We start from the raw sequence: 42,168 nt of genomic DNA, 5'->3' as shown, positions 1-42,168 counted from the left end.
CACCCCCGATTCGGTCAAACACTTTCTTCAAAAAAAGTTCATCGAACGTTTGAACCGCAGGGAAGGCCAAGGAGAACCTCGTCTTGCCCTGACGATATGGGACGAATCCCTCCCGTTTCAACCGCCGCCGTCCGCATAGCGCTACCGCCTCCTCTCCGGCTTGATGATCTTACGGTTTGTTTACCACGCAGCGGCTAACCAGAAGCGGGTGCACGCTGGGCCGCAATGAGGCCGTCAGAAACCGGGAATTTCCAAGCAATGCCGACTCCGGCGATCAGTGTGGCAATGAGCGTCTACAACGGCGAACGCTATCTCGCGTCCGCCATCGAGAGCGTGCTCGCCCAGGACTTTACGGATTTCGAGTTTCTCATCGTCGACGACGGGTCCACCGACGCATCGCCACGGATTGTGCAGCACTACGCGGAAATGGATTCGCGCGTCCGGCCGATCCTGCGGGAGAATCGCGGTCTGATCGCCAGTCTCAACGAGATGGTCAAAATCGCGAAGGCGCCGGTCATCGCGCGCATGGACGCGGACGACATCTGCAGACCCAACCGTTTCTCGAGGCAGATCGCTTTTCTCGAACAGCATCCAGACTACGGAGTGGTGGGATGCTGGAGCGAGGACATCGGCGAGGAAGGGGAGCCCCTGATCTGCCATGGCATGGACGACCACCCGCTTACGCACGAGGAACTTCTCAGGGCCATAGAGATAGGCGGGCAGCTGATTTGCCATCCAGCGGCAGTGTTCCGGCGCGACATCATCCTTTCCGTCGGTGGCTACCATGCCGCTTTCCGGCATTGCGAGGATCTCGACCTGTGGTTGCGGCTGGCAGGGGTAACCAAGCTGGGGAACATCCCCGAACGGCTGCTGCGGTACCGACGCTATCCGGCACAGGTATCCTCCCGCCATGCAACCGAACAACAAATCGGCAGTGTGGTCGCGCGGATTGCCTGGGAAGAAAGGCAGGCTGGCCGCCCAGATCCCACAGCAACACTTGATCGCCTGCCGCCGATCGCTGACCTCGATGCATTGTTCGGACGGCCCGGCGTGTCCCGCAGGGTCCGCGAACAGGTTGCGCTCGGGGTGCGCTATTCGGCAAGCGCCATGCGAGGCAATGGATTCGATCTGCTTGTCAGCCACCTGCGCGACGGCGGCCGCCGTGACGGCATGTGGCGCACGGTCCTGCGGTTGCTGCGATTCGGTGAACCAGTACGCGCCTTGCGCCTGGCCTCCACTCTCGCCACCTCGCACGCGGCGTGACGACACCCGTGGTCGACGATGCCCCCCCTCCCCCGTCCGCACCGGACAGTGGACGCGGCCAAGCCAGCGTGAAATCGGCGGCACTGTGGGCGGCCGGCAGCCAGTATTCCCAGTTCGTCCTGCAATTCGTCACCTCGGTCATCATCTCCCGCTTCTTCCTGAAACCGGAAGAGATCGGCCTATTCTCGGTCGCGCTGGCGGCAGCGATGATCCTTTCGATCATTCAGGATTTCGGCCTCACCCGTTACCTCGGCCGCCATCCGACCGCAGATGAGGACACCGTGCGGCATTGCACCGTGATCGCGGTGTCCTTTTCCTTCATTCTTGCCGCACTGATCATGGCGGTCGCATGGCCGGTTGCGCTGTTCTACAGCGAACCTCGCCTGTTCGGCATTCTGGGACTGATCGCGGCGTCCTACCTGATCAATCCCTGGAGCATCGTTCCGGTCGCTCTGCTGTCGCGGCGCCTCGACTTTCGCGGGACCTTTCTGGTCAATTCCTCAGGCGCGATCGCCAACAGTGCCTGCGCGCTGACGCTCGCCGCCCTAGGCTTTTCCGCCGAATCGCTGGCCTGGGCAATGATCGCGCAGGCCGTCACGCGCGCCACGCTGGCGCAATTGCTTCGGCCGACACCGCTGAGCCGGAAAATCCGACTCGCACGCACCCGGGAAATTGTCGGCTTCGGATCCAGCAGCGCCCTGCTCTACCTTTCCGGCGGCATCGGCATGCGCACGCCCGACCTCATCGTCGGGCGCCTGCAAGGCATGAACGCGGCGGGCCTCTACAGCCGCGGCGTGGCGCTGGCAGCGCAGTTGCACTACCTCGTCGCCGGCGCGGTGGGCGCGATCTATTATCCCACGTTCGCCCGCCTGCGCGACGAGCACAAGGACCTCGGCCCCTATTACGAGCGCGTTGTTGCCGCCCATGGCGTGATCGTCTGGCCGGCCATGGCGCTGCTGGCAGTGCTGTCCGAGCCGGTGATCCTGCTGCTCTATGGGCCGGGGTGGGCCCAGGCTGCGCCGCTGCTCTCCTTCGTCGCCCTGGCGGAATGCTGCTTCGTGGCCCTGCCGCTCCACATGGACTTGCCGATCCTGCTGGGGAATTTGAAGAAGCTCCTTCACATCAACCTTGTCGATACCGCGCTTTCGGTGGCGACCCTTGTCGCGGGCGCAGCGATCAGCATCGAGGCCGCGGCCGCCTCCAGGTTCGTCTACGGCTTGGGGTGGTACTGCCTCTACGCCTTCTGGATGCGTGATCTGGTCGGTTTCCGTTGGCGCGCGATGCTACGCATATACTCGGCAAGCCTTGGCGTGGCCCTCATCACGATTCTGCCGGCGCTCTTCGCGGTGACAGTGTGGCGCAGCCCCTCTACACTGGGCTTCATCAACTTCGTGGTGACTGCCGCTGTCTCCGGCATGGCCTGGCTGTGCGCCGTCTTTCTGCTGCGTCACCCGGCACGCGAGGATCTGACGGGCATGGCTCTGCACGTGCTTCGCCCGGTCCGGGAACGTCTCAAGCTCCATTTTGTCTGAATCGTGGCGCTTCAGCCCCACTCGTGATACTGTTCCAGCCGGAAAAACATGGGGCGGACAACACGCCCAGTGGAGCAGGATATGTCTGGAACAGCGCTTGCGCTGGCGTTGCTGATCGCCGATCCGGTGATTCTGGGCACGACGCCAGTGCGCCCGACCGCGCCCGAAGATGCCGAAACGCTGCAGGGCGACGCGGATCTCTATGAACGCATGACCGTGAATGTCGCGGTAGAAGGCAGTGGACCATACCGTTTCCTGATCGATACCGGATCCCAGCGGACCGTGGTTTCGACCAGAGTCGCAGATAGCCTCGGTCTGATGCCGGGACCGCAGGTTCGCATCGTCAGCATGGCCGGAGAAGACCGGGTCGGCACTGCCCGCGTCGAGACGCTCGGCTTCGGACGACAGGAACTCTATGGGCTGGTCGTGCCGCTGCTGGACAACCAGCATATCGGCGCGGACGGCATCCTCGGCACCGACAGCCTGCAGGACCAGCGCGTGTTGCTTGACTTCACCAACAACACGATCGCGATTGGCGGAGCCCACGAGTTGGGGGGCAGCAGCGGTTATGAAATCGTCGTGCGCGCCCGCAAGCGTTCCGGCCGCCTCATCATGACCAACGCCACAATCGAAGGTGTACGGGTCGATGTCGTCATCGACACCGGCTCCAGCACGACGGTCGGTAACCTTGCCCTGCAACAGGCGATGCGCAGGAATACCATGAACGTTGCCACGCTCATGAGCGCGACCGGCCATGAAATCACCGCCGACGTAGGAACGGCGCGAGAGCTCAAGGTCAACAACCTGAGGATCAGCAACGTGGCCATCGCCTATGCCGATGCCCCGGCCTTTCGCGAACTTGGCCTGCGCTCGCGTCCCGCCATCTTTCTGGGCATGCGTGAATTGCGCGCGTTCAAGCGCGTCGCCATCGATTTCACCTCGCGCAAGATCCTGTTCGATCTGCCGGGATAATACGAGAGGCGATTGCGTCGGGCGGCGGGAACCCTAAATAACGCCGATGCCACCCGATACTACCGTCAACGATCCAAACGCCCGCCACGATGGCTGGCGCACCCTGCTGCGCTTTCTGCCCTACCTCTGGCCTGCAGATAACAAGGCACTGCGCTGGCGGATCGTGATTGCCTGCCTGTTCATCCTGGCATCGACCGGAACGCAGCTGACCCTGCCCTATCTGCTCAAGTGGGCTGTCGATGCGATGGGAGCGACCGGCCCCAAACTGGTGCAGCTCGCGATGTGGACGGTGCTGGGCTACGCCGCCGGTCGGCTTGCCCAGACCACGTTCGACAACATGCGCAATATCGTTTTCGAACGCGTCGGGCAGGATGCCACGCGTGCGCTGGCGGAGAACGTCTTCGGCCAGCTGCACCGCCTTTCGCTGCGCTTCCATCTGGCACGGCGCACCGGCGAGGTGACCAAGACAATCGAGCGCGGAACCAAGAGCATCGACACGATGCTCTACTTCATGCTGTTCAACATCGCGCCGACCGTGCTGCAGCTCGCAATCGTGGCGGTCATCTTCTATCTCAACTTCGGCATCGGTCTCGTCGCGGCGACCGCCGTGGCCATTGCTGCCTACATCTGGGTGACGCGCACGATCACCGAGTGGCGCACAAAGCTGCGCGAGCAGATGAACCGGCTCGACGGGCAGGCGCTGGCCCGCGCCGTCGATTCGCTACTCAACTACGAGACGGTGAAGTACTTCTCCGCCGAGCACCGCGAGGAAGAACGCTACGCGCAGGCCACGCGCGCCTATGCCAAGGCAGCCGTGAAGAGCGAGAACTCGCTCGGCATGCTCAACATCGCGCAGGCCGTGGTGGTAAACCTGCTGATGGCGGCCGCGCTCGCGTGGACCGTATGGGGTTGGTATCAGGGCAAATACACGGCGGGCCAGCTCGTCTTCGTGCAGACTTATCTGACCCAGCTGTTCCGTCCGCTCGACATGCTCGGCATGGTCTATCGTACGATCCGGCAGGGCCTGATCGACATGGCCGAGATGTTCCGCCTGCTCGATACAGATGTCGAAGTTTCTGACCGGCCGAACGCCCCTGCCCTCATCATCCGCAAGCCGTCGGTGATCTTCGACAACGTCGTGTTCGGATACGAGAAGGACCGCACGATCCTGCACGGCCTCTCGTTCGAGGTGCCCGCGGGCAAGGCCCACGCCGTCGTCGGCCCTTCGGGTGCGGGCAAGTCCACTCTCGCACGGCTGCTGTTCCGCTTCTACGATCCGCAAGAAGGGCGCATCCTGATCGACGGGCAGGATATCCGCAATGTCACGCAGGCGTCCTTGCGTGCGGCGATCGGCGTCGTCCCGCAGGATTCGGTGCTGTTCAACGACACCATCGGCTACAACATCGGCTACGGCCGCGACGATGCGACGCAGCCCGACATCGAGGCCGCCGCGCAGGGTGCCGCACTTATGGGCCTGATCGGCCGCCTGCCCAAGGGCTTCGAAACCGAAGTAGGCGAGCGCGGCCTCAAGCTTTCCGGGGGCGAGAAGCAGCGCGTAGCGATTGCCCGCACGCTGGTTAAGAACCCGCCGATCCTGCTGCTCGACGAAGCGACCAGCGCACTCGACACCCGCACCGAGCAGGACATTCTCGCCACTCTGCACCGCGTGGCCGAGCACCGCACCTCGATCTCGATTGCCCACCGGCTTTCGACCATCGCCGATGCGGACAAGATCCTCGTGCTCAACGAAGGGCGTCTGGCCGAAAGCGGCAGCCACGCGGAACTGCTGCGCTTCGGTGGCCTCTATGCCGAAATGTGGACTCGGCAGGCGGCTGAAGCCGAAGCGATGCGCGAGGCGGCGGAGTAACCGCCGTTTCAGCCTGCGGGTTGCACGATCCGCCCCGATAAGGCATGGCCGCGCGCACGAATTGCTGCGGGTGCGAAGGCGCTCGCCTTCCCGAAATCGGCCGAGCCTGCATCAACGAGTGGCACGGCCCCTTGCGGCTGGACGAACCTATGCCTTTCATCTCCAATTTCCGTCAGGACTGGCTTGGCAACATACGCGCCGACGTTCTTGCGGGGATCGTCGTGGCGCTAGCGCTGATCCCCGAGGCCATCGGCTTCTCCATCATCGCGGGCGTCGATCCGGCGGTCGGCCTGTGGGCCTCTGTCGCCATCGCCATCGTCATTTCGTTCACCGGCGGACGGCCGGGCATGGTCTCGGCGGCTACCGCCTCGGTCGCGGTTCTCGTCGGTCCGCTGGTGCGTGACCACGGCGTCGAATACCTCTTCGCAGCGACCATCCTGATGGGTGTGATCCAGATCGTCGCCGGACTGCTGCGCCTCAACCTGCTGATGCAGTTCGTTTCGCGCTCGGTCATCACCGGCTTCGTCAACGCGCTGGCGATCCTGATCTTCATGGCGCAGTTGCCGCAGCTGATGGACGTAACCTGGCACACCTATGCCATGGTTTTGGGCGGCCTCGCGATTATCTACCTGTTCCCGCGCGTAACGACAGCGGTGCCCTCCCCGCTGGTCTCGATCCTCGTTCTGTCGGTTCTCTCGATCGGGATGGGCCTGCCGGTTCACACCGTGGCCGATATGGGGGAGCTGCCCTCCGGCCTGCCCACCTTCGGGTTGCCACATGTGCCCCTGACCTTTGAAACGCTGCGCATCATCGCGCCCACCGCCGGGGCCATGGCCGCCGTCGGCCTGCTCGAATCGCTGCTGACCGCGCAGATCGTCGACGACATGACCGAGACCGATTCCTACAAGCGCTACGAGTGCCGGGGTCAGGGTATCGCCAATATCGTCGCCGCCCTGTTCGGCGGCATGGGCGGCTGTGCGATGATCGGCCAGTCGGTGATCAACGTTACTTCGGGAGGGCGCGGACGCCTCTCGACCTTCATCGCGGGCTTCTTCCTGTTCATCCTGCTCGCCATTCTCGGCCCCTGGGTCGGACAGGTGCCGATGCCCTCGCTGGTCGCGGTGATGATCATGGTGTCGATCGGCACTTTCTCGTGGAACTCGATCCCCAACCTGCGCCGCCATCCCTGGCAGAGCTCGGTGGTGATGATCACCACCGTGGTCGTCGTCGTCGCGACGCATGACCTCTCCATGGGGGTCGGCGCGGGCGTGCTGCTCTCGGGCATCTTCTTCGCGCAGAAGGTGCAGCGCCTGTTCCGCGTCGCCCGCGAAGTGAGCGCCGACGGCCAGACCGCGACCTACCGCGTCTCGGGCGAAATCTTCTTCGCCTCGGTCCACCGCTTCATCGAGCAGATGGAGACCGAGAAGGAAACCGCCCCCAAGGTCATGATCGACATGACCCACGCGCACCTGTGGGATATCTCCTCGGTCGATGCGCTCGACAAGATCGTGGGCAAGCTCGCCAAGGGCGGCGCCGACGTGAAGGTCATCGGCTACAACGAAGCAAGCGCCGACATCGTCGACAAGTTCGCCCTGCACGACAAGACCGGCTTCGAACTCGGAACGGTGCCGCACTGAGCGGCACCGTTCGCGAACGTCAGATCGCGTCCGGATAGACCGGCTTGATGTCGACCGGGATCGCATCCATCGACGCGATCGCCGCTTCGGCCTCCGGATCGAGCTTCGCCCATTTCGCCATGAAGGCCTTGGTGCCGTCATAGTCGCCGAGCGCCTGCAGCATCAGGATGTCGTGCAGCAGATCGCGCACGCCCTCCTGCATCTTCGCATCATCGACGGCGTAGCGTTTCGTAGCAGGATCGTAGGTGAAGGCTCCATGCGAACGCAGGTAAGCGTATTGCAGCGCCGCGCCCTTGCCATGTGCCTCGACCGCACCGAAGCGGACCGCGCGGAAGATGCCGGTGAAGTAGGTGGCGAAAAGCCGTGGCTTCTCGGCCGCCGGAATCTCGCCCTTCTGCATCATCAGCAGGATGTTCCACACACCCGCGACATCGGCCTTGGCCTCCTCGAGTGCGGAGTTCTGTTCCTTCAACGCCTTGTCGACGGTGGTCTTCTCGCCGTTGACCACGATCGTGCCCGGCCCGAGGCTGTGCGACAGTTCGTGGAACAGCGTTTCGTACTGCATGTACTTCTTGGCCACGAGCCCGGCCTGCGCCGGTTCAAGCACCAGCGCTCCCATCGGCTTCAGGATGCGCTCGAACTTCGCGCCCAGCACGTTCGAGAGGATCACCTTCTTGGCCCCCTTGGCCTCGCGCACGCGCTCGTCATTGGGCAGGTTGAAAGCCACCGTCTGCGGCCCGGGGACATTGTCGCCACCGCCGTGGACCTGCTCGGCCACGGCGATCGGGCTGGCAAAGCCGCGCTGGAAGTTCTTGTACTTGTCCTCGATCGGCAGGTTGGCTTCCATGTCCTTTAGGTAGTTCTTGTACTTGGCAAGCGCCGCCGATTCCGCCGGGTCCTTGAGCGTCACGAAGCTCTCGAACGCGGTTTTCGCCCCCATCAGGCGGTCGGTATAGACCTCGTAAGGCCCGATCGCGACTTCGATGGGCGTGTCCTTGAGGTTCATCCACGCCAGTTCGCTCTCGAAGTAGTCATCGGTGCGAAAGGCTTGCGCGCGCAGCGTGAGGAACTTCTTCAGGCTGGGATTGCTGGTCTTTGCCGCCGCCTGTTCGAGCAGCGCTGCCGCCGGTTCCAGCCACTGCTTGTACTCTACCGAATAAGGCACCGCGCCCAGCCTGTCCCCCTGCCGCTTCACCACGGTATAGGGGCTGAGCAGCGCCTCCTTCTGATCGGGATGCGCGGCAATGTACGCTTCCAGCTCGCTGCGCGTGAGGTCCTCCGGATAGAAGCCCGCGCCTTCGGGCATCGGCGTCGTGCCCCAGAACGGATGCAGCTCGGCCAGTTCGTCCCACGGCCCGAAATTCCGGTCGAACATCTCGACCAACAGGTCGCGGTCGGCGCGGCGGTTCATCGAAATCGCGCGGCGCACCTGCGGGTTTTCGGCATAGCGCTGGCGCAGATAGACCTCGCTCAGCAGGTCCGACGCCTTGATCAGCAGGTTCACGACATCGCGCTGCTCCGGGTTGAGAAAGGCGGTGTCGACATCCATCGGGATCGTCGCCAGCTTCGCCTTCTGCGCGGCAAGACTGTATGCCGGTTCGGCAGGCGCCGGGACCGGCGCGGACGCCACGTTAGCGGGCGCCTGCGCACAGGCCGCGCTCGCCAGCAGCAGGGCTGCGGGAGAAAGAAGCTTCATGGATTTCATGGGGGGATTTCCGTCAATTCAGAGATGACGGCACCCTACCCCTCTTGCGCATGGGCGCAACCCTGCCCTCAGAGCGGATCGAACTCCAGATGCAGGCTCTTGAGCGCCCGCAGCACGTAGGTCGGCTCATATTCGAAACGGCGCGCGCCTTCGGGGCCATGATGCGCTTCGGACAGGCGGATGTTGCCCATTCGCGCCAGCAGCCGTTCGATACTGGTCGCCACCTCGCGCCGGGCAAGCGGCGCGCCGATGCACGTATGCGCCCCGCGCCCAAATGCCAGGTGTTCCTTCAGCTTCGGCCGGTCCATGTCGAATACGTGCGGATCGGGGAAACGGCGCGGATCGCGGTTGGCGGCCATGTGGCTCATCAGGACCGGCGTTCCGGCCTTGATCTCCACGCCGCCCAGGGTGGTGCTCTTCTGGCAGATCCGGCCACCGCTCTTCACCGAACCGTCGTAGCGCAGCAGTTCTTCGATGAAGTCCTCGATGCGCTTCGAATTGGCGCGCAGTTCCGCCTGGATGTCGGGCCGCGTGGCGATGACCTTGAAGCCATTGGCCAGCAGACGGTTCGTCGTGTCCTGCCCCGCCCCGAACAGGAACGCGGCCAGCCCGGTCACGTCCACGAGTGACGGCTTCGAGCCGTCGGGAAATGTCGCCTGCGCCAGCTCGTTCAGAATGTCCTCGTGCGCCAGCAGACCTTGCAGCGGTCTCAGTAGGGGATTATTCGCCAGACGCCGCTTCGCAATCAGGCCGAACAGGTCTTTGCCCACCGGAACCAGCGGATTTTTCATCATGTCTTCCTTGGTGGCGTCCATCGGCACCGGCAGCGTGCCCTCAAGGAGACGGCGGCACTTGTCCCGCATCTTGTCCGAAAGACCCAGCAGGTCCGAGATGACGAGCGCACCGTAGGGGCCGCCGTACTGGCGCACGATATCGACTTTACCGTCCGCGTGGAACTCGTCGATGAGGCCTTCCGCCGTCGCCAGAAGCTGCGATTGAAGCTGTTTCAAACGGCTTGGCGTGAACAGCCGCGAGAGCACGGAGCGCAAGTCCGCATGCCGGTGCCCCCTCTCAGCGACGATCTGATCGGCAAAGTCGATCTTGCCCCGTGCTGCCTCCAATGCGTCTGCGATATCGTCACCCTCCGGCGCGAATGGCAGTTCGACGAGCCCGCCGGTCACCGCATTAATTTCGGAGAAGTGCTCGGTGTCCAGCATAAGCTGGACAGTCTCGTCATAGCCGACCACCGCCACAGCCCCCCGATACGGAAGGCGTACCACCGGCCCCTGCGCGCGCAGATAGTCAAAATAGGCGTGCGGATCATCGACCAGCGAAACGTCGGAATACCAGTCCGCATTTTCGTAAGACACGCAGTTCTTCTCCCGAAAGTCTTTATGATCCTTAGTGTATCATATTTCAATGACAGTAAAGAATCGCTTTGCATGTTAAAGGCCCCGGCATGCCCCTAGTCGAACCCGTCTTGCCCGCTGCCCTAGACCTCATCGGGATCGCCGTTTTTGCCCTGACGGGCGCCCTGGCGGCGGCCCGGCTCAAGCAAACGTTCGTAACCGTCGCCTTCTTCGCGCTGGTGACCGGCGTCGGAGGCGGCTCGGTACGCGACCTGCTGATCGGAGCGCCAGTATTCTGGGTACATGACGCCACCGTGGCGCCAGTATGCCTGGCCGTTGCGCTGGTGGCGTGGTTCACGCCTGTGCATTGGTGGGAAGGCCGCGCGCTGGACTGGGCCGACGCCCTCGGCCTGGCGGTCTATTCGGTTCTCGGCACGATCAAGGCGCTTGCGTGGGGCGTGCCGCCGGTCCCGGCCATACTAATGGGGGTGGTGACGGGGTGCGTGGGCGGCATCATCCGCGACGTGCTGGCGGGTTTGCCCTCAATCCTGATGCGTCCCGAACTCTACGTCACAGCTGCAGCGCTGGCAGCAGGGGTGGCCGCTGCAGGCATGGCCATCGGCCTGACACCGGGACTGACATGGACATTGGCTGTGGCGGCAGGCTTTGCCTTGCGCGGCGCGGCAATCCACTGGTCGCTCGGCCTGCCCACCCATCGGGGCGGCAACTAGCCCCTAGATCATAGCGCGACCATCGAGGGCGACCGAACGTATCTGTCCATTGTCGTCAACACTGCAGGCGTAGCCGCGCCCGTCTTCCAGATGGCCTTCGACACTGAAGCGCTCACCCATCCGGCGCACGTTGTCGACCGATCCGATGCGGCGGTCACCGCGTTCGATTTCGCTTGAGCATGCATCGACGGCGCTGTCGAAACTGGAGCCGATACGGGGAGTAGCCGCATAGTCCTGATCATTGTAACCAGACATGGGCGGGACTTCGGTATAGCCCTGTTCATCAGCGGGATCGTAGGGGTAGCGGGCAGGCTCTTCGCGCACGGCGTCCTTGCTCGATTTGCTGGCCGCACTCGCGATCGCAACGACCGCGCCGCCAATGAGCAGACCGGCAAGCAAATCGCCACCGTCGATCCCGTCATGATGATGGCGATGATGCCAGCCACCATAACCGCGCGCAAAGGCCGGGCTGGCCGTCATGGCCAGAGCCGCGAGCGCGGCAAGCGAAGCAGCGGTACGTGAACGCAAAATAGTCATTGGTGTCTATCCCACACCCGGCCTGCACACTGCATTCCGGCCCAGCTTTCGAAAGGTAGGCGGCTCATGCTTTCGTGACCATGAACCGCCATGGCAGGTGTCTACAAGTCACAGACCGCGGATGCCGGAGAAATCGAGATCGGCGATCCGGCCGCGGTAGTCGACCTTGCAGACGAACCGGCCCGAGTCATAGCCGCGCACGCCCCGGTTCCAGCCATAAGAGTGTCGCGCCTCGCGCCAGCCACGGTGCATGGTGTTCACGGCAATACGCCCTTCGACCTTGTAGCCGTAGCGCTTGCGATCGACGTCGCGGATATCGGTGACCCGGGCTCGGCTGCCGTAGCTGTACCGACTGGCCGTGCGCGTCGCAGCAGCCGCGCACCGCTGAACCGCGCGATCGGCATTCATTCCGCGATGGTGGCCACGATCATAGTCGCGGGCAAGCGCCGGAGTGGCTGCCGTAGCCGCCATGACACCGGCGGAGATGGTCCCGATCAGAGTCTTGGTAAAAGTCAGCATGGCTTGTCGTCCTCGTGTGCCTCCGGACCCATTGTCCGGCCATGAGGAAAATCTAGAGACCGCGCCGTGAGGTGGCGCTGAACCGGCCATGCAGACGGCGTTCAGATTAAAATCTATTTTTCTGAACGACCATTTTCATCCTTTGGCACCGTCAAAGCCGTCCACTGTGCAATGAAACTGAGGATATCGGCGCCTTCCTCAATCACCTTGTCCGTCGGCTTGCCCGAGCCGTGGCCCGCGCGCGTCTCGATTCGGATGATGTGCGGTTTGCCGCCTAGATCAGCCGCCTGCAGCGCTGCCGCGTACTTGAACGAGTGGCCGGGCACCACACGATCGTCGGTATCCGCAGTGGTGACGAGGATTGCCGGATAGGCCACGCCATCGCGGATGTTGTGATAGGGCGAATAGGCCCGTAGCACCCTGAAGTCCGCCTCACGGTCCGGATAGCCGTAGTCATCGACCCAATAGCGCCCTGCCGTGAAACGGTCAAAGCGCAGCATGTCCATCACCCCGACTTGCGCTACCGCCGCGGCGAAGAGATCGGGCCGCTGGTTGACGACGGCGCCCACCAGAAGGCCACCATTGGACCCGCCCTGAATCGCGAGGCCGTCCTTCTTCGCGATGCCCTGCCCGATCAGGAATTCGCCCGCTGCGATGAAATCGTCGAACACGTTCTGCTTGTTCGCACGGCGCCCGGCATCGTGCCATTCCCGCCCATACTCGCCGCCGCCGCGAAGGTTTGCGAGGGCAAAAGCCCCCCCCGCCTCAAGCCACGCCATGCGCGTCGCTGAAAAACCAGGCGTCAGAGCGACATCGAAGCCGCCGTAGCCGTAGAGCAGCGTCGGCACCGGCTTGCCCGCCTTGGCAACGGCCCTGCTTCGCACGATGAACATCGGCACGCGGGTACCGTCTTTCGACGTGTAGAACCGCTGTTCGACCAGATAGGCTTCCGGATCGTAACACAGGCTGGGCTGGGCAAAGGGCTCGCTCGCACCGGTCGCTATATTCATCCGGTAGATCGCGGAGGGGCAATTGAAGCTGGTGAAGGCGTAGAACGTTTCCGGGTCTCCGGGCCTGCCCCGAAAGCCCGAGGCGGTGCCGATCCCGCTGAGGGTGAGTGTGCGTCCGGGCGAACCATCCAGACCAATGATCTCCGCATGGCTCGCGGCATCCCGCATGTAATTGAGTACCAGCTGATCACCGACGATGCCCGCGCGCTCGAGGATGTCCTCGCGCTGGGCAACGACCTCGTTCCATTCAGGCACCGCGGCATCGAGATCGATCGAAACGAGCCGGTAGCGCGGCGCGTCCTTATTGGTGACGAACCATAAGCGCCGCCCCGCCCCTTCGACGAGCTTCCAGTCGTCCGCGAAGCCGGTGACCAATGGCCAGGCCTTCCACCCGTCGCGCTTGCGCTTCGCTAGGTCAACTACGTGCACTTCGTACCGCGCATCGGTCCCGACATGGCTGGTGATTATGGCAAGCCGTCCATCCTGCGTCACTTCCGCAGCGTGCCCGTAATCCGGATGATCGGGAGTCGCATAGACCAGTTCGTCCTGATCCTGCGGCGTGCCGAGACGGTGGAAATAGACCGCCTGATTGTAGTTGAGGGACTGGAACGCTGCACCTTGGTCGGGCGCGGGAAAGCGCGAATAGAGGAAGCCCTCCTCTCCCACCCATGCAAGACGCGTAAACTTGGCCCAGCGGATCTCGTCGGCCATAGGCACACCCGTCTTCACGTCGAGCACGCGCAGGATACGCCAGTCGCTCCCCCCGTCCTGCACGCTGTAGAGAAGATGACGTCCTTTTTCTGATGGCTCCCACGCATCCAGCGCCGTCGCCCCGTCCAAGGCCCACCCATTGGGATCGATCAGAAGCCTCGGCTCGCCCGACAATCCCTTGCGTACGAACAGCTGCGACTGGTTCTGCAGCCCACTGTTGCGCGTGTAGAAATAGTTTGGCCCCGCCTTCACCGGCAGACCGAAACGCTCGTATTCCATGAAGGCGCGCACGCGCCCGGCAAAGTGCGCGCGTTGCGGGAGGCCTGCCAGATAGTCTTCAGTCACGGCATTTTCGCGCGCAACCCAGTCGGCCACTTCGGGCGCGGTGCGCACATCGGCTTCAAGCCAGCGGTAGGGATCGGCGATCTGCTCTCCGAAATGGTCTTCAACGATCGGATCGCGGCGAGTCTCGGGATAAGTGATGTCAGGCATGGGTTCTGCCGAAATGGGGGCGGCGACCGCCAGCAACAAGCCCCCTACCCACGCCTTCAGGCGATGCATATCCTTCTCCCAAAACGCAAAAGCGGCCGCGAGCCTAGCACTCGCGACCGCTTTTCGTCATCTATGCAGATGAGAGGCTCAGGCCTCGGCCATTTCCTCGGCCTCGGCGTTCACCGGACCCGAATCCTGACCCTTGGCATCGGTATCACGGTCCACCAGTTCGATGATCGCGATCGGGGCGGCGTCCGACGCACGGATGCCGGCCTTGATGATGCGAGTGTAGCCACCGTTGCGGCCGGCATAACGCTCGGCAAGAACTTCGAAGAGCTTCTTTTCCTGCGTCTCGTCCATCAGGCGCGCATGGGCCAGACGGCGATTCGACAGGCCGCCACGCTTGGCGAGCGTGATCAGCTTTTCGAGGTAGGGACGCAGTTCCTTCGCCTTCGGCGTGGTGGTCTGGATCTGCTCGTGCTTGATGAGCGCAGCAGCCATGTTGCGCATGAGGGCGGCGCGGTGACCCGATGTGCGCTGCAGCTTGCGCTGACCATACTTGTGACGCATTGTACTATCTCCGTTCGTAAGGGGCCCGTGTCAGGTAGCCCGGTCCTGGCAGTCGCTTGAGGGGGACCGCCTTGCCCTGAAAACGATGATCCCGGCCGTGGCCGGGATCATGCTTGTCTGGTTTAGCCCAGCAGCTCCTGTTCGAGCTTCTTGGCCATCTCTTCGATGTTCTCGGGCGGCCAGCCCGGGATATCCATGCCGAGGCGCAGGCCCATCGAGGAAAGGACTTCCTTGATCTCGTTGAGCGACTTGCGGCCGAAATTCGGCGTGCGGAGCATCTCGGCCTCGGTCTTCTGGACCAGGTCGCCGATGTAGATGATGTTGTCGTTCTTGAGGCAGTTCGCCGAACGGACCGACAGTTCCAGCTCGTCCACCTTCTTGAGGAGGTAGCGGTTGAGCTGGTTGGCGTCGCTCTCTTCGGGAGCTGCGCCACCGGCCGAGGCCATGCCGATCATCGGCGAGGCGCCAACCGGAGCGATGTCCTCGAAGTGGACGAACAGCGCCAGCTGGTCCTGAAGGATGCGGCCGGCATAAGCCACCGCGTCTTCCGGCGCGACGGTGCCGTCGGTCTCGACCGTGAGGCTCAGCTTGTCGAAGTCGAGTTCCTGGCCGATGCGGGCGTTTTCAACCTTGTAGCTGACCTGACGTACCGGCGAGTACAGCGAATCGACTGGAATGAGGCCGATCGGCGCATCGACGGGACGGTTGCCGACAGCGGGGACATAGCCCTTGCCGGAATCGGCGGTCAGTTCCATGTTCAGCGTCGCACCTTCGTCGAGGTGGCAGATCACGAGATCCTTGTTCATGACCTCGATGTCGCCAGTGACGGCGATGTCGCCCGCCTTGACTTCGGCCGGGCCGGTCGCGGAGAGCTGAAGACGCTTCGGACCCTCGCCCTGCATCTTGAGCGCGATCTGCTTCACGTTCAGGACGATGTCGGTCACGTCTTCACGCACGCCGGCAAGCGACGAGAATTCGTGGAGCACGTTCTCGATCTTGATCGAGGTAATCGCCGCACCCTGCAGCGAGGAGAGCAGCACGCGACGCAGCGCGTTACCGAGCGTCAGGCCGAAACCGCGCTCGAGAGGTTCGGCAACGAACGTCGCCTTCAGCTTGGGGTCGGGTCCCGGCTTGATCTCAAGGCTGTTCGGCTTCTTGAGTTCCTGCCAGTTCTTGATGTTGACAGTCATGGACTTCCCCTGGGATTTCGATGGCGGTTACGTCCCAAAGCCTGGTGGAAAGGCCCGGGACGTTCCGAGGTAACCGAGCAGCGACCGGTTCGCTGCCCGGGAAAGGCTCGATCAGACGCGACGGCGCTTCGAGGGACGGACACCGTTGTGCGGGATCGGAGTCACGTCGCGGATCGAGGTAATCGTGAAGCCCACGGCCTGGAGGGCGCGCAGCGCGCTCTCACGGCCCGAACCGGGACCCTTCACCTCGACTTCGAGGGTGCGGACGCCATGTTCGGCGGCCTTCTTGCCGGCGTCGTCAGCGGCGACCTGCGCGGCGTAGGGAGTCGACTTGCGGCTACCCTTGAAGCCCATCATGCCGGCCGAGGACCACGAGATCGCGTTACCCTGGGCGTCGGTGATGGTCACCATCGTGTTGTTGAAGCTGGCGTTGACGTGAGCAATGCCGCTCGTGATGTTCTTGCGTTCGCGGCGCTTAATGCGCTGAGGTTCGCGTGCCATGTCCGTATATCCTGTCGATTAGTCGCTACAGAAACCGTAGATCGGCCCTGCTGCTTACTTCTTCTTGCCGGCGATCGGCTTGGCCTTGCCCTTGCGGGTGCGCGCATTGGTGTGCGTACGCTGGCCACGAACCGGAAGACCCTTGCGATGACGCAGACCGCGGTAGCAGGCGAGGTCCATCAGACGCTTGATGTTCATCGCGGTTTCGCGACGAAGGTCACCTTCGACCGTGTGGTCGGCGTCGATGGTTTCACGGATCTGCAGTACTTCGGCGTCCGACAAATCCTGCACACGGCGGGTGTGATCGATACCGAGCTTGTCGGCGATCTCGAGGGCCTTGGTACGGCCGATACCGTGGATATAGGTGAGCGCGATGATAACGCGCTTGTTGGTGGGGATGTTTACCCCGGCAATACGAGCCACTTAAATCTCCATGCTCCACAGGAGCCGCAATACCGGCCCCCATCTCAACGCTCAACACCCGAAACGGCAAGAGCCCGGCTGGCATTCCAGGAAGTGGCTACTGCACACTGTCCTGGGCCATCCGGTTTGCCGAAGCTGACGAGTGAAGGGGGCGCTTAGAATGATTCGCGAGGGGTGTCAACGCCCCTCGCACAGGAAACGCGGCGCCGCCCCCTGCCATCAGCAGCGGACGGTGCATCGCTGTCACTGTCACTTAACCTAAGATAGCCTTGCAGTCAAAAATACGCGTCGTCAGCGTCCTATGATCTCGCTCTTGCCGCCCTCAGGAGGGTTTTCCGGGAGCGGAAGGATATCCGCATCAGGCACCTTGGTTTCAGGCCTGGTCTCCGCGTCACCGGAGCTGGCAGGCATCGGAAATGCCGCAGCGAAGGCTCCACCCAGCTTTGCTGCAAGATGCTGAAGTTGCTCCCCGAGAACGCCGTCCACGGCCGGGGCAAGCTTCTCGTATGGCGTGCGGGCATAGCCGCCGACGACATATTCGAGCAGGACCTGTGTGCTCTTGCCGTCATTCACGGGATTGAGCTGGATTGTGAGGGTGCCGTTCACGGCATCGGCCTGCAGCGGCCCCAACGCCCCGCTCATCCGCAGAGCGCGCGGCCGCTCAATGTAGATGACCCGCATGTGCTCCACGCTGCCGCGGGCTGCCGCCTTGGGCGAGGCGGTGTTTGGCAGGATTTCGCAAAAACAGCCGCCAGCACGCCCATCAATCGACAGATTCGCAGCGTCGCCCGACCATGTATGATCGGCGTCCCACCACTCGGCCGGCTTGAGCAACAGGGTCCAGGTCTCCTCGACCGCAGCAGGCACTTCCACCAGATGCCGGACAACGAAGCCATTGCTGGAAACGGTCGCTACCTTTGCTTCCGCAGATGCACTCAAGCCTGCGACCATTACAAACCCCAGCAAGGAGATTAGCGCTTGGGCGAACGGTTTCATCGGCGGCTCCTGCTACAGCCTCATCTCTGCACCCTGCCTAACCGGCGCCGGACATTCAGGACGCGAGAATTGCCTCGATCGCGGCAGTCACGTCATCCATGTCAGCCATGCCATCGACCTTGCTCACAATCCCACGAGCCTCGTAGATCGGCAGGATCGGCGCAGTCTTGGCACGGTATTCCGCCAGACGCGTGCGCACGGTTTCGGCATTGTCATCCGGACGGCGCTTAAACTCGGTGCCGCCACACTTGTCGCAAGTGCCGGGAACCCTGGGCTGCTCGAACTTGTCGTGATAGCCCTTGCCGCAGGTCGCGCAGGTAAAGCGGCCGGTGATGCGCTCGACCAGCGCTTCCTCGTCCACACCGAGCTCGATCACGTGCGCCAGCGTACGTCCACGCGCTGCGAGAATCTCGTCCAGCGACTCAGCCTGCGCAGCCGTGCGCGGATAGCCGTCGAAGATGGCGCCCGCATCGGGCCCCATGGCGTCCAGTTCGTCGCCGATCAGGGCCGACACGATGGCGTCGGACACCAGCTCGCCACGTTCCATGACGGCCTTGGCCTCGAGCCCGGTTGGCGTTGCCGCCTTGACCGCTGCCCGCAGCATGTCGCCGGTGGAGAGCTGGCGCATGCCATGCTTCTCGACGAGACGCTGTGCCTGGGTCCCCTTGCCCGCTCCCGGCGGCCCCAGCAAAATTATGTTCACGCCTTACCCCTCAAAAATGCCTTATCATCTCCCGCCTTCAGCTCATGGCCTCAGCGCAGACGGCCTTTCAGTTTCGCTTTCTTTATGAGGTCGCCGTACTGGTGCGCCAGCAGGTGCGACTGAATCTGCGTGATCGTATCCACAGTCACGTTGACGACGATCAGCAGACTGGTGCCACCCATGAACAGGAGCGGCAAGCCTGTCATCGACAGGAAGTACTCAGGAACCGTGCAGACGATAGTGAGGTAGATCGCACCGATCACCGTCACGCGCGTCAGCACGTAGTCGAGATATTCAGCGGTGCGCGCGCCCGGGCGGATGCCAGGAATGAAGCCACCGTTCTTCTTCAGGTTGTCGGCCGTTTCCTCCGGATTGAAGACGACGGCGGTGTAGAAGAAGCTGAAGAACACGATACCTGCTGCGTACAGCAGCATGTAGAGCGGCTTTCCGTGGCCCAGGTACTGGTTCAACGACACCACGACCTTGCCCATCGTCGATTCCGGGCTCAGCGAATTGCCGGCGAACTGCGTGATGGTCAGCGGCAGCAGCAGCAGCGAGCTTGCGAAGATCGGAGGGATCACGCCCGCGGTGTTGAGCTTGAGCGGCAGGTGACTGCGATCCGCCTGCATCATGCCACGCTGGGTGGCGCGCTTGGGATACTGGATCAGCAGACGGCGCGTGGCACGCTCGAAGAAGCAGATCAGCAGGATCATCGCGATGATCAACGCGATCAAAGAAATGATCAGGACCGAACCCGTGTCACCAGCACTGTAGGCTTGGCCAAGGTTGCTCGCGAAAGTCGGCATCTGGGCGACAATGCCCGCCATGATGATCAGCGACACGCCGTTGCCGATCCCGCGCGAGGTGATCTGCTCACCCAGCCACAGCAGGAACATGGTGCCACCGACCAGCGAGATGACCGCGCCGACGCGAAACATCACGCCCGGATCGACCACCGCCTGCAGGCCACTCGAAGCACCATAAGCCTCCAGGCTCACGGCAAGGAAGTAACCCTGCAGGGCGCAGAGGCCGACAGTGCCGTAGCGCGTGTACTGGTTCAGCTTCTTGCGACCGGCCTCGCCTTCCTTCTTCAGCGCCATTAGCGCCGGATGAAGCGACGCAGCCAGCTGCACCACGATCGACGCGGTGATGTATGGCATGACGCCGAGCGCGATGAGGCTCATGCGCGAGAGAGATCCGCCCGAAAAGGTGTTGAACAGGTCGAGAATGCCGCCCTGCGTCTTGCTGTAGAGCGATTCGAGGATCAGCGGGTTCACACCCGGCAGCGGCACGAAGCTCAGAAAGCGGAAGACGATCAGCGCGCCGATCGTAAACCAGATGCGGTTCTTGAGCTCGGTCGCCTTGGAAAAATTGGCCAGGCTGAGCGAGCTTGCGATGTTGTCGGCGCGAGAAGCCATGACTTACAGAATGCCTCGAATTGTCTTGTCGGATTCGGCCTTAGCGACTGCCGTCTGCCTTGTCGAACCCCGGAGCGGAACTGGCCATATAGACATTCGTAGAATGTCTGAAAGCCCTGTCCCCAGAAAACCACTGCCACGAAGGACGCATGTCCCGAAAAGCACAGGAGGGCGAAGCGCCAGGCGCCCGCCCTCCCGGTTTCTTCAGGCTACGATGCCTATCAGGCCTCGACGGCTTCCTTGGCAGGAAGGATCACCGAACCGCCAGCCTTTTCGACCGCAGCGACGGCGCCCTTCGAGGCACCGGCAACGTTGAACTCGACCTTGGCGGTCAGTTCACCCTTGCCGAGCAGGCGCACACCGTCCTTGCCGCCACGAGCAAGACCGGCGCCCTTCAGGGCCGCATGATCGACAGTGGCCGAGATGTCGAGCTTGCCGGCGTCGATCGCCTGCTGCACGAGACCCAGGTTCACTTCTGCATAGTCCTTGGCGAATTTCTTGTTGTTGAAGCCGCGCTTCGGCAGGCGCATGTGAAGCGGCATCTGGCCGCCCTCGAAGCCGGCGATCGAAACGCCCGAGCGCGCCTTCGCACCCTTCTGGCCACGACCGCTGGTCTTGCCCTTGCCCGAGCCGATGCCACGGCCGACGCGCATGCGGCGGTGACGGGCGCCCGAGTTGTCGCGGATATCATTCAGTTTCATAGTCTGCACTCGCTTTCGCTTTTGTCGCGCTTGATGGGAAGCGGCGCCCCTAGCGGATGCCGGTACAAATGTCACGCCCCCTTTTCAGCGATTCGCGCAAAGGCTACCCAAGGGCAGTCCCGCCCGTTTCCCCGGAGCCAGTTCTTGCCCGTTTCCAGCGGCTGCCGCCAGCCTACCGTTTCGTTCGGGCCATTGCCCTTTGCGGTTCTGCTCCTTGCCGCGTTCGTCCTGCGCGCCAGTACTTTCGGCGATCCCAACGTGGGCGGAGACGAGACGTTCTATCAGACTGTGGGCATCGCCATGCACCACGGCGCGGTTCCCTATGTCGATGTGTGGGACCGAAAACCGTGGGGGCTGTTTTTCCTCTACTACCTCATCACCGGCATTTCGACGAAGCCGATAGCGTACCAACTCGTAGCGACCGCGTTTGCCGCAACGACCGCCTTTGTCATCGGGCGCATCGCCCTGCTCTGGACCAATCGCCAAGGCGCGGTGCTGGCCGGCCTGACCTATCTTGTCTTTCTGACACCGTTTCAGGGCTACGGCGGCCAGAGCCCCGTCTTCTACAACCTGTTCATCGCGCTGGCGGTGCTACTGGCACTGCGCGCCACACCCACCTTGCGCAAAGGACTCGTGCCCGCGAGCAGCCACTTGGCCATGCTGCTGGCCGGGATCGCGATCACCATAAAGACCACGGCCTTTTTTGAAGCCGCGTTCGTAGGTCTATGGTGCAGCAGCGTGCTGCTAGGCTCGCCCCGGTCGAGACGCCCGCCGGGCCTTACCGTTGCAGTCTGGGCGCTTACCGGTGCCGCACCATTCCTTCTCATTGCAGCGATCTACGCCCTTGCGGGCGACTGGGCGGTCTACTGGAACGCTATGATAACATCGAACTTTGCCAAGACGACCAACTGGCCTTCTTCGGCGATCCGTTTCGCGATCATGTTCTCACGCCTCGCCCCCCTGCTGGTGGTCGCCGTTCTCGCTCTCCCCGAAATGCCGGACCGCAGCCGCCGGTTCATGCTGCTGTGGCTGCTCGCTGCTTTCATCGGTGTCGCCTCGACCCCGCATTTCTTCATGCATTATGCACTGCCGTTCCTGGTGCCTTTGAGCGTCGCCAGCGCCGCCTTTCTTGGCCGCAAATGGATCGGCCCCTTCGCCCTCGCCGCGATCAGCTGGCTCGCGCTGAGCGGCAGTCAGGTTCTGGACTTCGCCCACGCCCGCCGCTCCCGCGCCGCCTTCGCGGAACTGAGCCAGGCCATCCGCACGCATGACGACGGTGGCCCACTGTTCGTCTTCGACGGCCCGCACCAGCTCTACACGATGACCGGCACGGCGTTCCCTACGCCTCTGGTCTTCACCGCACACCTTGGCGATCTGAAGGAAAAGGACGTCAGTACCTTGTCGACGCTCGGGGAGGTAAAGCGGGTGCTCGCGATGCGGCCCAGCACTATCATAGCCGCTCCACGGCCGCGGCAAGGGCCACCTAACCTTGAAACCGACAATATCGTGCGCGCCTATTTTCACGCCCACTGCAAGCTCGTGGCGCGCGTTTCGGCACCCGACTGGCTAAACGAAAATACTGTGGATGTATGGGCGAACTGCCGCAAGCCTCCTGCTCCGGGCGCACGGAAGCCCTGACGCCGGTTTACGTTCCCCCGATCCCCACCACCAGCTTGGCGCTTTCGGGCACCGGCGTGCCGAACGCATCGCGCGCCGGCGCCCAATGCACGATGTCTATCGCCAGATCGCACAGCTCCTTGTCGAACTCAGGCGAATTCGAGCCAGGTTCCATGCGGCAGGACGTCGAGTTGCCCTTCGCATCAATGTCGAACAGGACGTCGTGGCGCGAGAACGGCCGCTGGCTCAACACCTTGTCGTAGCGGTCCTTGAGTTCGGCCAGCGCGTGATTCAGCTCGGACAGGCTGGCGTCCTCCCACCTCGGCTTCTGGCGCAAGTTTGCGAACTCTTCCTCGGTTACCAGTGGGCGCAGACGCCGGATCATGCCCGACCAGCGCATGATCCGCGCGACCTGCAGCGGTGATTCGCGGTCAATCGCGGTCTGGCATGATCCGCCGGTAGGGCTCGCCTTGGCCTGCAGCAACGCTTCGGCAGCAGGCCAACGATGATAGGCAACTGCCCAGGCCAGCGGCGTCATACCGAACATATCGGGCGAGTTCACATCTTGCTTGTCACGGTTGATCAGCACATTGATGTCGTAAACCGAGCCGCGTCGCGCCGCCGCCCCCAAGCCATAGGCCATGCGCGCCGGCCCCAGTTCCGCGAAGCCGTAAGGCAGTTCGATACCCTTTTCACCGGCATCGGAAAAATCGGGACTGGTCCCCGCACGGTCCAGTTCCCGGCAGATGTCGGCATAGGGGTAACGTGGATCGGACAGGACGGCCGCATTGTAGCGTCGACCGAAATCGGTCACTTTGTCGTCCGGCCCTTTCCCCAGCGCGGCCGCTTCATCTGGCACAAAGGCCAGCGCGCGCACAGTCCATGGCCTCAGCCCGCCCAGCACACGGCATTGTGCATCATAGAGTTCAGTAGTGACGCCATCTGGCGTGGTCGCTGCAGCGAGGCGGTAGTCACCGGCATCAATGGCCTTCTTCGCTTCCTGCGCCGGATCCGGTTGCGATCCACGAACTGCCTTGAACAGCGCCTCATCCGAACGACGCATCTCCGCAAGTCTTTCGGGATTCGCCCGAAAGTCGCCGCAATGCGCCACTTCAGCGCCGTCCGTCATGACATCGGGCTGCGTCTCGCCAGGTGTGCACCCGGCGACCGCCATGGACGCAAGACACGCAGCGCCGATGGCGAATCCCTTGACCTTCAAGACCTGCTCCAGATTGGAATGACCGGGCCTGCGCGCATAGCACAGACGCGAGCCGGGGAAAGAGGGCGAGAGGAAGACGCCACCCAAACGAAAGGCCCCGGCGTTTCCACCGGGGCCTTCCTGATTTCGTACCGATGCCGAAAGGCTCAGTCGACGATAGCAACCATGTGCGGCAGCTTGGCGATGGCACCGCGCACTTCGGCGGTGTCTTCCAGCTCCACGACGCGGTGCATCTTGCCGAGGCCCAGACCGATGAGGATCTTCTTCTGGCTCTCGGGGCGACGGATCGGCGAACCGATCTGCTTGATCTTGATCTTGGCCATGGTCGATTACTCCACGATAGCTTCGGCGGCGGCCTCGGCCTCCACCTCGCTGGCGCCACCGCGGCCGAGAAGGTCAGCGACTTTCTTGCCACGGCGCTGGGCCACCGACTTCGGCGAAGTCTGGCTGGTCAGCGCGTCGAACGTAGCGCGGATCATGTTGTACGGGTTCGAGGTGCCGACCGACTTGGTCACGACGTCAGCGACGCCCAGGCTCTCGAACACGGCGCGCATCGGACCGCCGGCGATGATGCCGGTACCGGCAGGAGCCGTGCGGACGTTGACACGGCCCGCACCGAAGTGGCCCTTGCCGTCATGATGGAGGGTGCGGCCCTCCTTCAGTGCGACGCGGATCATCTTCTTCTTTGCCGAAGCGGTCGCCTTGGTGATCGCCTCGGGCACTTCGCGAGCCTTGGCGTGACCGAAGCCGACGCGGCCCTTGCCGTCACCGACGACGACCAGAGCGGCGAAACCGAAGCGCTTGCCGCCCTTCACGGTCTTCGAGACGCGGTTGATGTGAACGAGCTTTTCGATCAGCTCTTCACCCTGCTCCTCGTCGTCACGGCGGCCACGGCGGTCGCCGCGATCGCCACGGCCACGCCCGCCACGCTCACCGCGTTCGCCACGGCCACGGCGGCCACGGCCGCCTTCGTTGGCTTCGGCCTGGGGCGCTTCAGCCGCGACCGGCTGTTCGATGGTGTTTTCGTCTGCCATGATCAGAACTCCAGCCCGCCTTCACGGGCGGCTTCGGCCAGCGCCTTGACGCGGCCATGGAACAGGAAACCGCCGCGATCGAACACGACAGAAGTGACGCCCGCCTTCTTGGCAGCCTCGGCGAGCTCCTTGCCCACGCGAGTGGCGGAGTCGACATCGGTGCCCTTGCCACCAAGCGTATTGGCGGCGGCAACGGTGCGGCCCTGCGCATCGTCGATGATCTGCGCGTAGATGTGACGGCCGGTGCGGTGCACCGACAGACGCGGACGGTCGCCCGAACGGGCGCGAAGAGCGGTACGGACGCGCCGGCGGCGGCGTTCGAAAAGGGAAAGCTTTGCCATTACTTCTTCTTCCCTTCCTTGCGGAAGATGAACTCGCCGCGGTACTTGATACCCTTGCCCTTGTAGGGTTCGGGCTTGCGCCAGCGGCGGATCTCGGCCGCGAGCTGGCCGACCTTCTGCTTGTCGATACCGGAGATCTCGACCGTGGTGTTATCCGGGGTCTTGATCTCGATGCCTTCAGGCACGTCGATGTCCACGTCGTGCGAGTAGCCGAGCTGCAGCTTCAGGGTCTTGCCCTGAGCGGCCGCACGGTAACCGACGCCCTTGATCTCGAGGACCTTGGTGTAACCCTGGGTCACGCCTTCGATCAGGTTCGAGACAAGCGTGCGCTGCATGCCCCAGTGGCTGCGGGCAGCCTTGGTCTGGTTCACCGGCTGCACGGCGATCGAAGCTTCCTCGACCGAGTAGGTCACGAGGTCCGAAAGGCCCATTGTCAGGGTGCCCTTGGGCCCCTTCACCGAGAGGACGCCGTTGTCGATCGCGGCGGTAACACCGCCCGGGATCGCAACCGGCTTCTTACCAATGCGGCTCATCAGAATACCTCCGCGAGCACTTCGCCGCCGACGTTCTGCAGACGAGCTTCCGCGTCGGAAAGCACGCCCTTCGGCGTCGAGACGATGGTGATGCCAAGGCCGTTGCGCACCACCGGAAGTTCCTTCGAACCCGAGTAGACGCGGCGGCCCGGCTTGGAGACGCGCTGCACGTGCTTGATCGCGGGCTCGCCTTCGAAATACTTCAGCTCGATGCGCAGCTGCGGGTGAGCGCCGGTGGCATCTTCGCTGTAGCCACGAATGTAGCCTTCGCGCTGGAGCACTTCGAGCACGCGGGCACGAAGCTTGGAGGCCGGCGACAGGACGGAGTCCTTCTTCGCGCGCTGGCCGTTGCGGATGCGGGTGAGCATATCACCCAGAGGATCGGTCATAGCCATCTTCGTCTATTCCCTTACCAGCTCGACTTGGTCACGCCAGGGATCATGCCCTTATTGGCAAGATCACGCAGCTCGACGCGGCACAGGCCGAACTTGCGGTAGTAACCGCGCGGACGACCGGTCGTGGCGCAACGGTTGCGAACCCGGGTCGGGTTGCCGTTGCGGGGGATCTCGGCCAGCTTGAGGCGGGCAATGAGGCGCTCGGTTTCGTCGAGCGATTCATCGTCAGCGATCGCCTTGAGGCGCGCGTACTTGCCTGCATACTTCTTGACGAGCTTCTTACGACGCTCGTTCTTGTTCACGGAACTCAGTTTCGCCATGGACTTAAGCTCTCTTTCTCAGCGGCTCACGCCGCTTCCTTCTGTTCCGACTCTTCAGCCGGGAACGGGAAACCGAAAAGACGCAGCAGTTCGCGCGCTTCCTCGTCGGTCTTGGCGGTGGTGGTGACGATGATGTCCATGCCACGCACCTTCTCGATCTTGTCGTAGCTGATCTCCGGGAAGATGATCTGCTCCTTGAGACCCATCGCATAGTTGCCGCGTCCGTCGAACGACTTCGCGTTCAGGCCACGGAAGTCGCGGATGCGAGGCATCGCGATCGTGATGAGGCGATCGAGGAATTCATACATACGCTCGCGGCGCAGCGTCACCTTGCAGCCGATCGGCATGCCTTCACGCAGCTTGAACTGCGCAATCGACTTGCGGGCCTTGGTGATCACCGGCTTCTGGCCAGCGATGGCTTCCATCTCGGCAGCAGCGGTCTGGACCTTCTTCTTGTCCTGGCTCGCTTCGCCCACGCCCATGTTGAGCGTGATCTTCTCGATCTTGGGCACCTGCATCGGGTTGGAATAACCGAACTTCTCGGTCATAGCCTTGACGATTTCGGCGTCGTACTTGGTACGAAGGCGCGGAGTGTACTTGTCAGCCATCGATGGTCTCCCCGGACTTCACGGCCACACGGACCTTCTTGCCGTCCTTGACTTCGAAGCGAACGCGGGTCGGCTTGCCGTCCTTGTCGGCAACCGCGACCTTGCTGATCGCCATCGGAGCCGGCGTACGCTCGATGCCACCCTGCGGGTTCATCTGCGTCGGCTTGCGATGCTTGGTGGCGACGTTCACGCCCTCGACCACGACCTTGCCATCCTTGGGAAGGACCTGGAGGACGGTTCCGGTGCGGCCCTTGTCCTTGCCGGACAGGACGACGACCGAGTCACCCTTCTTGATCTTGGCAGCACCCATCACAGCACCTCCGGAGCAAGCGAGATGATCTTCATGAAGCCGCGGCCGCGCAGTTCGCGGACGACGGGGCCAAAGATACGAGTGCCGATCGGCTCCTCGTTCTTGTTCACGAGAACAGCAGCGTTGCTGTCAAAACGGATTACGCTGCCATCGGGGCGGCGCACGTCCTTCTTGGTGCGCACGATCACCGCACGGTGAACGTCGCCCTTCTTGACGCGAGCGCGCGGCTGCGCCTCCTTGACCGACACCACGATGATGTCGCCGACGCCTGCGAAACGACGCTTAGAGCCACCCAGCACCTTGATGCACTGGACGCGCTTTGCGCCGCTGTTATCCGCGACGTCGAGATTGGATTGCATCTGGATCATCGATCCGGTTCCTTCTCAACTGGCTTGCCGGAACCAGTCCGGCAGTTCCAAAAAAACGTCTTAGTTGGCGGCCTCGACGTCGAGGTTCGCCTCTACCGCGGTACCCTTGCTCGCCGCCAGGCGATCGAGCACCTTCCACGTCTTGGTCTTGGAGATCGGCTTGGTCTCCTCGATCCGGACGCGCTCACCGGTACGGTAGGCATTGTCCTCGTCGTGGGCGGCGTACTTCTTCGAGCGGCGGATGATCTTCCCGTAGAGGGGGTGCTTCACCTTGCGCTCGACGAGCACGGTCACGGTCTTGTCGGTCTTGTCGGAAACGACGGTCCCGATCAGAATACGCTTGGGCATCGTGTTTCCTCCTTACGCCTTCGCCGCCGAACGCTCAGCCTGGAGCGTCTTGATGCGGGCGATGTCGCGACGGACTTCCTTGATGCGTGCCGGAGCCTCGAGCTGGCTCGTGGCGGCCTGGAAACGCAGGTTGAACTGCTCGCGCTTGAGGTCGGCGAGATCAGCGGTCAGCTGGTCGTCGGTCTTGGCGCGAAGGTCTTCGATCTTGGCGGCCATGATTAACCCTCCAGGTGCGAGGTGTCGCCGAGACGGGCAACGACCTTGGTCTTGATCGGCAGCTTCATCGCAGCGCGGCTGAACGCCTCTGCAGCGAGCGGGCCGGCAACGCCGTCCAGCTCGAACAGGATGCGGCCGGGCTTCACACGGGCAGCCCAGTATTCCACCGAACCCTTGCCCTTACCCTGACGGACTTCGGCAGGCTTCTTCGAAACCGGCACGTCCGGAAAGACGCGGATCCAGAGACGGCCCTGGCGCTTGATGTGACGCGTGATCGCGCGGCGGGCCGCTTCGATCTGGCGGGCGGTGATCCGCTCGGGCTCGAGGGCCTTGAGGCCGTAGGAGCCGAAGTTCAGGTCGGTGCCACCCTTGGCGTCGCCCTTGATCCGGCCCTTGAAGGCCTTGCGGAACTTGGTCTTTTTCGGTTGCAGCATGGTGCTTACTCTATCCTATGCCTCAGCGCGCCGGGCGGACGCCGGAGGTCTGAGCCTCCATCATCAGCCGGTCCTGCGCCGTCGGGTCGTGGCCGAGGATCTCACCCTTGAAGACCCACACCTTGATGCCGATGATGCCATAGGCGGTCAGCGCCTCGGCTTCGGCATAGTCGATGTTCGCACGCAGCGTGTGCAGAGGCACGCGGCCTTCGCGGTACTGCTCGACGCGGGCGATTTCCGCACCGCCGAGACGGCCTCCGCACATGATCTTGATGCCTTCGGCACCCAGACGCATCGCGGACTGCATCGCGCGCTTCATCGCCCGGCGGAACGCCACGCGGCGAACCAGCTGGTCGGCGATGCCCTGAGCGATCAGCTTGGCGTCGATTTCCGGCTTGCGGATCTCGACGATGTTCAGCTTCACTTCGCTCGAAGTCATCGTAGCGAGCTGCTTGCGCAGCTTCTCGATGTCGGCGCCCTTCTTGCCGATGATGACACCCGGACGGGCGGCATAGATCGACACGCGGCACAGCTTGGCGGGACGCTCGATCACCACCTTCGAGATCGCGGCCTGCGGCAGCGTGTCGATGATGAACTTGCGGATCTTGAGGTCTTCCTCAAGCAGCTTGCCGTAGTCCCGGCCTTCCGCGAACCAGCGGCTGTCCCAGGTACGGTTGATCTGCAGGCGCAGACCGATCGGATTGCTCTTGTGACCCATGGATCAGGCCTCCTCGACTTCGCGAACGACGATCCGCAGCCGCGAGAAGGGCTTCAGGATCCGGGTGGACTTGCCGCGGCCACGAGCGTGGAAACGCTTCATGGTGATCGACTTGCCGACCGACGCCTCGGCGACGACAAGCGCGTCGACGTCGAGGTTGTGGTTGTTCTCGGCATTGGCGATCGCCGATGCGAGAATCTTGCGCGCTTCCACAGCCATGGCCTTCTTCGAAAAGGCCAGGATGTTCATCGCGTCCTCGGCCTTCTTGCCGCGGATCAGACCGGCGACGAGATTGAGCTTCTGGGCGGAACCACGGATGGTGGTGCCGACCGCAAGAGCTTCCTTCTCGCCGACGCGGCGGGGTGCTGCCTGCTTGCTCATTAGCGCTTGCCCTTCTTGTCGGCAGCGTGGCCGGGGAACGAGCGCGTGGGCGCGAATTCACCGAGCTTGTGGCCGACCATGTCCTCGTTGACCGAGACCGGGATGAACTTGTGCCCGTTGTAGACGTTGAACGTCAGACCAACGAACTGCGGAAGGATGGTGGAGCGACGCGACCAGGTCTTGATCGGGCCAGCCTTGGTGCCGGCATCCTGCGCAACCTCGGCCTTCTTGAGAAGGTACAGGTCAACGAAGGGGCCTTTCCAGACGGAACGTGCCATCGTGTCTTACCTCTTCTTCTTGGCGTGGCGCGAACGGATGATCATCTTGTCCGTCTGCTTGTTGTTGCGAGTACGGGCACCCTTGGTCGGCTTGCCCCACGGGGTAACCGGGTGACGACCGCCCGAAGTGCGGCCTTCACCACCACCGTGCGGGTGATCGACCGGGTTCTTGGCGACACCGCGCGTCAGCGGGCGTCGGCCCATCCAACGCTTGCGGCCGGCCTTCGCCAGGGTCTGGTTCTGGTTGTCGGGGTTCGAAACCGCGCCAACCGTGCCCATGCAGTCGCCACGCAGGTAGCGCTGCTCGCCCGAGTTCAGGCGGACGATGACCATGCCGCGGTCACGGCCTACGACCTGCACATAGGTGCCTGCCGAGCGGGCGATCTGACCACCCTTGCCGGGCTTCATCTCGACGTTGTGGCAGATCGTGCCGACCGGCATCTGCGACAGGAGCATCGCGTTGCCCGGCTTCACGTCGGTCTTTTCGCCGGCGATGACAACGTCACCTTCGGCCAGACGCTGCGGCGCAATGATGTAGGCCAGCTCCCCGTCGGTGTACTTCACCAGAGCGATGAAAGCCGTGCGGTTCGGGTCGTACTCGATCCGCTCGACAGTGGCTTCCATGTCCCACTTGCGACGCTTGAAGTCGATGAAGCGGTACTTCTGCTTGTGACCACCGGCGATGCCGCGTGAGGTGACATGGCCCTTGTTGTTGCGGCCACCAGTCTTGGTCTTACCTTCGGTAAGCGCCTTGACCGGCTTGCCCTTCCACAGCGCCGACTTGTCGACGAGGACCAGGCCACGACGGGCGGGGCTGGTCGGATTGTAGTTCTTAAGTGCCATGGTGCCTTAACCCCGCACGCCTTCGGTGACGTCAATCGACTGGCCTTCGGCCAGCGTGACGATCGCCTTTTTCACGTCGCTGCGGCGGTATGCTTTACCGCGCCAGCGCTTGGTCTTGCCCTTGGTGACCAGGGTGTTGACGCCGGTAACCGTGACGCCGAACAGCGCCTCGACGGCCGCCTTGATCTCGGGCTTGGTTGCCTTGTCAGCCACCTTGAAAACGACGGCGTTGTTCTCGGAGAGCAGCGTCGACTTTTCAGTGATGTGGGGGGCAAGGATCACGTCGAAGTGACGGATATCCACTTCCTTGGTCTTAGCCATTGAAACGCGCCTCCAGCTTTTCGACCGCGGCGCGCGTCAGCACCAGCGTATCATGCTTCAGGATGTCATAGACGTTGGCGCCCATGGCAGGCAGCACGTTGACGCCGACGATGTTGCGGGCGGCACGGGCAAAGTTGTCGTTCACCGCTTCGCCGTCGATCACCAGCACCTTCTTGCCGAAGTTCGCCTTGGCGAGCTGGCCAGCGAGCGCCTTGGTCTTGCCGTCGACGTCGAGCGAGTCGACAATGACGAGACCGTTCTGGGCCTTGGCGGAAAGAGCCATCTTGAGGCCGAGAGCGCGAACCTTCTTGTTCAGCGAGACGTTGAACTCGCGGCGGCGTGCACCGTGAGCCTTACCACCGCCGATGAACACCGGAGCCGCACGGTCACCGTGACGAGCCGTGCCGCCGCCCTTCTGGCGACCCCACTTCTTGCCGGTGCGCGCGACGTCCGAACGCTCGCGGGTAGCACGGGCGATGCCGCGGCGGTTCTCGAGCTGCCAGGTGACAACGCGATGCAGGATGTCTGCGCGCGGCTCGAGGCCGAACACGTCATCCGACAGCTCGATGTCGCCCTTGCCGGCCGAACCGTCGATATTGAGGACCTGTACCTTCACGACTTAGCCCTCCTGGCCTTCGGTCGCTTCGACAGCCGCGGTATCTTCCGCCGGGGTGTCGGCAGCAGCCGAGTCATTGCTGTTGGCGGCCGTCTTCAGGCCGGCGGGATAGGGAGCCTCGGCGTGACGGGCGACCTTGACGGCGTCCGAAACCGTGAGCCAGGCATTCTTCGCACCGGGAACCGAGCCCTTGACGAAGATTAGGCCGCGCTCGTCATCAACGCGGACGACTTCGAGGTTCTGCTGGGTGCGCTGACGGTCGCCCATGTGGCCCGCCATCTTCTTGTTCTTGAAGACCTTGCCCGGATCCTGGCGGTTACCGGTCGAACCGTGCGCACGGTGCGAGATCGAAACACCGTGGGTGGCGCGCATACCGCCGAAGCCCCAGCGCTTCATGGCGCCCTGAAAGCCCTTACCCTGGGTGTGGCCGCCCACGTCAACGAGCTGGCCGGGAACGAAGTGCGAAGCCGCAATCGTCGCACCAACTTCGAGGAGGGCGTCATCCGCGACGCGGAATTCCGCAACGCGCATCTTGAGGGGAACTTCAGCCTTGGCGAAGTGTTCACGCTGCGGCTTGGCAACGTTCTTCTGCTTGGCTTCACCAGCACCGAGCTGAACCGCGACGTAACCGTCACGATCGGCGGTGCGGACCGAAACCACCTGGCAATCTTCCAGGGCCAGAACGGTAACCGGCACGTGCCGTCCGTCTTCCTGGAACAGTCGGGTCATCCCGACCTTCTTGGCGATCACGCCGGTACGCATGACCTTTACTCCTTACAGAGGCCTGCCCGGGCCCATCCCGAACAGGCGTGTCCAGCCCAATTTGTGATGCATGCCCCGTCCGGGCTGGGTGCTCCCTGCAAGCCCTGCAACAGGACCGCGGAAGCGAGACGGGGGACGCATTCCCGGCACAAACCCGAAGGCAAGACCGGAGGTATCCCTTGTGTCCTCCCTCGGTTTCCCTTGGAGGCTCTGTCTCTGCGGGTTTCTCCCCGCAAAGCCGGCCGCAAAGGCCGACAAGGATGTCTGGAACCCGAGAGTTCCGAATTTCGCCCGATCGTTTAAGGTCCGATCGAAAAGACCCTGGGGCCGCCGGGAGGCAGCCCCTTCAACCGGCTCAGGCCAGTTTGATCTCGACGTTCACGCCAGCGGCGAGGTCAAGCTTCATCAGCGCGTCGACAGTGGCCGCATTGGGCTGCACGATGTCGAGCAGGCGCTTGTAGGTGCGAACCTCGAACTGCTCACGCGACTTCTTGTCGATGTGAGGACCACGGTTCACGGTGAATTTCTCGATCTTGGTCGGCAGCGGAATGGGGCCCCGAATGAGCGCGCCGGTGCGGCGGGCGGTGTCAGCGATTTCGCCAGTTGCCTGGTCGAGTACGCGATGGTCAAACGCCTTGAGGCGAATGCGGATGTTCTGAGCTTCCATTACCTACTACCGATGAGAAAGAGCCAAGGAGCCGAAGCCCCAAACAAATTCGAAGCGCGCCCCTACACCGCGTTCCGGATTCGCGCAAGACCTGATTGCGGGAAATATTTCGGAATTCTGCGGGGTCCCGAAGCCGCCAGCGCCACACGCAAGGAAATGATTCAGAAGCACAGGGCAGCGCACGATTCTGAAGACCCGGTACTGCATGACGCGCACCTGTGGACCTGCCTACCTCCGGTACCATGCGAACTGAGGCGCTTACCTCTGCTTCTTCTTGCCAAGCGCTGCGTTGAAATCCGGATCCTTATTCGCGACCCACCCCAGAAACTTCTCGATCCTCGGGTCAAGCCGCAGGAGATCGGCGTCCAGTCCGTAGCGCTGCAATTCCGAGTTTGTGAAAGTGGTTATCAGCATGTTCTGGCAGATCGGGTGCATCGGCACAGTGTCGCGCCCTCCCCGGCTCTTGGGAACCGGATGGTGCCAGATCACCGTCTCGCCGCAGGGCCGGCCGCATAGCCAGCAATCGGGCGGCGGCGGGGCCTCAGGCGCGTCCTCGTCGTCGAAGATGTCCTCGCGCGGGCCATGCTTGGAATACTTACGTGCCATGGCACCAGCCCTAACCGTGGACAGCACCGGACGCCAGCCCCTTCCCTCCGGGTCCACCGCCGCCTATGTTGCGCGGGCGACACCACACTGACGCGATTTCCCCCATGCCCTCATTCAAGACGCTATCCGGCGCCACCGCCGCTATCGCCCTTGCCGTCGTAGTGGCGAGCCCCGCCACTTCGGCCGATCCGTCCTACCCCTTCCTCGACAAGGCCGTGCCGATCGACCTCGACCCCGGCTATCCCGAAGGCGGCATCCCGGCCGATGACATTTCCGATGACGGAACTCCCGTCTTGACCGCCCATATCACCATTCCCGAACGTGAAGACGAAGCCTGCCGCGCCGCCGCCAATCAGAGCAATGGCGGCAATGCCGGCACGATCGTCGCATGCTCGCATGGCGGCAGCGGAACCAGCCAGCGCGTTCCTCCTGCCAAGTCCATCGACGAAAACACGCGCAACGGCACGCTCCATCCACCGGACGTCAGCGGACTGCCGGGATGCCTGGGGCCCTGTATCACGATCCGGTTCGGACGCGTACCGCCACCGGTCTACTACATCGACCTCAGCGCCATTCCCGAGCCCCCCGAAGGCTCAGATGCGTGGAAGATCAGCAAGGGACTGCTGCGCGCGCCCTGAAGCGCGCGCAGCACATGCCCCGCACCATGGCACAACGAAAAAGCCCGGCCTCCTTGCGGAGACCGGGCCTTTAACTCGATTATCCGAGGATCAGCGAATTACTTCGTGATCTTCGCGACAACGCCCGAGCCGACGGTGCGGCCGCCTTCGCGGATAGCGAAGCGGAGGCCTTCGTCCATGGCGATCGGGGCGATCAGCTTGACCGACAGGGCAACGTTGTCGCCCGGCATGACCATCTCGGTGCCCTCGGGGAGGATCACTTCACCGGTCACGTCGGTGGTGCGGAAGTAGAACTGCGGGCGGTAGTTGGCGAAGAACGGCGTGTGACGGCCACCTTCGTCCTTCGACAGCACGTAGACTTCTGCGTCAAACTCGGTGTGCGGGGTAACGGTGCCCGGCTTGGCGAGAACCTGACCACGCTCTACGTCGTCGCGCTTCAGACCACGGACCAGCGCGCCGATGTTGTCGCCGGCTTCACCCTGATCGAGCAGCTTGCGGAACATTTCGACGCCGGTGACGGTGGTCTTCTGGGTGTCGCGGATACCGACGACTTCGACTTCTTCACCAACCTTGATGATGCCGGTTTCGACACGGCCGGTCACAACCGTACCACGGCCCGAGATCGAAAACACGTCTTCGACCGGCATCAGGAACGGCTTGTCGGTCGGACGCGGCGGCTGCGGGATGTACTCGTCGACAGCGTTCATCAGTTCGATGATCGAGTTCTTGCCGATTTCGTCGTCGCGGCCTTCGAGAGCGGCCAGAGCCGAACCCTTGACGATCGGAATATCGTCGCCCGGGAATTCGTACGACGACAGCAGTTCGCGAACTTCGAGTTCGACGAGCTCGAGAAGCTCTTCGTCGTCGACCTGGTCGACCTTGTTCATGTACACGACCAGAGCCGGCACGCCGACCTGACGAGCGAGCAGGATGTGCTCGCGGGTCTGCGGCATCGGGCCGTCAGCAGCGTTCACCACGAGGATGGCGCCGTCCATCTGGGCCGCACCGGTGATCATGTTCTTCACATAGTCGGCGTGACCCGGGCAGTCGACGTGCGCGTAGTGACGGGCAGCGGTTTCGTACTCGACGTGCGCGGTCGAGATGGTGATGCCGCGCTCACGTTCTTCCGGAGCCTTGTCGATGTTGGCGAAGTCGACCGCTTCACCGCCGTTGACTTCGGCCATGACCTTGGTGATGGCAGCCGTCAGGGTCGTCTTACCGTGGTCGACGTGACCGATGGTGCCGATATTGCAGTGCGGCTTGTTCCGCTCGAATTTTGCCTTCGCCATTGCTCAAACCTTCTTTCGTACTGAAATTGAATCTGCGGGAAATAAGGCAGCGCCCGCTGAATCAGGCGCCGCCCCTAGAACCATTCTTGCCCTCAGGCAAGCTTCTCCTTCACTTCGGCCGCGACGTTTGCCGGGACCTCGTCGTAGTGGGAGAAGAACATCGAGTAGTTGGCCCGGCCCTGGGTGAACGAGCGCAGCTGGTTCACGTAGCCGAACATGTTTGCCAGCGGCACGTGGGCTTCGACGACCTGGGCGTTGCCGCGGCTGTCGGTGCCCTGGATCTGGCCGCGGCGGCTGTTCATGTCACCGATGACGTCGCCGAGGTATTCCTCGGGAGTGACGACTTCGACCTTCATGATCGGCTCGAGCAGCTTGATGCCGGCCTTCTGGGCGACTTCACGCATACAACCGCGACCGGCGATTTCGAAGGCCAGAGCCGACGAGTCGACGTCGTGGTAGGCACCGTCGTAGAGAACGATGTCGAAGTCGATGATGGGGAAGCCCACGAGCGAACCGGTCTCGGCCGTTTCGCGCATGCCCTTCTCGATGGCGGGGATGTATTCCTTCGGAATGTTACCGCCCTTGACTTCGTCGGTGAAGGTGATGCCCGAACCGCGCTCGCCGGGCGTGACCTTGACCTTCACGCGGCCAAACTGGCCGGTACCGCCCGACTGCTTCTTGTGGGTATAGTCCACGTCCACAGCCTTCGCGAGGTATTCGCGATAGGCCACCTGCGGCGCGCCGACGTTGGCCTCGACCTTGAACTCGCGACGCATGCGGTCGACGATGATGTCGAGGTGAAGTTCGCCCATGCCCTTGATAATGGTCTGGCCGGACTCGTGGTCGGTCGACACGCGGAAGCTGGGGTCCTCGGCCGAGAGACGGTTGAGCGCAACGCCCATCTTCTCCTGGTCGGCCTTGGTCTTGGGTTCCACCGACAGTTCGATAACCGGCTCGGGGAATTCCATGCGTTCGAGCACGATCGGCGCCCGTTCCGCACAGAGCGTATCGCCCGTCGTGGTTTCCTTCATGCCGGCCAGCGCAACGATGTCGCCCGCATACGCTTCATCGATGTCCTTACGCTCGTTGGCGTGCATCTCGAGGATACGGCCGACCTTTTCCTTCTTGCCCTTCACCGAGTTCAGGTACGAGCCCTTCGAGAGCGTGCCCGAGTAGATGCGGCAGAAGGTGAGCGAGCCGACGAACGGGTCGTTCATGACCTTGAACGCGAGAGCCGAGAACGGCGCATCGTCCTTGGGCGGACGGCTGTCCTTCTCGTCGCTGTCGACCTTGACGCCCTGGACGTCGGGGATGTCGAGCGGCGAAGGCAGGTAGTCGACGACGGCGTCGAGCAGCGGCTGCACGCCCTTGTTCTTGAAGGCCGAACCGCAGCAAACCGGCACGAAGGCATGCGCCAGCGTACCCTTGCGGATCAGCTTCTTCAGCGTCGCGACGTCGGGCTCTGTGCCTTCGAGGTAGGCTTCCATGACATCGTCGTCCTGCTCGACGGCGAGTTCAATCAGCTGGCTGCGGTACAGCTCGGCTTCGTCGGCCATGTCGGCCGGGATTTCTTCATAGAAGAACTCGGCGCCCAGCGACTCGTCCTTCCAGATGATCGCGCGGTTGTGCACGAGGTCGACCAGACCCTTGAGGTCGGATTCGATGCCGATAGGCAGGTACAGCACGGCCGGGGTGGCACCGAGGCGGTCGATGATCGACTGCACGCAGTACTTGAAGTCGGCGCCGGTGCGGTCGAGCTTGTTGATGAAGCACATGCGGGGAACGCCATACTTGTCGGCCTGGCGCCACACGGTTTCGGACTGCGGCTCAACGCCGGCAACGCCGTCGAAGCACGCGACCGCACCGTCGAGCACGCGCAGCGAGCGTTCGACTTCGATGGTGAAGTCCACGTGGCCCGGGGTGTCGATGATGTTGATGCGGTATTCGTCGCCCTGGCCGCTGTCTGCCTTCCAGAAGCAGGTGGTGGCCGCCGAGGTGATGGTGATGCCGCGTTCCTGCTCCTGCTCCATCCAGTCCATGGTGGCGGCGCCGTCGTGCACTTCGCCGATCTTGTAGGACTTGCCGGTGTAGTAGAGGATTCGCTCGGTCGTGGTGGTCTTGCCGGCGTCGATGTGCGCCATGATACCGATGTTGCGGTACATATCCAGCGTATGGCTGCGGGCCATGGTGAAAATCCTTAGCAGGAGTTTGGGAGGAACTGGGGCTCAGATAAGCCCCTGCCCCCTGAATTGAAAGTGTGACGCCCGCATGACGTGCATGAAGGGCGCCACGAAGCGTCTTACCAGCGGTAGTGCGAGAAGGCGCGGTTGGCGTCCGCCATGCGGTGCGTGTCTTCGCGCTTCTTCACGGCGTTGCCGCGGTTGTTGGCCGCATCGAGCAGCTCGCCCGAGAGACGCGCCGACATGGTGGTCTCGGGACGGTTGCGCGCAGCGGTGATCAGCCAGCGGATGGCGAGCGCCTGGGCACGCTCCGGACGGACTTCGACCGGAACCTGGTAGGTCGCACCGCCGACGCGGCGGCTGCGGACCTCGATCTGCGGCTTCACGTTGTTCAGGGCATCGTGGAACAGCTGGACCGGATCGGCCTTGGCGCGGGTTTCCATGGTATCGAGCGCACCGTAGACGATGGACTCGGCAACCGACTTCTTGCCGTCGAGCATGAGGTTGTTCATGAACTTCGACAGGACCTGATCACCGAACTTCGGATCAGGCAGGATTTCCCGCTTCTCGGGACGACGACGACGTGACATCTTTGTAATTCCTTCGGAATGGTCTGCGGCTCCGGCCCGCTCCTCCACCCGGCCTCCCAGAGGATACCCATGTCAGGGTGTCCGGATGGGGAAGCGGGCCGGAGCCGGCCAGCGACGGATGAACCTTACTTCGGACGCTTGGCGCCGTACTTCGAGCGGGACTGCTTGCGGTCCTTGACGCCCTGCGTGTCGAGCACGCCGCGCAGGATGTGGTAGCGCACGCCGGGAAGGTCGCGCACACGGCCGCCGCGGATGAGCACGACCGAGTGCTCCTGCAGGTTGTGGCCTTCACCCGGGATGTACGAGATGACTTCGCGGCTGTTGGTCAGACGGACCTTGGCGACCTTGCGGAGAGCCGAGTTCGGCTTCTTCGGGGTCGTGGTGTAGACGCGGGTGCAGACGCCGCGCTTCTGCGGGTTCTGCTCCATCGCCGGGACCTTGCTCTTGGCCTTCTGCGGCTCGCGGCCCTTGCGGACCAGCTGGTTGATAGTGGGCATCTATACTCTTCTTTCAAAATGGAGTGCGATGGATCCGGCCCGTACCGTGGGGCGAAACCGCAAGCCACGGGACGGACCCGTCGCACCCCGGGTCATGCGGGCCCGGCGCGTTTCGAAAAAGGAAGAGTGAGAGGTTCACGCATTCCGGTGAAGGCTTATCCCGTCATCCCGGCAATTACCGGGATCGCGGTAGGCATGACGCCCGCTTCACCTGCGTGAGCCGAAAACACTCCACCCGGCTTCGATGCCACCGGATTACTTTGCCACCGCCGTTTCCGGAAGCAGCCCTGCCCGAATCGGAACGGCTGCCCGCTGAGCCCCCGCCCTGCCCCAAGGCAAGGAAAAGGCCCGGAAATGCTGACATGGCAATGTTCAGCTCTATGTCTGTTCCTGCGAGCAAGCCCGCAGAAGATGGGCGCCCTTAGGCGATTGGGGAGATGAGGTCAAGGATAGGCCCACAACAGGCTGGAGTTGCGACTGAGGTTACGTGAACACGAGCGAGGCCAGCAGAACGGCTTCAGTGGGCCGTGAACTGACCGGCAGGTTTGGGGCAACCAACTCTGGATAGCCGCCATTCCCGGACAGAGCACCACAGTGTCCGCCGCCGACCTTCTCGGTCGCTCAGCCTCCAATTCACTTATCCGGGGTGTGGACTGGCCGGTTGGACGTTCTGAATGAGCAAGACTGGCCAGTTACAGACAGCCTTCGGCATTGAAACGCTTGGTGTCAGACCTGATTTGCCAGCAGTGCAACTAGGTGTGCGGCCGGAACAAACACAACTTGTGCAAGCATTGTTCCTGCAAGTCGGCTGAAACTGATCCACACGATCGTGCGGCGGAACAGGGTCTCGCTGATGCGCCCTTCGACAACATCATCAGTCATGACCGAAAGCTGCGGATCGATCAGCGCAAAAAGCAGGATCGTGGCCACGCCATTGATCACCGATGACAACTGCGACGCGGTTACACGGAATTGCGGGTTGAGATAGCCCGCGTAAAGCGATGCCAGAACACCAACGGTGATCAGCGCCTGCGCCAGACAGTTGGCCGTAAGCACGCCCCAGCCTACACCGCGCTCTCTCGCCAGGTCGCGAAAGTGATTCAGGCGCGGTGTACGCACCGACGAGCGGATCGCGTGAAGCCCCTCTGGCGAAGCCGCACGCAAGACCAGCCGTGCGGTAGAGCGGTGCACCTGAAAATAGCCGATCGCACGGGCAAACAGGCGTTGCCCCGTAGGGACCAGCGCAATGCCCAGTGCCACTGCCAGTGTCGCAGCCATCAACACCATGCGAAAATCATGGAGCAATGCTTCACCGCCGCCCATGGCGATCCGCGCCTCAATCCTTTTGGCGAGGAACGGACCCAGGAAACTGTTCGAAGTGCGGCTCACCAGCACCAGGATGTTGAACAGCGCGAAGCTCATCGCGATGCGGCGCGTGCGCACACCTGCTATCCGTGCCGCGTAGGCCAGCGTGCCTATCAGGTTGATGCCCGCTGTCAGCAGGCAGATCACGAAAAGTTGAGTGTCCATGGCCTCGAATCAACACGGCCGCACAACGGCGCGATTAGCGCTTAGGGCTGTTCCTTATGTCTGGCGATGTGGAAACATGGTGATGCGCAGCATTGAGCTTATCGCTTGTCAGAGCTTTCACGAACAACTGCCATGACGACAGTGCCAGAACAACGGCAAGCAGCGGCTGAAGCAATTTATCCGAGGCGCGCACCGAAAGCAGGCTGCCCAGAATTACACCGGGAATAGAGCCAATCAACAGGTTGGTCAGCAGCAGTCCATCGACGTCTCCGATCAGCCAGTGACCAGTTCCCGCGATCAGCGCCAGCGGCACCGCGTGGGCTATGTCCGATCCGACGATTTTTACCATCCGCAGACGCGGGTAGAGCAAGAGCAGAGCCGTAACTCCGATCGCCCCGGCACCCACCGAGGAGACCGTCACAGCAATACCGATCGCCGCGCCCAGCACTACCGTGCCACCAATGACTTTGGCTGGAGGATCGAGCGGCTCGAGCCCATGCGCGAAGCCAGCCAACCGCCTGCGCATAAGTGTTATCAATGCGGTCAAAGCCAACATCACCGCCAGCGTCAGAAGTATCACTTTTTCGCCATGCTGGCCGATCCGCCCAAACTGGGCAAGTAAAGCCAAAGTCAGCAAAGCGGCGGGAATGCTCCCCGAAGCCAGGCGCCGGACAATTTGCCAATCAACCGTCGCACGCCACCCATGAACAGCCGAGCCGGTGATCTTGGTAATCGCCGCATAGAGCAGATCGGTGCCAACTGCCGTTTGCGGGCTCACCCCGAACAGCAGGACAAGAAGCGGTGTCATCAGCGAGCCGCCTCCCACACCAGTTAAACCTACGAGCATTCCAACAAGCAGCCCGGCAAGCGCGTGGAGGAGATCAAGGTGCTGGATCATCGGATGAGTACGCTTTCAATCAAGGCCGGTTGGCGCTCGGGCGAATCGATGGAAGATATGGGCAACGCAGAGATGTCAGGTCAGGCTCAGTCCGATACAATCAATCAAATTGGTAGACAATTAAGGTTTTTGTTTGCCTGCCTGAATCTCTGCTATCGTGAGCCGCCCCGGGGCCCGGCGACGTTGGCATTGTCGCCTAAAGGAAGCGCCTCGCAATCATGTTGAGTCGTCCTTAACCTCCCCGTTGCGTTCGCGCGCAATCCGACACCAAACCGCTGATTAATTACGTAGCCAGCCGCCATGGGACTAGGGGCAGCATTGCCGGAGACTGCGGGCGGTACGCTTGCTGACGCGCGGTGTCTGGAATCGACGCTGTGGCGCTTCCAACCGACATTCCGCAAAGGTCCCGTCCGCAACAGATGCCTAGGCTCGGGGAACGGCGAGTCTTAGGAAAGTCTCGTGGGCAATGGAACGACTGGCTTGGGCGCATGGCCGACATCCCCCTTTTTCGTTCGAATTTGTCCGCGTGCCCCAAGCGTACCGACAAACCATTTTCCTACACATCCCCGCCCGGTGTACATAGTCCCGCCATGAGGGGCACGACTTCCAACACCGTGTGGAGCCCGCTGCCTTATGCCGATCTACGACTACGAACCGCTCTCGCCGCTGCGGCGGGCCGGGCTGATCCGCCTGTCTCCCCAAGATCCTCCCCAGGCTCGTCCTGGGGAGGGGGACCATCGCGCAGCGATGGTGGAGGGGGATGGCGCGGGCGTTGAGGAGGTTC

49 protein-coding genes are annotated in these 42,168 nt (G+C 62.8%); 8 read left to right on the top strand and 41 right to left on the bottom strand.

Features of this window, described 5'->3' with window-relative positions; translation table 11 throughout:
* Positions 1 to 225: 225 nt before the first annotated feature.
* The 5 genes from MTR64_RS17520 to MTR64_RS17500 all read left to right on the top strand — a co-directional run bounded on the left by MTR64_RS17520 (position 226) and on the right by MTR64_RS17500 (position 7,271).
* Positions 226 to 1,263, top strand: coding sequence for a glycosyltransferase (locus MTR64_RS17520; protein WP_327194288.1), 1,038 nt, complete (start codon positions 226 to 228; stop codon positions 1,261 to 1,263).
* The gene (locus tag MTR64_RS17515) at positions 1,260 to 2,795 is read left to right on the top strand and encodes an oligosaccharide flippase family protein (protein ID WP_243995797.1); all 1,536 of its coding nucleotides are present in this window, start codon (positions 1,260 to 1,262) and stop codon (positions 2,793 to 2,795) included. The genes MTR64_RS17520 and MTR64_RS17515 overlap by 4 nt, the downstream gene beginning before the upstream one ends.
* 81 nt (positions 2,796 to 2,876) lie before the next feature.
* On the top strand, positions 2,877 to 3,767 hold the full coding sequence (locus MTR64_RS17510; RefSeq protein ID WP_243995796.1) for an aspartyl protease family protein: 891 nt from the start codon (positions 2,877 to 2,879) through the stop codon (positions 3,765 to 3,767).
* A 46-nt stretch (positions 3,768 to 3,813) separates the two neighbouring features.
* A complete protein-coding gene (locus tag MTR64_RS17505; protein WP_243995795.1) occupies positions 3,814 to 5,634 on the top strand; it encodes an ABCB family ABC transporter ATP-binding protein/permease in 1,821 nt (606 codons plus the stop codon).
* A 149-nt stretch (positions 5,635 to 5,783) separates the two neighbouring features.
* Positions 5,784 to 7,271: a SulP family inorganic anion transporter gene (locus MTR64_RS17500; protein ID WP_243995794.1), complete on the top strand. Its 1,488-nt coding sequence runs from the start codon at positions 5,784 to 5,786 to the stop codon at positions 7,269 to 7,271.
* A gap of 19 nt (positions 7,272 to 7,290) precedes the next feature.
* Here MTR64_RS17500 and MTR64_RS17495 read toward each other — a convergent pair whose 3' ends face one another.
* Positions 7,291 to 8,967 (bottom strand): dipeptidyl-peptidase 3 family protein, encoded by a 1,677-nt coding sequence (locus tag MTR64_RS17495; protein WP_243995793.1) that lies wholly within the window; start codon positions 8,965 to 8,967, stop codon positions 7,291 to 7,293.
* A 77-nt stretch (positions 8,968 to 9,044) separates the two neighbouring features.
* Positions 9,045 to 10,346 (bottom strand): cytochrome P450, encoded by a 1,302-nt coding sequence (locus MTR64_RS17490; protein WP_243995792.1) that lies wholly within the window; start codon positions 10,344 to 10,346, stop codon positions 9,045 to 9,047.
* 89 nt (positions 10,347 to 10,435) lie between these two features.
* Between MTR64_RS17490 and MTR64_RS17485 the strand changes: the two genes are divergently transcribed.
* Positions 10,436 to 11,056, top strand: coding sequence for a trimeric intracellular cation channel family protein (locus tag MTR64_RS17485; protein WP_243995791.1), 621 nt, complete (start codon positions 10,436 to 10,438; stop codon positions 11,054 to 11,056).
* A gap of 3 nt (positions 11,057 to 11,059) precedes the next feature.
* Here the strand turns inward: MTR64_RS17485 and MTR64_RS17480 are convergent, their stop codons facing one another.
* From MTR64_RS17480 to rplO, 11 genes are all read right to left on the bottom strand, one after another.
* On the bottom strand, positions 11,060 to 11,593 hold the full coding sequence (locus MTR64_RS17480; RefSeq protein ID WP_243995790.1) for a hypothetical protein: 534 nt from the start codon (positions 11,591 to 11,593) through the stop codon (positions 11,060 to 11,062).
* 108 nt (positions 11,594 to 11,701) lie between these two features.
* Positions 11,702 to 12,112, bottom strand: coding sequence for a hypothetical protein (locus MTR64_RS17475; protein ID WP_243995789.1), 411 nt, complete (start codon positions 12,110 to 12,112; stop codon positions 11,702 to 11,704).
* A 113-nt stretch (positions 12,113 to 12,225) separates the two neighbouring features.
* Positions 12,226 to 14,325 carry a prolyl oligopeptidase family serine peptidase gene (locus MTR64_RS17470; protein WP_243995788.1) on the bottom strand — a complete coding sequence of 700 codons (2,100 nt, stop codon included), beginning with the start codon at positions 14,323 to 14,325 and terminating at the stop codon, positions 12,226 to 12,228.
* A gap of 147 nt (positions 14,326 to 14,472) precedes the next feature.
* Positions 14,473 to 14,895: a 50S ribosomal protein L17 gene (rplQ, locus tag MTR64_RS17465; protein ID WP_067738591.1), complete on the bottom strand. Its 423-nt coding sequence runs from the start codon at positions 14,893 to 14,895 to the stop codon at positions 14,473 to 14,475.
* 122 nt (positions 14,896 to 15,017) lie between these two features.
* Positions 15,018 to 16,085 carry a DNA-directed RNA polymerase subunit alpha gene (locus MTR64_RS17460; RefSeq protein ID WP_243995787.1) on the bottom strand — a complete coding sequence of 356 codons (1,068 nt, stop codon included), beginning with the start codon at positions 16,083 to 16,085 and terminating at the stop codon, positions 15,018 to 15,020.
* Between the two features lie 111 nt (positions 16,086 to 16,196).
* Positions 16,197 to 16,586: a 30S ribosomal protein S11 gene (gene rpsK, locus MTR64_RS17455; RefSeq protein WP_007011846.1), complete on the bottom strand. Its 390-nt coding sequence runs from the start codon at positions 16,584 to 16,586 to the stop codon at positions 16,197 to 16,199.
* Positions 16,587 to 16,640: 54 nt separating this feature from the next.
* The gene (rpsM, locus tag MTR64_RS17450; protein ID WP_067738597.1) at positions 16,641 to 17,009 is read right to left on the bottom strand and encodes a 30S ribosomal protein S13; all 369 of its coding nucleotides are present in this window, start codon (positions 17,007 to 17,009) and stop codon (positions 16,641 to 16,643) included.
* A 291-nt stretch (positions 17,010 to 17,300) separates the two neighbouring features.
* Complete coding sequence (locus MTR64_RS17445) at positions 17,301 to 17,948, bottom strand: SRPBCC family protein (RefSeq protein WP_243995786.1); 648 nt, start codon at positions 17,946 to 17,948, stop codon at positions 17,301 to 17,303.
* A gap of 112 nt (positions 17,949 to 18,060) precedes the next feature.
* Positions 18,061 to 18,708, bottom strand: a complete 648-nt coding sequence (locus MTR64_RS17440; protein ID WP_243995785.1) for an adenylate kinase — start codon at positions 18,706 to 18,708, stop codon at positions 18,061 to 18,063.
* A 50-nt stretch (positions 18,709 to 18,758) separates the two neighbouring features.
* On the bottom strand, positions 18,759 to 20,126 hold the full coding sequence (gene secY, locus MTR64_RS17435; RefSeq protein WP_243995784.1) for a preprotein translocase subunit SecY: 1,368 nt from the start codon (positions 20,124 to 20,126) through the stop codon (positions 18,759 to 18,761).
* Positions 20,127 to 20,347: 221 nt separating this feature from the next.
* Positions 20,348 to 20,827 (bottom strand): 50S ribosomal protein L15, encoded by a 480-nt coding sequence (gene rplO, locus MTR64_RS17430; protein ID WP_243995783.1) that lies wholly within the window; start codon positions 20,825 to 20,827, stop codon positions 20,348 to 20,350.
* 144 nt (positions 20,828 to 20,971) lie between these two features.
* Between rplO and MTR64_RS17425 the strand changes: the two genes are divergently transcribed.
* Positions 20,972 to 22,465, top strand: a complete 1,494-nt coding sequence (locus MTR64_RS17425) for a hypothetical protein (protein WP_243995782.1) — start codon at positions 20,972 to 20,974, stop codon at positions 22,463 to 22,465.
* Positions 22,466 to 22,472: 7 nt separating this feature from the next.
* Here MTR64_RS17425 and MTR64_RS17420 read toward each other — a convergent pair whose 3' ends face one another.
* The 22 genes from MTR64_RS17420 to MTR64_RS17315 all read right to left on the bottom strand — a co-directional run bounded on the left by MTR64_RS17420 (position 22,473) and on the right by MTR64_RS17315 (position 33,762).
* Positions 22,473 to 23,663, bottom strand: coding sequence for an ankyrin repeat domain-containing protein (locus MTR64_RS17420; protein ID WP_243995781.1), 1,191 nt, complete (start codon positions 23,661 to 23,663; stop codon positions 22,473 to 22,475).
* Positions 23,664 to 23,809: 146 nt separating this feature from the next.
* On the bottom strand, positions 23,810 to 23,986 hold the full coding sequence (gene rpmD, locus MTR64_RS17415) for a 50S ribosomal protein L30 (protein WP_103099210.1): 177 nt from the start codon (positions 23,984 to 23,986) through the stop codon (positions 23,810 to 23,812).
* A 6-nt stretch (positions 23,987 to 23,992) separates the two neighbouring features.
* Positions 23,993 to 24,697: a 30S ribosomal protein S5 gene (rpsE, locus tag MTR64_RS17410; protein ID WP_243995780.1), complete on the bottom strand. Its 705-nt coding sequence runs from the start codon at positions 24,695 to 24,697 to the stop codon at positions 23,993 to 23,995.
* Between the two features lie 2 nt (positions 24,698 to 24,699).
* Complete coding sequence (gene rplR, locus MTR64_RS17405) at positions 24,700 to 25,038, bottom strand: 50S ribosomal protein L18 (RefSeq protein WP_243995779.1); 339 nt, start codon at positions 25,036 to 25,038, stop codon at positions 24,700 to 24,702.
* Entirely contained in the window at positions 25,038 to 25,571 is a 534-nt protein-coding gene (gene rplF / locus MTR64_RS17400) for a 50S ribosomal protein L6 (protein ID WP_243995778.1), read from the bottom strand. Before rplF ends, rplR begins: the two co-directional genes overlap by 1 nt.
* On the bottom strand, positions 25,571 to 25,966 hold the full coding sequence (gene rpsH / locus MTR64_RS17395; protein ID WP_243995777.1) for a 30S ribosomal protein S8: 396 nt from the start codon (positions 25,964 to 25,966) through the stop codon (positions 25,571 to 25,573). The genes rplF and rpsH overlap by 1 nt, the downstream gene beginning before the upstream one ends.
* 14 nt (positions 25,967 to 25,980) lie before the next feature.
* Positions 25,981 to 26,286, bottom strand: a complete 306-nt coding sequence (rpsN, locus tag MTR64_RS17390) for a 30S ribosomal protein S14 (protein WP_207094711.1) — start codon at positions 26,284 to 26,286, stop codon at positions 25,981 to 25,983.
* A 26-nt stretch (positions 26,287 to 26,312) separates the two neighbouring features.
* A complete protein-coding gene (rplE, locus tag MTR64_RS17385) occupies positions 26,313 to 26,894 on the bottom strand; it encodes a 50S ribosomal protein L5 (RefSeq protein ID WP_243995776.1) in 582 nt (193 codons plus the stop codon).
* Positions 26,887 to 27,204 (bottom strand): 50S ribosomal protein L24, encoded by a 318-nt coding sequence (gene rplX / locus MTR64_RS17380; RefSeq protein WP_243995775.1) that lies wholly within the window; start codon positions 27,202 to 27,204, stop codon positions 26,887 to 26,889. The genes rplE and rplX overlap by 8 nt, the downstream gene beginning before the upstream one ends.
* A complete protein-coding gene (gene rplN / locus MTR64_RS17375; protein ID WP_067735999.1) occupies positions 27,204 to 27,572 on the bottom strand; it encodes a 50S ribosomal protein L14 in 369 nt (122 codons plus the stop codon). Before rplN ends, rplX begins: the two co-directional genes overlap by 1 nt.
* A 60-nt stretch (positions 27,573 to 27,632) precedes the next feature.
* Positions 27,633 to 27,920: a 30S ribosomal protein S17 gene (gene rpsQ, locus MTR64_RS17370; RefSeq protein ID WP_243995774.1), complete on the bottom strand. Its 288-nt coding sequence runs from the start codon at positions 27,918 to 27,920 to the stop codon at positions 27,633 to 27,635.
* 12 nt (positions 27,921 to 27,932) lie between these two features.
* Positions 27,933 to 28,136, bottom strand: a complete 204-nt coding sequence (rpmC, locus tag MTR64_RS17365; RefSeq protein WP_243995773.1) for a 50S ribosomal protein L29 — start codon at positions 28,134 to 28,136, stop codon at positions 27,933 to 27,935.
* A 2-nt stretch (positions 28,137 to 28,138) separates the two neighbouring features.
* On the bottom strand, positions 28,139 to 28,570 hold the full coding sequence (gene rplP, locus MTR64_RS17360) for a 50S ribosomal protein L16 (protein WP_067735993.1): 432 nt from the start codon (positions 28,568 to 28,570) through the stop codon (positions 28,139 to 28,141).
* A gap of 22 nt (positions 28,571 to 28,592) precedes the next feature.
* Positions 28,593 to 29,288 (bottom strand): 30S ribosomal protein S3, encoded by a 696-nt coding sequence (rpsC, locus tag MTR64_RS17355; protein WP_243995772.1) that lies wholly within the window; start codon positions 29,286 to 29,288, stop codon positions 28,593 to 28,595.
* Between the two features lie 3 nt (positions 29,289 to 29,291).
* Entirely contained in the window at positions 29,292 to 29,669 is a 378-nt protein-coding gene (gene rplV, locus MTR64_RS17350) for a 50S ribosomal protein L22 (RefSeq protein ID WP_243995771.1), read from the bottom strand.
* On the bottom strand, positions 29,669 to 29,947 hold the full coding sequence (gene rpsS, locus MTR64_RS17345; RefSeq protein ID WP_067735985.1) for a 30S ribosomal protein S19: 279 nt from the start codon (positions 29,945 to 29,947) through the stop codon (positions 29,669 to 29,671). The genes rplV and rpsS overlap by 1 nt, the downstream gene beginning before the upstream one ends.
* Before the next feature lie 6 nt (positions 29,948 to 29,953).
* The gene (gene rplB / locus MTR64_RS17340; RefSeq protein ID WP_243995770.1) at positions 29,954 to 30,790 is read right to left on the bottom strand and encodes a 50S ribosomal protein L2; all 837 of its coding nucleotides are present in this window, start codon (positions 30,788 to 30,790) and stop codon (positions 29,954 to 29,956) included.
* A gap of 6 nt (positions 30,791 to 30,796) precedes the next feature.
* Positions 30,797 to 31,111, bottom strand: coding sequence for a 50S ribosomal protein L23 (locus MTR64_RS17335; RefSeq protein WP_243995769.1), 315 nt, complete (start codon positions 31,109 to 31,111; stop codon positions 30,797 to 30,799).
* Positions 31,104 to 31,727, bottom strand: a complete 624-nt coding sequence (gene rplD, locus MTR64_RS17330) for a 50S ribosomal protein L4 (protein WP_243995768.1) — start codon at positions 31,725 to 31,727, stop codon at positions 31,104 to 31,106. Before rplD ends, MTR64_RS17335 begins: the two co-directional genes overlap by 8 nt.
* A 3-nt stretch (positions 31,728 to 31,730) precedes the next feature.
* Positions 31,731 to 32,489 (bottom strand): 50S ribosomal protein L3, encoded by a 759-nt coding sequence (gene rplC, locus MTR64_RS17325; RefSeq protein WP_243995767.1) that lies wholly within the window; start codon positions 32,487 to 32,489, stop codon positions 31,731 to 31,733.
* Between the two features lie 355 nt (positions 32,490 to 32,844).
* Positions 32,845 to 33,156 carry a 30S ribosomal protein S10 gene (gene rpsJ, locus MTR64_RS17320; protein WP_007011873.1) on the bottom strand — a complete coding sequence of 104 codons (312 nt, stop codon included), beginning with the start codon at positions 33,154 to 33,156 and terminating at the stop codon, positions 32,845 to 32,847.
* A 258-nt stretch (positions 33,157 to 33,414) separates the two neighbouring features.
* Entirely contained in the window at positions 33,415 to 33,762 is a 348-nt protein-coding gene (locus tag MTR64_RS17315; protein WP_243995766.1) for a hypothetical protein, read from the bottom strand.
* A gap of 104 nt (positions 33,763 to 33,866) precedes the next feature.
* Between MTR64_RS17315 and MTR64_RS17310 the strand changes: the two genes are divergently transcribed.
* Positions 33,867 to 34,400, top strand: a complete 534-nt coding sequence (locus MTR64_RS17310) for a hypothetical protein (RefSeq protein WP_243995765.1) — start codon at positions 33,867 to 33,869, stop codon at positions 34,398 to 34,400.
* Between the two features lie 98 nt (positions 34,401 to 34,498).
* Here MTR64_RS17310 and tuf read toward each other — a convergent pair whose 3' ends face one another.
* The 6 genes from tuf to MTR64_RS17280 all read right to left on the bottom strand — a co-directional run bounded on the left by tuf (position 34,499) and on the right by MTR64_RS17280 (position 41,384).
* On the bottom strand, positions 34,499 to 35,689 hold the full coding sequence (tuf, locus tag MTR64_RS17305; protein ID WP_243995764.1) for an elongation factor Tu: 1,191 nt from the start codon (positions 35,687 to 35,689) through the stop codon (positions 34,499 to 34,501).
* A 92-nt stretch (positions 35,690 to 35,781) separates the two neighbouring features.
* Positions 35,782 to 37,875 (bottom strand): elongation factor G, encoded by a 2,094-nt coding sequence (gene fusA / locus MTR64_RS17300; protein WP_243995763.1) that lies wholly within the window; start codon positions 37,873 to 37,875, stop codon positions 35,782 to 35,784.
* Positions 37,876 to 37,988: 113 nt separating this feature from the next.
* Entirely contained in the window at positions 37,989 to 38,459 is a 471-nt protein-coding gene (gene rpsG, locus MTR64_RS17295; RefSeq protein WP_243995762.1) for a 30S ribosomal protein S7, read from the bottom strand.
* Positions 38,460 to 38,584: 125 nt separating this feature from the next.
* The gene (gene rpsL, locus MTR64_RS17290) at positions 38,585 to 38,956 is read right to left on the bottom strand and encodes a 30S ribosomal protein S12 (protein WP_007011879.1); all 372 of its coding nucleotides are present in this window, start codon (positions 38,954 to 38,956) and stop codon (positions 38,585 to 38,587) included.
* A gap of 726 nt (positions 38,957 to 39,682) precedes the next feature.
* Positions 39,683 to 40,486 (bottom strand): lipid II flippase Amj family protein, encoded by an 804-nt coding sequence (locus tag MTR64_RS17285; RefSeq protein ID WP_243995761.1) that lies wholly within the window; start codon positions 40,484 to 40,486, stop codon positions 39,683 to 39,685.
* A 34-nt stretch (positions 40,487 to 40,520) separates the two neighbouring features.
* Positions 40,521 to 41,384 carry a sulfite exporter TauE/SafE family protein gene (locus MTR64_RS17280; RefSeq protein WP_243995760.1) on the bottom strand — a complete coding sequence of 288 codons (864 nt, stop codon included), beginning with the start codon at positions 41,382 to 41,384 and terminating at the stop codon, positions 40,521 to 40,523.
* Positions 41,385 to 42,168: the final 784 nt, after the last annotated feature.

This window comes from Novosphingobium album (ex Hu et al. 2023), from assembly GCF_022832385.1.
In the GTDB taxonomy this organism is placed as follows: domain Bacteria; phylum Pseudomonadota; class Alphaproteobacteria; order Sphingomonadales; family Sphingomonadaceae; genus Novosphingobium; species Novosphingobium album.
Note: the sequence above shows the minus strand (reverse complement) of the source record. Positions and strands in the feature narration are given on the sequence as shown.

Excerpts from the sequence above, each read along its gene's own strand:
- rplB (WP_243995770.1), bottom strand. The coding sequence starts at position 30,790 with ATGGCACTTAAGAACTACAATCCGACCAGCCCCGCCCGTCGTGGCCTG.
- rplR (WP_243995779.1), bottom strand. The coding sequence starts at position 25,038 with ATGGCAAAGCTTTCCCTTTTCGAACGCCGCCGCCGGCGCGTCCGTACC.
- MTR64_RS17500 (WP_243995794.1), top strand. The coding sequence starts at position 5,784 with ATGCCTTTCATCTCCAATTTCCGTCAGGACTGGCTTGGCAACATACGC.
- rpmD (WP_103099210.1), bottom strand. The coding sequence starts at position 23,986 with ATGGCCAAGATCAAGATCAAGCAGATCGGTTCGCCGATCCGTCGCCCC.
- MTR64_RS17310 (WP_243995765.1), top strand. The coding sequence starts at position 33,867 with ATGCCCTCATTCAAGACGCTATCCGGCGCCACCGCCGCTATCGCCCTT.
- rpsS (WP_067735985.1), bottom strand. The coding sequence starts at position 29,947 with ATGGCACGTTCCGTCTGGAAAGGCCCCTTCGTTGACCTGTACCTTCTC.
- tuf (WP_243995764.1), bottom strand. The coding sequence starts at position 35,689 with ATGGCGAAGGCAAAATTCGAGCGGAACAAGCCGCACTGCAATATCGGC.
- MTR64_RS17280 (WP_243995760.1), bottom strand. The coding sequence starts at position 41,384 with ATGATCCAGCACCTTGATCTCCTCCACGCGCTTGCCGGGCTGCTTGTT.
- MTR64_RS17480 (WP_243995790.1), bottom strand. The coding sequence starts at position 11,593 with ATGACTATTTTGCGTTCACGTACCGCTGCTTCGCTTGCCGCGCTCGCG.
- rpsE (WP_243995780.1), bottom strand. The coding sequence starts at position 24,697 with ATGGCAGACGAAAACACCATCGAACAGCCGGTCGCGGCTGAAGCGCCC.
- rplN (WP_067735999.1), bottom strand. The coding sequence starts at position 27,572 with ATGATCCAGATGCAATCCAATCTCGACGTCGCGGATAACAGCGGCGCA.
- rpsJ (WP_007011873.1), bottom strand. The coding sequence starts at position 33,156 with ATGGAAGCTCAGAACATCCGCATTCGCCTCAAGGCGTTTGACCATCGC.
- MTR64_RS17505 (WP_243995795.1), top strand. The coding sequence starts at position 3,814 with ATGCCACCCGATACTACCGTCAACGATCCAAACGCCCGCCACGATGGC.
- rpsQ (WP_243995774.1), bottom strand. The coding sequence starts at position 27,920 with ATGCCCAAGCGTATTCTGATCGGGACCGTCGTTTCCGACAAGACCGAC.
- rplF (WP_243995778.1), bottom strand. The coding sequence starts at position 25,571 with ATGAGCCGCATTGGTAAGAAGCCGGTTGCGATCCCGGGCGGTGTTACC.
- rpsN (WP_207094711.1), bottom strand. The coding sequence starts at position 26,286 with ATGGCGAAACTGAGTTCCGTGAACAAGAACGAGCGTCGTAAGAAGCTC.
- MTR64_RS17510 (WP_243995796.1), top strand. The coding sequence starts at position 2,877 with ATGTCTGGAACAGCGCTTGCGCTGGCGTTGCTGATCGCCGATCCGGTG.
- rplE (WP_243995776.1), bottom strand. The coding sequence starts at position 26,894 with ATGGCTGACAAGTACACTCCGCGCCTTCGTACCAAGTACGACGCCGAA.
- MTR64_RS17485 (WP_243995791.1), top strand. The coding sequence starts at position 10,436 with ATGCCCCTAGTCGAACCCGTCTTGCCCGCTGCCCTAGACCTCATCGGG.
- MTR64_RS17315 (WP_243995766.1), bottom strand. The coding sequence starts at position 33,762 with ATGGCACGTAAGTATTCCAAGCATGGCCCGCGCGAGGACATCTTCGAC.
- fusA (WP_243995763.1), bottom strand. The coding sequence starts at position 37,875 with ATGGCCCGCAGCCATACGCTGGATATGTACCGCAACATCGGTATCATG.
- secY (WP_243995784.1), bottom strand. The coding sequence starts at position 20,126 with ATGGCTTCTCGCGCCGACAACATCGCAAGCTCGCTCAGCCTGGCCAAT.
- MTR64_RS17285 (WP_243995761.1), bottom strand. The coding sequence starts at position 40,486 with ATGGACACTCAACTTTTCGTGATCTGCCTGCTGACAGCGGGCATCAAC.
- rplV (WP_243995771.1), bottom strand. The coding sequence starts at position 29,669 with ATGAGCAAGCAGGCAGCACCCCGCCGCGTCGGCGAGAAGGAAGCTCTT.
- rpsG (WP_243995762.1), bottom strand. The coding sequence starts at position 38,459 with ATGTCACGTCGTCGTCGTCCCGAGAAGCGGGAAATCCTGCCTGATCCG.
- rplO (WP_243995783.1), bottom strand. The coding sequence starts at position 20,827 with ATGAAACTGAATGATATCCGCGACAACTCGGGCGCCCGTCACCGCCGC.
- rplP (WP_067735993.1), bottom strand. The coding sequence starts at position 28,570 with ATGCTGCAACCGAAAAAGACCAAGTTCCGCAAGGCCTTCAAGGGCCGG.
- rpsK (WP_007011846.1), bottom strand. The coding sequence starts at position 16,586 with ATGGCACGCGAACCTCAGCGCATTAAGCGCCGCGAACGCAAGAACATC.
- rplX (WP_243995775.1), bottom strand. The coding sequence starts at position 27,204 with ATGGGTGCTGCCAAGATCAAGAAGGGTGACTCGGTCGTCGTCCTGTCC.
- rpmC (WP_243995773.1), bottom strand. The coding sequence starts at position 28,136 with ATGGCCGCCAAGATCGAAGACCTTCGCGCCAAGACCGACGACCAGCTG.
- MTR64_RS17520 (WP_327194288.1), top strand. The coding sequence starts at position 226 with ATGAGGCCGTCAGAAACCGGGAATTTCCAAGCAATGCCGACTCCGGCG.
- MTR64_RS17470 (WP_243995788.1), bottom strand. The coding sequence starts at position 14,325 with ATGCCTGACATCACTTATCCCGAGACTCGCCGCGATCCGATCGTTGAA.
- rplQ (WP_067738591.1), bottom strand. The coding sequence starts at position 14,895 with ATGCGTCACAAGTATGGTCAGCGCAAGCTGCAGCGCACATCGGGTCAC.
- rpsH (WP_243995777.1), bottom strand. The coding sequence starts at position 25,966 with ATGGCTATGACCGATCCTCTGGGTGATATGCTCACCCGCATCCGCAAC.
- rpsL (WP_007011879.1), bottom strand. The coding sequence starts at position 38,956 with ATGCCCACTATCAACCAGCTGGTCCGCAAGGGCCGCGAGCCGCAGAAG.
- rpsC (WP_243995772.1), bottom strand. The coding sequence starts at position 29,288 with ATGGGTCACAAGAGCAATCCGATCGGTCTGCGCCTGCAGATCAACCGT.
- rplC (WP_243995767.1), bottom strand. The coding sequence starts at position 32,489 with ATGCGTACCGGCGTGATCGCCAAGAAGGTCGGGATGACCCGACTGTTC.
- MTR64_RS17460 (WP_243995787.1), bottom strand. The coding sequence starts at position 16,085 with ATGACTGTCAACATCAAGAACTGGCAGGAACTCAAGAAGCCGAACAGC.
- MTR64_RS17335 (WP_243995769.1), bottom strand. The coding sequence starts at position 31,111 with ATGGCTAAGACCAAGGAAGTGGATATCCGTCACTTCGACGTGATCCTT.
- MTR64_RS17475 (WP_243995789.1), bottom strand. The coding sequence starts at position 12,112 with ATGCTGACTTTTACCAAGACTCTGATCGGGACCATCTCCGCCGGTGTC.
- MTR64_RS17495 (WP_243995793.1), bottom strand. The coding sequence starts at position 8,967 with ATGAAGCTTCTTTCTCCCGCAGCCCTGCTGCTGGCGAGCGCGGCCTGT.